General features: G+C 64.9%; 44 protein-coding genes, 2 pseudogenes and 1 riboswitch. Of the genes and pseudogenes, 15 read left to right on the forward strand and 31 right to left on the reverse strand.

The features are described from left to right. From VGZ23_12250 to VGZ23_12265, 4 genes are all read left to right on the forward strand, one after another. Positions 1–1,670: LuxR C-terminal-related transcriptional regulator (locus VGZ23_12250; protein HEV2358361.1), on the forward strand; the 1,670-nt coding region annotated here is incomplete at its 5' end. A gap of 139 nt (positions 1,671–1,809) precedes the next feature. Continuing rightward, the gene (locus tag VGZ23_12255; GenBank protein ID HEV2358362.1) at positions 1,810–1,932 is read left to right on the forward strand and encodes a hypothetical protein; all 123 of its coding nucleotides are present in this window, start codon (positions 1,810–1,812) and stop codon (positions 1,930–1,932) included. Between the two features lie 182 nt (positions 1,933–2,114). Further along, positions 2,115–2,513, forward strand: coding sequence for a CBS domain-containing protein (locus tag VGZ23_12260; protein ID HEV2358363.1), 399 nt, complete (start codon positions 2,115–2,117; stop codon positions 2,511–2,513). Between the two features lie 146 nt (positions 2,514–2,659). Further along, a complete protein-coding gene (locus VGZ23_12265; protein HEV2358364.1) occupies positions 2,660–3,892 on the forward strand; it encodes an NAD(P)-binding domain-containing protein in 1,233 nt (410 codons plus the stop codon). 434 nt (positions 3,893–4,326) lie between these two features. Here the strand turns inward: VGZ23_12265 and VGZ23_12270 are convergent, their stop codons facing one another. From VGZ23_12270 to VGZ23_12290, 5 genes are all read right to left on the reverse strand, one after another. After that, positions 4,327–5,022 (reverse strand): ribonuclease H-like domain-containing protein, encoded by a 696-nt coding sequence (locus VGZ23_12270; GenBank protein HEV2358365.1) that lies wholly within the window; start codon positions 5,020–5,022, stop codon positions 4,327–4,329. Positions 5,023–5,065: 43 nt separating this feature from the next. Next, positions 5,066–5,395, reverse strand: coding sequence for a hypothetical protein (locus VGZ23_12275; protein HEV2358366.1), 330 nt, complete (start codon positions 5,393–5,395; stop codon positions 5,066–5,068). Positions 5,396–5,452: 57 nt separating this feature from the next. After that, entirely contained in the window at positions 5,453–5,785 is a 333-nt protein-coding gene (locus VGZ23_12280; protein ID HEV2358367.1) for a hypothetical protein, read from the reverse strand. Between the two features lie 148 nt (positions 5,786–5,933). After that, positions 5,934–7,289: an aspartate aminotransferase family protein gene (locus VGZ23_12285; GenBank protein HEV2358368.1), complete on the reverse strand. Its 1,356-nt coding sequence runs from the start codon at positions 7,287–7,289 to the stop codon at positions 5,934–5,936. Positions 7,290–7,348: 59 nt separating this feature from the next. Next, positions 7,349–8,602, reverse strand: a complete 1,254-nt coding sequence (locus VGZ23_12290; protein HEV2358369.1) for an MFS transporter — start codon at positions 8,600–8,602, stop codon at positions 7,349–7,351. Between the two features lie 148 nt (positions 8,603–8,750). Between VGZ23_12290 and VGZ23_12295 the strand changes: the two genes are divergently transcribed. Beyond that, complete coding sequence (locus VGZ23_12295) at positions 8,751–10,022, forward strand: hypothetical protein (GenBank protein HEV2358370.1); 1,272 nt, start codon at positions 8,751–8,753, stop codon at positions 10,020–10,022. Between the two features lie 12 nt (positions 10,023–10,034). Here the strand turns inward: VGZ23_12295 and VGZ23_12300 are convergent, their stop codons facing one another. From VGZ23_12300 to VGZ23_12320, 5 genes are all read right to left on the reverse strand, one after another. Beyond that, the gene (locus VGZ23_12300; protein ID HEV2358371.1) at positions 10,035–10,529 is read right to left on the reverse strand and encodes a GAF domain-containing protein; all 495 of its coding nucleotides are present in this window, start codon (positions 10,527–10,529) and stop codon (positions 10,035–10,037) included. A 265-nt stretch (positions 10,530–10,794) separates the two neighbouring features. Further along, positions 10,795–12,603, reverse strand: a complete 1,809-nt coding sequence (gene gspE, locus VGZ23_12305) for a type II secretion system ATPase GspE (protein HEV2358372.1) — start codon at positions 12,601–12,603, stop codon at positions 10,795–10,797. Then, a complete protein-coding gene (locus tag VGZ23_12310) occupies positions 12,543–13,478 on the reverse strand; it encodes a hypothetical protein (GenBank protein HEV2358373.1) in 936 nt (311 codons plus the stop codon). The genes gspE and VGZ23_12310 overlap by 61 nt, the downstream gene beginning before the upstream one ends. Positions 13,479–13,625: 147 nt before the next feature. Next, complete coding sequence (locus VGZ23_12315; GenBank protein HEV2358374.1) at positions 13,626–13,982, reverse strand: cupredoxin domain-containing protein; 357 nt, start codon at positions 13,980–13,982, stop codon at positions 13,626–13,628. 247 nt (positions 13,983–14,229) lie between these two features. Next, positions 14,230–15,315, reverse strand: coding sequence for a sigma-70 family RNA polymerase sigma factor (locus VGZ23_12320; protein ID HEV2358375.1), 1,086 nt, complete (start codon positions 15,313–15,315; stop codon positions 14,230–14,232). Positions 15,316–15,572: 257 nt separating this feature from the next. Between VGZ23_12320 and VGZ23_12325 the strand changes: the two genes are divergently transcribed. Then, positions 15,573–15,797 carry a hypothetical protein gene (locus VGZ23_12325; protein HEV2358376.1) on the forward strand — a complete coding sequence of 75 codons (225 nt, stop codon included), beginning with the start codon at positions 15,573–15,575 and terminating at the stop codon, positions 15,795–15,797. A 173-nt stretch (positions 15,798–15,970) separates the two neighbouring features. Here VGZ23_12325 and VGZ23_12330 read toward each other — a convergent pair. Both VGZ23_12330 and VGZ23_12335 read right to left on the reverse strand, forming a co-directional pair. Then, positions 15,971–16,366: pseudogene (locus VGZ23_12330) on the reverse strand (HipA domain-containing protein). Positions 16,367–16,613: 247 nt separating this feature from the next. Then, positions 16,614–17,279: a hypothetical protein gene (locus VGZ23_12335; protein HEV2358377.1), complete on the reverse strand. Its 666-nt coding sequence runs from the start codon at positions 17,277–17,279 to the stop codon at positions 16,614–16,616. A 182-nt stretch (positions 17,280–17,461) separates the two neighbouring features. On the opposite strand from VGZ23_12335, the gene VGZ23_12340 reads away from it, so the two are divergent. Beyond that, positions 17,462–17,932 carry an NUDIX hydrolase gene (locus VGZ23_12340; GenBank protein HEV2358378.1) on the forward strand — a complete coding sequence of 157 codons (471 nt, stop codon included), beginning with the start codon at positions 17,462–17,464 and terminating at the stop codon, positions 17,930–17,932. Positions 17,933–18,820: 888 nt separating this feature from the next. On the opposite strand, the gene VGZ23_12345 is transcribed toward VGZ23_12340, so the two are convergent. From VGZ23_12345 to VGZ23_12355, 3 genes are all read right to left on the reverse strand, one after another. Next, positions 18,821–18,955, reverse strand: a complete 135-nt coding sequence (locus tag VGZ23_12345; GenBank protein ID HEV2358379.1) for a hypothetical protein — start codon at positions 18,953–18,955, stop codon at positions 18,821–18,823. Between the two features lie 90 nt (positions 18,956–19,045). After that, on the reverse strand, positions 19,046–19,534 hold the full coding sequence (locus VGZ23_12350; protein ID HEV2358380.1) for a methyltransferase domain-containing protein: 489 nt from the start codon (positions 19,532–19,534) through the stop codon (positions 19,046–19,048). A 394-nt stretch (positions 19,535–19,928) separates the two neighbouring features. Beyond that, entirely contained in the window at positions 19,929–20,183 is a 255-nt protein-coding gene (locus VGZ23_12355; protein HEV2358381.1) for a hypothetical protein, read from the reverse strand. Between the two features lie 394 nt (positions 20,184–20,577). Next, a riboswitch (cyclic di-GMP riboswitch) is annotated at positions 20,578–20,661 on the reverse strand. 182 nt (positions 20,662–20,843) lie between these two features. On the opposite strand from VGZ23_12355, the gene VGZ23_12360 reads away from it, so the two are divergent. Beyond that, positions 20,844–21,236, forward strand: coding sequence for a hypothetical protein (locus VGZ23_12360; GenBank protein HEV2358382.1), 393 nt, complete (start codon positions 20,844–20,846; stop codon positions 21,234–21,236). Between the two features lie 138 nt (positions 21,237–21,374). Here VGZ23_12360 and VGZ23_12365 read toward each other — a convergent pair whose 3' ends face one another. The 12 genes from VGZ23_12365 to VGZ23_12420 form a co-directional block, all read right to left on the reverse strand. Then, complete coding sequence (locus VGZ23_12365) at positions 21,375–22,472, reverse strand: hypothetical protein (GenBank protein HEV2358383.1); 1,098 nt, start codon at positions 22,470–22,472, stop codon at positions 21,375–21,377. Positions 22,473–22,527: 55 nt separating this feature from the next. Further along, complete coding sequence (locus VGZ23_12370) at positions 22,528–23,169, reverse strand: hypothetical protein (GenBank protein HEV2358384.1); 642 nt, start codon at positions 23,167–23,169, stop codon at positions 22,528–22,530. Positions 23,170–23,236: 67 nt separating this feature from the next. After that, positions 23,237–24,472 carry a hypothetical protein gene (locus VGZ23_12375; GenBank protein ID HEV2358385.1) on the reverse strand — a complete coding sequence of 412 codons (1,236 nt, stop codon included), beginning with the start codon at positions 24,470–24,472 and terminating at the stop codon, positions 23,237–23,239. A gap of 343 nt (positions 24,473–24,815) precedes the next feature. Beyond that, positions 24,816–25,445, reverse strand: a complete 630-nt coding sequence (locus VGZ23_12380) for a hypothetical protein (protein ID HEV2358386.1) — start codon at positions 25,443–25,445, stop codon at positions 24,816–24,818. Between the two features lie 808 nt (positions 25,446–26,253). After that, positions 26,254–26,505 carry a hypothetical protein gene (locus tag VGZ23_12385; GenBank protein HEV2358387.1) on the reverse strand — a complete coding sequence of 84 codons (252 nt, stop codon included), beginning with the start codon at positions 26,503–26,505 and terminating at the stop codon, positions 26,254–26,256. An 83-nt stretch (positions 26,506–26,588) separates the two neighbouring features. Further along, complete coding sequence (locus tag VGZ23_12390) at positions 26,589–26,720, reverse strand: hypothetical protein (GenBank protein ID HEV2358388.1); 132 nt, start codon at positions 26,718–26,720, stop codon at positions 26,589–26,591. Between the two features lie 70 nt (positions 26,721–26,790). Continuing rightward, positions 26,791–28,173, reverse strand: a complete 1,383-nt coding sequence (locus tag VGZ23_12395; GenBank protein ID HEV2358389.1) for a hypothetical protein — start codon at positions 28,171–28,173, stop codon at positions 26,791–26,793. Positions 28,174–28,499: 326 nt separating this feature from the next. Next, positions 28,500–29,060, reverse strand: coding sequence for a hypothetical protein (locus VGZ23_12400; GenBank protein HEV2358390.1), 561 nt, complete (start codon positions 29,058–29,060; stop codon positions 28,500–28,502). Between the two features lie 51 nt (positions 29,061–29,111). Next, positions 29,112–29,549, reverse strand: a complete 438-nt coding sequence (locus VGZ23_12405; protein ID HEV2358391.1) for a stalk domain-containing protein — start codon at positions 29,547–29,549, stop codon at positions 29,112–29,114. Beyond that, entirely contained in the window at positions 29,498–29,887 is a 390-nt protein-coding gene (locus tag VGZ23_12410) for a copper amine oxidase N-terminal domain-containing protein (GenBank protein ID HEV2358392.1), read from the reverse strand. The genes VGZ23_12405 and VGZ23_12410 overlap by 52 nt, the downstream gene beginning before the upstream one ends. An 83-nt stretch (positions 29,888–29,970) precedes the next feature. After that, positions 29,971–30,387, reverse strand: a complete 417-nt coding sequence (locus tag VGZ23_12415; protein ID HEV2358393.1) for a hypothetical protein — start codon at positions 30,385–30,387, stop codon at positions 29,971–29,973. A gap of 249 nt (positions 30,388–30,636) precedes the next feature. Continuing rightward, the gene (locus tag VGZ23_12420) at positions 30,637–30,807 is read right to left on the reverse strand and encodes a hypothetical protein (protein HEV2358394.1); all 171 of its coding nucleotides are present in this window, start codon (positions 30,805–30,807) and stop codon (positions 30,637–30,639) included. Between the two features lie 908 nt (positions 30,808–31,715). Here VGZ23_12420 and VGZ23_12425 point away from each other — a divergent pair. The 5 genes from VGZ23_12425 (at position 31,716) to VGZ23_12445 (ending at position 36,161) form a co-directional block, all read left to right on the forward strand. Next, entirely contained in the window at positions 31,716–32,213 is a 498-nt protein-coding gene (locus VGZ23_12425) for a hypothetical protein (GenBank protein ID HEV2358395.1), read from the forward strand. A 581-nt stretch (positions 32,214–32,794) separates the two neighbouring features. Further along, the gene (locus VGZ23_12430; GenBank protein HEV2358396.1) at positions 32,795–33,379 is read left to right on the forward strand and encodes a hypothetical protein; all 585 of its coding nucleotides are present in this window, start codon (positions 32,795–32,797) and stop codon (positions 33,377–33,379) included. 181 nt (positions 33,380–33,560) lie between these two features. Beyond that, a complete protein-coding gene (locus VGZ23_12435; GenBank protein ID HEV2358397.1) occupies positions 33,561–34,058 on the forward strand; it encodes a hypothetical protein in 498 nt (165 codons plus the stop codon). Positions 34,059–34,141: 83 nt separating this feature from the next. After that, a complete protein-coding gene (locus VGZ23_12440) occupies positions 34,142–34,762 on the forward strand; it encodes a hypothetical protein (protein HEV2358398.1) in 621 nt (206 codons plus the stop codon). A gap of 481 nt (positions 34,763–35,243) precedes the next feature. Then, positions 35,244–36,161, forward strand: a complete 918-nt coding sequence (locus VGZ23_12445) for an LLM class F420-dependent oxidoreductase (protein ID HEV2358399.1) — start codon at positions 35,244–35,246, stop codon at positions 36,159–36,161. Positions 36,162–36,238: 77 nt separating this feature from the next. On the opposite strand, the gene VGZ23_12450 is transcribed toward VGZ23_12445, so the two are convergent. Both VGZ23_12450 and VGZ23_12455 read right to left on the reverse strand, forming a co-directional pair. Continuing rightward, entirely contained in the window at positions 36,239–36,457 is a 219-nt protein-coding gene (locus VGZ23_12450) for a hypothetical protein (protein HEV2358400.1), read from the reverse strand. A 678-nt stretch (positions 36,458–37,135) separates the two neighbouring features. Continuing rightward, positions 37,136–37,696, reverse strand: a complete 561-nt coding sequence (locus tag VGZ23_12455) for a hypothetical protein (protein ID HEV2358401.1) — start codon at positions 37,694–37,696, stop codon at positions 37,136–37,138. A gap of 584 nt (positions 37,697–38,280) precedes the next feature. On the opposite strand from VGZ23_12455, the pseudogene VGZ23_12460 reads away from it, so the two are divergent. Together VGZ23_12460 and VGZ23_12465 are read left to right on the forward strand one after the other, a co-directional pair. After that, positions 38,281–39,000 (forward strand): annotated as a pseudogene (locus VGZ23_12460) (DUF899 family protein). 566 nt (positions 39,001–39,566) lie between these two features. Further along, positions 39,567–40,037 carry an NUDIX domain-containing protein gene (locus VGZ23_12465; protein ID HEV2358402.1) on the forward strand — a complete coding sequence of 157 codons (471 nt, stop codon included), beginning with the start codon at positions 39,567–39,569 and terminating at the stop codon, positions 40,035–40,037. 255 nt (positions 40,038–40,292) lie between these two features. Here the strand turns inward: VGZ23_12465 and VGZ23_12470 are convergent, their stop codons facing one another. Then, complete coding sequence (locus tag VGZ23_12470) at positions 40,293–40,526, reverse strand: hypothetical protein (GenBank protein ID HEV2358403.1); 234 nt, start codon at positions 40,524–40,526, stop codon at positions 40,293–40,295. Further along, on the reverse strand, positions 40,523–41,455 hold the full coding sequence (locus VGZ23_12475) for a tyrosine-type recombinase/integrase (GenBank protein HEV2358404.1): 933 nt from the start codon (positions 41,453–41,455) through the stop codon (positions 40,523–40,525). Before VGZ23_12475 ends, VGZ23_12470 begins: the two co-directional genes overlap by 4 nt. Positions 41,456–41,641 lie beyond the last annotated feature (186 nt).

The following is a 41,641-nucleotide window of genomic DNA, read 5'->3' on the forward strand; positions in this document are numbered from 1 at the left end:
TCCGGCTGCTCACCGGCGGGAGCCGCACCGCTCTCCCTCGCCAGCAGACCTTGCGGGCGGCGATGGACTGGAGCTATGACCTGCTCTCTCCGAAGGAGCGCGCCGTCCTGCGCCGGTTATCCGTCTTTGCCGGGGGCTGGACGCTGGAGACTGTCGAGGCGGTCTGCACCGCGAAAGGCGTCACGGAAGACGAAATTCTGGACGTCCTCACGCAGTTGGTGGACAAGTCCCTGGTGAACGCCGAGACGCTGAGTGGCGAAGTCCGGTACCGGATGACCGAAACGATCCGGCAGTACGCTCAGGGCCTACTCGCCGCGTCGAAGGAAGCTGCCGACGTCCGAACGCGGCACCGCGCGTGGTATCTGAGCCTAGCGGAACAAGCGGAGGCACAGATGTACGGGGCAGAGGACACCATGTGGCTGAACCGGCTGGAGGTGGAGCACGACAACCTAAGGGTCGCGCTGGGATGGAGCACCACCGCGGAGGAGGATGCCGAGACGAGGTTGCGGCTCGCAGCAGCCCTGGAATGGTTTTGGACCAGTCACACCCACTGGAGCGAGGGGCGCAGGTGGCTAGACACCGCCATCGCCGGGAGCCGCAACATAAAGTCGACCGCTCGGGTGAAGGCAATCTGGGGGGAAGGACGCATGGCAATGTGGCATGGCGATTACAGGAGGGCGCTGGCCCTGTACGAGGAGAGCCTTGCGCTGGCCCGGAAACTGGGGGACCAGAGGGGCATCGCGATGGGGCTCTTTGGGCGCGGGGTCGCGACCATGCGGCAGGGGGACTTCGATACGGCCGCAGTCATGTTTGAGGAAAGCCTCGAGGTATCCCAGAAACTGGAGGACAAGTGGTCGATGGCCAGGGCGCTCGCCCTGTTGGGCAGCGTGGCCCATCGCAAGGGAGACTATACCAAGGCCGTTTCGTTGTGTGAGGAGAGCCTCGCCACGTTCCGGACCCAAGGCGGGAAGCGGTGGATCGCCTATGGGCTTCGTGCCACGGGCCACGCGGTGCGGCTGCAAGATGATCTGGAACGAGCGACAGGGCTGTACAGGGAGAGTCTGGCGCTCTCCGGGGAAGCTGGAGACAAGTGGATCGCGACGGAGTGCATCGAGGGACTGGCACTCATTGCCAGCGCACACGGGTACGCCGAGCGGGCGTCGCGCCTCTTCGGGGCGGCCGAGACCGCTCGCGAGACATTTGGCATTACATATCCGCGCCCCGAAGCCGGAGACCAGGAGCGCTTCTGGGCAGCGATCCGCGAACGGCCACAGGGGACAGCCTTCGCGGCAGCCTGGGCCGAGGGCCGGGCGATGACGCTGGAGCAGGCGGTCGAGTACGCGCTCGCGTCTGTCGAGTCAGCGGAACCCGCGAGGCCGCGGCGGCGGGCCACACGGCCGGAGGGCGAGGTCCTGACGTCTCGTGAGCGCGAGGTCGCCGCCTTGGTGGCCCGCGGCCAGACGAACCGCGAGATTGCAACGACGCTCGTCATCTCTGAGCGCACCGCCGACGCCCATGTGCAGAACATCCTCAACAAACTCGGGTTCGGCTCGCGCGCCCAGATCGCGGCCTGGGCGACGGAGCGGGGGCTGAGGACCGACCCAGAGACCGACGCCACCGATTCCCAGGTTCTTCCATATCGTCCGCAGCCGCCTCGCCGCGATACCTAGGTACCGCGACCGCCTTCCAACCACCTCAGCATCGCAAAAGATAAGCACCGGCATCGGCCTTTTCCGCGATGTCGCGGGCCTCCATCCCCGCTAGTCTGGGAGTCGCAAGAGACGAGCGGCGGGGAGGAGGCACCGCTACTTGCTGAAGGCGATCGGCGACCAGAAGATCGTGGAGGACCGCGAATGGGCGGCGCGTTATCGGCTTGCCCTGGAGGCGGATCGGGCACGGCGCGAGGCTCGGCAGCCCGACAGATCGCCCTGACCGGCCTGCTTCGGATCCTCGCGAGCGCCTTAGGGTTCGGCCGCCTCGTGCAGCCAGCGATAGCCCCAAAACCGCAGTCTGAACAGGTGCAGGCCGCGGCCTTTGGGTGCCGCACCAGGTACAAGGACGGATTCGCCGTGGCCAGCCGGCCGGTTGGACCCGCACGAAGGGAGGACGCGACCATGATCGATGTGCGCAGATCCAATGTCCGAAGCAGCACGATCTCGTCGCCCGTCATCACACCGCGCACGACGGTGGCGACTGCACTCAAGCTGCTGCGGGAGCACGACGTCGCGGCGTTGCCGGTCTGCGACGGGGGCCGGTTGGTGGGACTGGTGCGTGAGAACGGGTTGCTGCGTCTCACGCCGTCGGAGGTCGCGACGCTTGGTGTGTACGAGTTGCGCGACTGGCTCGACAGGCTGACGGTCTCCCGCATCATCGAGCCCGTGCCGGCGATCGCCTCCGACGCGTCGCTCGAAGACGCCGCCGTGCTGATGCGCACCGGGCGCCATGAGGTGCTGCCCGTGCTGGACGGGGACCATCTTGCCGGATTGCTGCCCTGGACCGCGTTGCTACCGTAGTACCGAACGGCGTGTGAAACTGATCACAGCAAGACGATATTTTGCACGATAGGGTTGCTTTATCCGGCCCTTAATGGCCGAAAATCCGTGGCGGCCTTCAGGCAGCGGATCAAACTTCAGAGGCGCGACGGACTCGGGCGTGACTCATGACCGAACGGGTGGAGACGGTGATCATCGGCGGTGGCCAGGCCGGGCTCGCGATGAGCTACCACCTCTCTCGGCTTGGGCGAGAGCACATGGTCCTTGAGGAGAAGTGGCCGGGCCACCGCTGGCGGACAGAGCGCTGGGATGCCTTCGCGTTGCAGATCCCGAACTGGACGCTCCAACTCCCCGGCTACGCCTACCAGGGCGATGACCCGGACGGCTTTGTCGGACGCGACGAGGTAGCGCAGTTCGTGGAGGACTACGCCGCGTTCATTCGGGCCCCCGTGCGGTGCGGGGTGCGGGTGACCGCGCTCCGACAAAAGCCAGGAGCAGACCGACTCCTCGTCGAGAGCAACGATGCGATTATCGAAGCGGCCAGTGTCGTCGTCGCGACCGGTCCGTATCAAAGGCCCGCGGTCTCACCGCTCGCGGCCGCCATGCCCGGCTGGGTGTTCCAGCTTCACTCAAGCGGCTACCGCAACCCCAGGCAACTCCCGCCCGGTGCGGTCCTGGTCGTGGGGTCGGGCGCGTCCGGCTCCCAGATCACCGAGGACCTTTGTGAGGGAGGACGTCACGTCTACCTCGCCGCGGGGAGCCACCGGCGACGGGTTCGCCGATACCGAGGGCGGGACATCGTCCGGTGGCAATGGGAAATGGGAGTGTACGATCAAATGGTGGAAAACGTGCCTCCCGAAGACAGGCTGGGAGGCCTTGGGAACATCACCGGCGTCCGCGGCGGCCACGACATCGACATCCGGCGCTTCGCCGCGGATGGCGTGGTGCTCCTCGGTCATCTTCGAGACGTCCAAGACGGGAAGTTCACCTTCGCCGCCGACCTCGAGCAGAGCCTGGCCCGGGCCGACGAGTCGTACCATCGCCTCCTGCATGCAGTGGACGACTACATCAAGAAGACGGGCCTCGATGCACCCGAGCCGGATGCGACCTCCCCGAGCGCCACGGTTCCGACTCCGATCACTGCGCTCGATCTCCGGACCTCGGGAATCACCTCCGTCGTGTGGTCGACCGGATTCCGCGACGACTTCGGGTGGATACATCTGCCCGTGTTCGACGGTGCCGCCCGGCCCGTCCATCGCAGGGGTGTGACGCGCCACCCGGGCGTGTATTTTCTCGGGCTTAGGTGGCTGCACACCATAGCGTCGAGCAGCTTGCTTGGGGTCGGGCGAGACGCCGAGTACCTTGCCGAGCACATCGCTTGCGAGAATGTGAATCGTTGAATCCAATAATGTGAGCTGAAAACCAACAGCGAGCGGGTGATTCGGGATCGATTCTGTTGACCCCCATGACACCCGTGCTGGAGGAGTGGCTTGCTTTGCTCTCTCGGGTCCGGCGGCATCACGGGAAGGACGCCTTCGCGGGGCGCGATCACCGTCGACACCTACTGAAAGCCGGCTTCGCACGAACTGAGGCAAGTGCCTTCGGGGAAAGTGCGGGGTCGCCGGAGCAGACGCGATGCTACGCCGCCCTTTTCAAGGCGCTGCTCCGTGACTGGGCCCAGACGGCGACGGCAGAAGGGTGGGCGGACCAAAGGACGATGAACTCAATGATGGCCGAGATGGATGCCGGGGCGGAACGTCCAGATGCGTTCTTCGCCTGGATGTATTGCGCGGCAGTCGCCTGGAAGAGGAACTGAGCGTGATGCGCCGCTAGATTACAGCGTCGTCCCCGAGTCGAGCAGCGCGATCATCGGTTTGAGGCGGTCGTACAACTGCGCCGTCACGCGCGCGTCGTCGAGACAGTAGCGCGCGATCTCCTCGCGCCGGCCTTCGCGGTACAGCGCGGCCACGCCGGCGCCGCGAACGCCGTCCTTGGGCGACGCGAGACCGAACTGGCAGGACCAGAACTCCAGGCCGCCCCTCATCCGGCTCGCGTGCCAGAACGTGAGGACGTCGTACAGGTCGCAGTGATTGTTCAACCGGTACCGCGGCCCCATGAGGTTGCGGGACGGCGGCACGCCGAGGATCGCGGATCGCAGCAGCAGATACGGCCCGTCGAAGGCCCGGCCGTTGAACGTGACGATGAGCGGGGAGTCCCGCTCGATGACGGCCCAGAACTCGCGTACCATCGCGGCTTCGGAGCCGCGAAAGATCTGCGTGTCCTCGCTGAACGCCGTCCAGTCCGACGCCTCACCCTCCACGAGAACCCGCCCCCGGCCGGCGTCCGGATCCCACAGGCCGATCGCGACGATGCGGCCGGTCGCGGCGTGGAGCGCGAGGCGCTCCCGCGCGGCGTCGGGATCGCCGTCGCCCTTCGACCGTTCATTGAGATAGGTCTGTACCGGCAGGGAGAGAGTCTCCCATTCCTGGCCGACCGTCTCGATGTCCAGCGCCACCACGGGCCTCGGCATCACGCCTCCCCCCCATAGCCGCCGCCGCGCGCGCCGATCGCCGCTACCGTCCGCCGCCGGCACCCCCGGCGCGCGCGTAGACGATGTGCTTCCGGTTGGACGTGTGGGGCCGGATCTTGTGCGGCCACGTGCCGCTGTCGGCCGCCTGCTTGAAGGCCTCGCTCTCGGGGACGTCGGGCCGATCCATCTCGTAGAGCGCCACGTACCGCGGCACCCCGGGGGTGTCCGTACGGTACCGCGCCGCGCTCAGGATGCCCGGCACCTTGAGCAGGGCCGGAATATGCTCCCTGTCGTAGACGTCATTGAACGCCGCTTCGACATCCGGGGCGACGTCCATCATCACCACAAACAGATACGGTGCCTGTGCCGCCATGCGCGCGCCTCCCTCTCGTCGTCCGGCGCGTCCCGCACGCGGGAGGCGCCGGGAGGATCATCGATGAAGCCACCGTGGCTCGTGCTCGGTCCCGGGGATGGGGAGGCGCTGCGCCTGCGTCCGCCGTCCCGCAGCGGCAACGTGACGATCAAGGTGGACCGCAAGACCGTGGGGTCGCCCCGGCTCGCCATGGGGCGTCAGCGCCTCGGTCCGGGCGCCTCGATCCCGGTGCACCTGCACGAGCATCAGGATGAGATCCTCTTCGTGCACGCCGGCCGCGGCACGGCGGTCTTCGACGGCCGGCGAGTGCCCGTCCGGACGGGGACGACCATCTTCGCCCGCCGCGGCGTCTGGCACGGTGTCGAGAACACCGGGGGCGCGGACCTGCATCTCATCTGGATTATCTCGCCGCCGGGACTCGAGGAGATGTTCCGCGACATCAGCGTGCGGAAGGGCCGGCGCCCCCGGCCCATGACGCGGGATGAATTCGCGGCCCTCGTGCGCCGACACCGCATGCACGTGCGTCCGGCGGGGCGGCCTACGCAAGCAGATGCGGCGCGTGGCGCTCGACGTCCGGCCGCATCTCCCGCAGCGCGTCGCCCACCGCGGCGGCGCACGCTTCGATCTCGGCGTCGGTCATCGGCACGCAGAGACTGAACGAGCCGCGCGAGATCGAGTAGATGCCCCGGTTCAACAGGTGCAGGTGCAGCAGCGACTGGAGGGCCGCGGGCACCGCCGCTCGTGACCGGTAATCCGTCACCGGGCGATCGCTGAACAAGATGCTGGAAAACGATCCAACGCCGGTGACCTGCGCCCGTATCCCCGAGGCCCGCGCCGTCTCGGACAAGCCGGCCCGCAGCCGGGCGCCGAGGGCGTTCAGCCGCTCGATCTGCGGCTGATCGAGCAGTCGCAGCACCGCCGCGCCGGCCACCACCGTCGCCCGGTTGCCGTTGAACGTGCCCGAGTGATGGAGAAACCCCGGCCGGCCCGGATCGAACAGATCCATCACGTCGCGGCGGCCCCCGAAGGCGCCGACCGGAAACCCGCCGCCGATGATCTTGCCCATCGTGGTAAGGTCGGGCGTGACCCCGAAGAGCTCCTGCGCCCCCCCGCGGCTGAGCCGCAGCGTCTGAATCTCGTCGAAGATCAGCAGGGCGCCGTGCCGGTGCACGGTCTCCCGGAGGCCGGCGAGGTACCCCGGCGCCGGCGGCAGGTAACCCAGGCCGCCGGGCGCGGGCTCGACGATGAGTGATGCGATCTCGCCGGGACAGCGCCGGAAGGCGCGGTCCACCGCCGCGAGGTCGTTGAACGGCACGACCACCACGTCGTCCAGGACGCGCTTCGGGAGGCCTGCCGACGCCGGCACCGGCCGCGGGTCGTCCGCCGGACCCGCGGCGTCGAGACCGGGCGAAACGCTCACTTCCACCGCGTCGTGCGTGCCGTGGAAACCGCCCTCGATTTTGATGAACCGCTCGCGGCCGGTGAACGCCCGGGCCGCCCGAAGCGCAAAGAGCGTCGCCTCGGTGCCGGAGTTGCAGAAGCGGACGGCATCCAGCGACGGCACGCGATCCACCAGTACTTCCGCCAGCTCGATCTGCGCGGCGAGCGGCGCCGCGTACGCCGTGCCGCGCCCCAGCTCCCGCGTCACGGCTTCGAGCACCGCGGGATGGGCGTGGCCCAGGATGAGCGAGGTGTAGTTGTTGACGAAATCGACGTAGACGTGGCCGTCGACGTCCCGGATGCGGCAGCCCTCGCCCCGGTCGATGAACAGGGGGTACGGCGGCCAGTAGGCCGACGTGCGGGTGTCGCCGCCGGGCATCACACGGCGGGCCTGTTCGATGAGCCGCCCGGACGCCGGCGTTCGATGGAGGTAGGTCTCGAGCGCGTTGGACATCGCTAAGCTCCTCTGCCGCACCGGCGAGGGGGACGTTCGGCCGGAGCCGCCCAAGTCCTCTACGTCCGGCCTCCGTCGCGGCGGCCGATCTGTTCCGCGAAGCGCGTCATGATCCCGGCGGCCCCCAGCATCGCCGCGGCGCCGACAAAGAAGGCCGATTCCACGCCCCGGGCGGCGCTCGCCGCCCCGAACACGAGCGGGCTCACGATCGCGGCCACGCGCTGCATGCTCTGCCGGAGTCCCAGCGCGACGCCCCAAAGCTCGGCGGCGACGGATTCCACGAGCAGGCTCATCGTCAGCGGCTGGGTGAACCCCAGACTTGCCCCCATGAGTCCCGACGCGGCCGCCAACGGCCAGAACGCGTGGAGGAACGGCGTGACGGCGAACGCGCCGGCGACCAGCACCGTCGCCCCCACCAGCGACCCCGCGGTGCCGAGCCAGGCCACGCCGCCGGCGAGCAGCGTGCGAACGACCATCGAGGCCAAACTGACCGCGGCGACGAGCAGACCAATCATCGGTGCCGGGAGTCCGGCCTTGGCCAGGTACAGCGGATAGAAACTCTGCTGCAGCGCCTGCGCGCACACCATCATCGCGGAGATGAAGAGAATCGCGCCCACGCCGCGTTGTCGAAGAATGGTGCCGGCCAGCGTGTACGCGGTGCGCAGGGAGACCGCGCGCCGCGGCGACCGCGGCACGTGCCGAAGTGACGAGGCGACGGCGAGCGACGGCAGCATCAAGATCCACACTGCCGAGAACGCCGCCGCGTACCCGAAGCGGCCGGCGATGAACCCGCCGATGATCGGGCCGGCGACCGCGCCGGCGGAGTTCCAGAGCGAGTAGTAGCCGTAATTTCGAATCCGCGTGGCATCCGTGCTCGCCCCTGCGACGATCGCCTGCGCGGCCACGGCAAAGCCGATGTTGGCCACCGCCATCAAAGTGTACGCCACGCCGATCGCGGGCACCCCGTGCAGCGCCGTCAGGATCGCGCCGCCGAGGCCGAACAACACGACCGACGCGAGATAAACGACGGGGGATCCCCGCTGGTCGACGAGCGCGCCCGCGTGAATCGAGATCGCGAACGGCGCGATGCCCGAGAGCCCGACCACGACGCCCACGACGCCCGCGGACGCCCCCTGCGACACGAGGTAGAGCGGAATGAACGGCGTGGCGACGTACCAGGCTCCGTTCGTGAGCACCTGCAGGGTGTTGTTGAGCCGCAGGAGCGAGCGGGGATCGGCCGCCGCGCGTCCGGCGGTCGGCCTCGTCATGGGGGCGGCGGCGCCGGACGCCGGCGCATCGTGCGAATCGGCCATTCGTTCTCCTGGTAAGTCCTGGTGCGTCTGGTACGGGGTTCTCGGGCGCGCCGGCGCGCCCCTCCGCCGCGCCAACCGTGTCTCTTTGCGACGCGAAGTGGGCATGACAGACGTCGGTAAGTCCAAGGAGGATCAGGGGAGGGGAACCATGGAGTTTGAGCATTTCGAGTACAAGTTCTCCTCCGAAGGCGCCGGGGTGGGCCGGCGGATCGCCTCGCTGCTGGCCGAACAAGGATACCAGAGCCTGCACCGGGAGGCGGTCGACCTGGTGCGGCGCTATCTGCCCGGCGGGGCGGGCGCGGAGCCCGCCGACCCGCCCGCGCACGCCGCGACCGTCGACGTGCTCATCCCTCCGGCCACCCCGGCCGTACGGATCCTGGTCTGCGAGCGGCCCGCGATCGGCGCCCCCGGCAGCGCGACCGTTGCCGTGGTCGCGGTCGGACGCTCGCTGGACGAGGCGCACCGCAGCCGCACGGCCGCGAAACTCGCGCTCGACAGCAAGGGAAACGGCGACAATGAGCTGGCCGGGCACCTCACCGCGGACAACGGACGCGCCCGCGCGTCGCGGTTCCGGCCCGAGTGGGCGCAGGCCCTCGGCCTGACGCATCCGGACGCACCGGGGACGCCGTCGCTCTCTACGCCGCGGCCGCTTGCCTCGGCGCAGGCGCTGTTCACGCTCCAGGGTGCGCAGCCGCTGCTCGGCCGGCCGGCCGTCGTGCGCTCACGCCTCGACAAGAGCGGCAACGGGACTCACGTCGATCCCGCCGTCCTCGACGGCCTGGTGGCCGAGGGGCTGGTCGAGCGCAGCTTCGTCCTCATGTGCCGCGAGAGCGGCCAGGTCGTCGGCATCGGCAAAGATGCCGCGGAGGTGCAGGCGGCGATGCAGTTAGCGATCCGCTGTCCGCACTGCCGGCGGCCCCTCGGCGACGAGAGCCAGGACGTCGTCTACAGCCTCAGCACGCCCGGCGAGGAGTTCATCAGGAGCACCCGTTGGATGCGCGACGCGCTGGAATCGTCACTCCGGAAGCGGCACTGCGAGGCGGTGCTTCTCGACGGGGCCGCGGACGGCCGTCTCGACGGGGCGGCCTGTTACAAGGACGCGGTGTTGCTGTTTCGCCTGAAAGACGGCGCCGCGGCCGACGACGACGTGCGGATGCTGCTGCAGGCGTCGGCGGAGTTTGCGCATGTCGCGCCCGGGGTCCCGACCCGCAGCGCGATCGTGACGACGCAACCGGCGGCTCCCGCCGCCGGCGGCAACGGGAATCCACCGTGTGTCGTGCTGGATGCGTCGCGCCTGGACGAGGGCTTGGACCGGCTGCTCGAGGATGTGAAACGCGAGGCCTTTGCGCGGCTGACCGGGACGATGCTGCAATTCGCCCGGCCGGATCCGGGCACGCTGTTGTCGCGGACGCCCGCCTAAGACCGATCCGTCTCAGTTGTCGCTGGGGCGCCCCGGCGCGAATGTCTCTTCGGCGCGGCGGGCCTGGCCGATCGACACGGCCAGTTGCGCGGCCAATTGACCGAGGGATTTTCGCCACTTCTGATCGGGCTTCGTCGAACGGCGGCAGAACACATGAAGGGCGCCGAGCAGGCGCCCGTCGTCGATCAACGGCCACGAGTACTTGGACTTGAATCCATCGCGCCGATCCTGCGGCGGGTGAGTCACGACGAAAGGATCCCGCGCCAGGGCCACGGCACCCTCCCCGCCGCCCGCGGAATCGAGCACGAAAGTGTGAAGCCCGAACTCGGTGCCGAACGCCGGCATCGTGGCGTACCGATCGAACAGGAGCACGCAGGCCGAGTCCACCCCAAACCGCTGCAGCGCCGCGCCCAGGACCATCGTGAGGTCCATGCGAAGATCCAGCGTTCCCGTAATGAGGTCATGGATCTCGCGGAGCGCCTGCTCGTTCGTTTTCCGGCGTGGCACGGCAGTTACCCCCCGGTCGTGATGTCCTCCTAAGGGTAGTGCCCGCCCCGATCCGGCAAAAGAGTGTTGCCATCGTTCCGCGCGCGTAAGTTTTGTCGCGAGAAAAACCTGACGATTCGGGGTGCTGGCACATCGCCGTGCCCGCCGGACCCTTGCCGCCTAAAGACTGTGGAAGAAAACGAAACTTCACTGTAATTTTTCCCGCGGCGCCGGGGAGGTTACAGCGGCCTCCGGGGCCATCGGCCGCTGCCCCGAGGACTGCGCTTCAGTGACTCAGGTTTGCGCTGTCTTCCTCGGACACGAAGACAACCCGCAGGAGTTCCTCCACGGTCGTGACACCCTCGAGCACTTTCTGCACGCCGTCCTGCCACATAAGCCGCATCCCCTTCTCCTGCGCGGCCTCCCGGATCTGATCCGCGGAGGCCCCGCCGAGCACCGCCGCGCGGAGGCGGTCGTTCATCACCAGCAACTCGAATACTCCGATTCGTCCCCGATAGCCGGTCCCGTGGCAGTGATCGCACCCGCGGGCGCGGTGCAAGCTCAACCTCGTGTGCTGCGCCGGGTCCAGCCCCAGCCGGCGCAACGCCTCCGTCGGCGGGGTATACGCCTCCTTGCAGTGCGGGCAGATCACGCGCACCAGCCGCTGGGCCAACACGCCGATCAGCGAGGCCGTGACAAGAAACGGCTCCACGCCCATGTCCGCCAGGCGCGTCGTGGCGCCCGCCGCGTCGTTGGTGTGCACCGTGGTGAGCACCAGGTGTCCCGTCATCGACGCCTGGACGGCGATCTGCGCGGTCTCGCGGTCGCGGATCTCGCCGATCAGCACGATATCCGGGTCTTGCCGCAGAATGCTGCGGAGGCCGCTCGCGAACGTCAGCCCGGCCCGCGTGTTCACCTGCACCTGTTTGACGCCGGCCATCTGGTACTCGACCGGGTCCTCGATGCTCACGATGTTGCGCTCCGGCGTGTTGATCCGCGCCAGCGAGGCGTACAGTGTCGTCGTCTTGCCGCTGCCGGTCGGCCCGGTGACGATGATCATGCCGTACGGCTTCGTGATCAGGGTCTCCCACGCGGCCAGGAGCGAGCCGGGGAGACCGAGCAGGTTGAGCGACACGCTCGCGCTCGTTTGATCGAGCACACGAATGACGATGTTCTCCCCCAGCACCGTCGGCAGGCTGCTGACGCGGAGATCGTATTCCCTGCCGTTGAGCCGCGTGTGGATGTGCCCGTCCTGGGGCAGGCGGCGCTCCGCGATGTCCATGTTGGCGAGGATCTTCACGCGCGAGATGAGAGCGGCCTGAAGCTGCTTCGGCGGCGCCATGACCTCCCGAAGCAGCCCGTCGACGCGGAACCGGACCTTCACGTCCTGCCGGTGCGGCTCCAGGTGGATGTCACTTGCCCCGGCCTGGATGGCCTGCTGGATCACCTGATTGACGACGCGGACAATCGGCGCCTCCTCGACCATCGAGCGGAGACGCTCCACGGTGATCTCCTCGTCCCGCGCGGAGGTCTCCGGAACTTCGGCGTCCGACCCCGGCGTGGACGTCTTGAGAAACTGCTCTACGTCGGCCGCGATCCCGTAGAACCGGCTTTGGGCCCGCGTGATGTCCTCCGGGCTGGCGATGACGATCTCGACGTCCAGGCCGGTGAGCAGGCGGATGTCGTCGATCGCCACCACGTTCGACGGATCGGGCATCGCCACGACGAGCCGGTCCTGCTTGCGGGCGACCGCGACCACGTTGTGGCGTTGGGCCAGATTCCCGGGGACGAGCCGCGCCGCCTCGGCGTCGACGCCGTCCTCGGCCAGTTCGGTGAAAACCAGTCCCCACCGCTGCGCGAGCGCCCGCGCGAACTGGCGCTCGCTCAAGACGCCCATCTGCACCAACTCGCGGCTGAGACGCGGCCCATGCTTGCGCAGGACCTCGACCGCCTGGTCCAGGACCTGTTTCGGCAGCCCCAAGTCCCGCAGCGCCTCGAGCGAACGTCCGAACTCCGCGCGCCGTTTTTTCCCGGTCAGTGTGACTTCGCGACGATCCGCGAGCGTCGTTGTGGTAGAGGCTTTCGGCCCGGCCATGGCAAATTCGCGAGAGTCTCCCGGCATGATACGTATATGCCCTTCGCAATAAGGTTTTTAGACGGGGGATTCCTGGCCCCGGCCGGTCCGGCGCCGATCGCCGTACAGTCGAGGCACTCGTTGGACAGGGAGATCGTGACCTCGCCGGCGACGTGCCCAAGCGTAGGGAGATCACCCGCGACGTCACTTTGGAGGCGGTCCCACACCGGTGCGCCGTTGATGAACGCGTACGCGATCCGCGTGTGGAGCGTGCCCCAATTGTAGAAAACGGTGAACGCCTGGAGAAGGCCCCGCGCGTCCACGACCGCCTCCAGCGCATACGGCGGACCGGGCCGAACGATCCGCGACTTCATCATCGGTGATGTGTACAGCCACTTTGCGACCGCCCGCCGCGCGCCGGTGTCTTCGGTGCGCCCCGATAGCGGTGACCGGTAGGTCGCCATCGTCTGCGTGACGATGTCCCGCCGCACGCCGCCGATCGCGTACCCGTCCTCAGGCGCGTCGTCGAGCATGAAGAAGTCGTGGGCGTGAAAGTCGGGCAGGTCGTCCGGTTGAGTCTCGATCCGCTCTTTGATGACCCGCTGAACCACCCGCGTGAACGGCCGCAGCACGAGCGGCAGGCGCATCTCGCGAATGGCGAGCATCCGGTGGAGCGGCTCACCCGGCCTGTGCCACTCCGTAAGCGCCCCCCGGGCGGTCGCCGTGAGCCGGCCGCCGCCGGCATACCGGACCGCGAGCAGCACCGCGAAATCTGCCTTCATCGTGTAGGCATCCGAGGGCTTCGGCGCGAGGGCGAGCCGCATCAACTCATCGACCGAAGGGGTCTCTGCGCCACCGGGCAAGGCGGCCGCGAGCGTGAGGAGGACGGCGCACACCGCAGTCCTTCCGGCGTTGATTCGACTTTTCCGCAACCAGGCACGCACCATCTCTCACCCGATGGCGGATACTTCGGCATCGGCGTCGCGTTGCTTTCTTTCATGGTAGGCTGGGCGGGACGCGCGCCTACCCGGATCGGCGACCCGCTACTTGACGGCTATCACCTTCGCGTGCATAAACGGATGATTCAGGCACGTATACTCGTACATGCCCGGCCTGATCACCGTGACCGTAAAGCTGTGACCGGGCGCCACCTGCCCCGAGTCCCACACGTTGTGGTCCGCCGTCGCGGTATGCGGCACGACATCGTCGTTGGTCCACGTCAGCTTCTGTCCAACCTTGATCGTGATCGCCGCCGGCTCGAACGCGAAGTTCTTCACCTGAATCCGGACGCCGGTGCCCACCGGGTTCGCCGATGCCGCCGCCCGAGGAGACACGCCGGTCCAGGCGACGCCGATCACGAGCAGCAGTGCAGCCATCAGGGTCGCGGCACCGCGCGCCATTGGCGCGCCTCGGAATCTCGCCCTGCCTGCCATTGTGCGCCGTCCTTTTCCACGGTGTGCCGGCGCGCCGACGGAGTCGTTTCGGCCGCGGCCGCCCGTGATTGTTCGCTCAGACGTGAATACACCGGAACGGGGCGCCCGGATTGGCGTTCACGGATCGGCCCGCCCCCCCTGGCCGGCGTTGGGTTCAATGAGAAGGGGGACGACCGGCGTGCGGCCGTCCCCTTTGTTGCGGTCCTCGTTTTCGCTACGGGTACGGGTTGCTCGGCGACCCCGGTTGACCGCTCACGATCACCGGCCCGCGCGGGTTCGGGCTCCCGCGTGCCGGCTCACGCGTGACCTCGATCGCATCCGGCATCACCGCCACCCCGGTCCCCTCGACGATCAGCCGCGCGTCGCCGCGGGCGTCTGGACGCACCGTTCCCAACGACGTCCAGGTCCTGCCGTGTCGCGCCCAGGCCTGATAGGTCTCGCCCGCGGGCGCCGCCGGGAACTTCTCCAGCGTCAGCACGGCGATGGCCGCGCCTGTGTGTCCGCGGTACACGGCATGTGTCTCCGGTGGAACCCCCGCAGTCGCGCGGAGGCGGACGGCGACCGTCTCACTCGAAGTCAGCAGCGCCAGGGCCCGCGCGTCGAGCCCGCGCGCCGCCTGCTCGTTGCGAATCCCCAGCACGGCCCCAAGGCCTGCGGCTACGAGGACCAGCACGCCGAGCGCGGGCGCGAGCCCGACGCGGAGCTTCTGCAGACCCGCGCGGATGCGAGTCTTGGCGGTGCCGAGCGGCAGCTGGAGGGTCGCCGCCACCTGATCGTGCGTCAGTCCCTCCAGGAAGGCCATCTCCAGCACCCGGCGCTGCCCCTGCGGCAGCGCGTTCAGCGCCTCCCGGACTTCCGCCCGCCGCGCCTCGAGATCAACGACTTCGTCGGGACCGGGCATCGGATCGGCCGCCTCGGCGACGCGCAGGCCGTCGGGATCGTCCTCCAGCTGCGGCTGACGGCTCCGACGTCGCAGCTCGTTCAGGATCCGGTAATGGGCGATCTGAAATGCCCACGCGCGAAAGGTGCCCCGCTCCGGCGCGAATGTGCCGGCCTTCCGCCAGATCGCGAGGAACACTTCCTGCACGATCTCTTCGGCGGTCGTCCGGTCCAGCGTCTGGGCGGCGAGCGAGAAAATCCGCGCCGCGTACCGGGTGTAGAGAGGCCCGAGGGCCTCCTGCCGGCCGGCAGCCAGCTGCTGCATTAGCTCTTCGTCGCTGCTCTCGCGTCCGCCGGGATTCACGGGAATCCCGCGGGTCTCCCGGTGCCACCTCCACCGCGGATACTGCCGCGGGCGCATCAGTTTCCGACCGCCAGCGGAGCGCGCATGAACGCGCGGCCGGTGCGCACAAACTCGCAAATCCCGGTACTCGGAAGGGTCACTCGAATCGCCTCCGACGCCTGCTACTGCATACTACACCGGCGCGCGCGCGTCGGATGTAATCGATCCGACACCGCTATTGTCGCGACATCGTAACAGGACGAGCGACCCGGCATCCATGCACGCGCCGGGGTGTATCTGAGGGTGAAGAGACTCGGAGAGAGGAGGGAGAGACAATGCGGAAGATTTTTGCGGGCTTCACCCTGGCCGCGGCGTTGGGCCTGTGCGGATCCACGGCGTTCGCGGGAGACGATCTCCACGACGTTCAGCCCATCGGGGACGCGCCGGTCCGTCTGATGCCCGCACAATATGACGCGGGCGCAATGGCCGGGCCCGGGCAGCCTGCCCTGGGGCCGATGCAGCAGATCCGCCAGGCAATCGGGAACGACGGACAGCAGTAGGGAACGCGGCCGGCCGCCCGGGAACCAACGAGGCGGCCGGCCTACCCTCTACACCACTACGCCACGGCAACCTTGTTCGTGCGGCCGACCCGGTCTTATCCACACTGTCCACAGTTTATTAGAACACTCGTTTGCACCGCTGGATTCCACGGTGGTCGCCCGATTGCCTACAGTCAGGCTACGGTGGACGGTTCACGCCGCCCGAAGGATTTTCTGACAAGCGGTGGCGCGGGCGCCACGGCGTCGGCCAGGCGGGCAATGATCGGATTGCCAAGACCCTCCTCGAGCAAGCGGTGACCGATGGCTGAAGCATGGTCGGCTAGCCGGCTCGCGAAGTCATTCACCCGCCGGACCAAGACGTCAGGATCGAGGCGCAACTCTTCCGCCATTTTCCGCCGATGATGGAGTCGGATATTCCGGAGACGGTATTCGCCGCCCAGTTTCATCGAAAGCGTAACCCTCTGAATGTCGTGATCCGGGTAGGGCAGCACGCTCGTTATATCGTACAGAGGCGCAAGACGAACGCGGGCGTCTGCGCCGATCAGCAACGAGTAGTTCTTGGCGTGCGCATCCGGTCGCCCCGCCCGCGATCACGAGCCCGTCAAACTCGAACGGGTCAAGCGACTCCCCGGCCGACGCCAGGTCCGAGAGCAGGGTGTCGAGCGATCGGCCGAACAGTTCCCGGGCGCCACGGTCGGCCAACCGGAGCGCTTCCGCGCCAAGCGTGGCGATGTCGACCGGCACCGGTGCTCGCCGTGCTTCTCGCCGTTACTGCCGGAAGTCTTTGCGGAGTAGGCAGTTCCCGTGGGCGGACGTCTATTTGTCCCTGGCACTGCTGCACGACCGATCCCGGCTCCACCCGCCGTCCGTGCAACGGTAGTAATTGTGCCCCTGATAGTAGTATGGGCGGTTGTACGGATAATTGGACGGCAAATAGGCCGGTGTGTAGCCGTACGGATAGTAGACTGGAGCGCCGGAGCCATACGGGTACGACACGGGCGTCTGCACCGGAGTGTTGTAGGCCGGGTCATACGCCGGTGCCTGAGCCGGTGGGTTGTTGTGGCCCACGATGTAGCCGATGATGCCGCCGAGCAGCAGTGCCCCGAGGCCGACGGCAATGGGGGACGAGAGAATGGAGGAGGAGGACGATGGCACGGTCTGCGCCGCGGTCACGTTGACCTGACTCAAGACGAGTTCGTTGTTGGTCGGAATCACGGCTGCCGCCGCTTGGTCACCAGCGTACGACTGAAGCGAGCACAATGGGACGGCGGCTCCGTTGACGTACGCCGCGGTCTGGGTCGTCGCCTGGAACGTCTCGTTCCCGGCGCCGGTTGCCATGGTGACTTGTCCAGTGTCGCAATTCACCGTCTGAATGGTGCCCGAAATTTGCACAGCCTGCGGCACCTGGGCGCTTCCCGTGCCGGCAAATCCGAGACAGGCAAGCAGGAGCACGGCGACTGCGGCGGTCAATTGACGCATCATTCTGACCCCCCGCTTCTTCTAGGCGGCAAATTGGACACGCCCTCACTTCACACACTAAGCGGAGAATCGGAAGAACTGGTGAACAGCCCATGGGAAGATGGTGCGGATCGCATGAAGATCACCCACCTTCACTGGGTCCGGCAGGAAACCATGGCTGATCGCGCGAGCCGGCCGGTACGGCAATGCTGAAGCGGCTCGGCGTCCGGGTCTGGCGCTGGCTGCCCGGCTGGACGCGGGGCGCGCTCACGTGGTGCCTGAATGCGCACTTCATCGTCGGCGCCGTCGCCATCATCGAGAACGGCGAGGGCGGCGTCCTCCTCGCCCGCCACACCTACCGGCGGGATGCCCCGTGGGCGCTGCCCGGCGGCTGGGTGCAGCGCGGGGAGGACCCGAGTAACACGATCGTCCGGGAGATTCTCGAAGAAACCGGCCTGACCGTCGAGGTGCTCGCCCCGCTCGCCGTGCAGCGGGAAAGCCCGCGCCACCTCACCATCGTCTACTCAGCCCGCCTCGCAGGCGGCACGTTTCGCGCCAGCGTCGAGGTCTCCGCAGTGCGCTTCGCGCCGCCGGGCGCCTGGCCGGTCGACCTTCGTGACGATCACCGTGCGCTGATCGAGCAGTTCGTCCATCATCGAGGCGTCGGGCGCCCGTAGCGGGTGGGGTGTACGACGTCGAACCCCGCGGCGAGCGGTCATCTGCTCGTGGCCAGAGACTCAGCATGCCAAACGCCACTAGCCACGGCTCGATCGGGGCGCCGCCGTCGGACCAAGTCCGGTTTCGGCGCGCGGTGGTTTCCAAGTGTGCAATCGGACCAGCAACACGGTGAGTCTTGCGATCGCATACTACTCCGGCGACAACGACTTCTTCGTATCACAGGGCTGGTGGAATCTCAACCCGGGAGGCTGCGCCACGGTCTTCCCTAACAACTCGTATGATAGTCACCGCTACTACTATGCGGAAACGAAAGGCAAGGCGACGACATGGACGAGTGACAACGGCCCCGACGTCGGTATCGACCCCCAAAACCGGTTTATGCTTGCTCACGCGGACAGCATGTCGCAGTGCCCGAGCCCGGACGTAAGGCAGAGGTTTCACTTCTTCGGCGACAACGACCTGAACTTAACGGCCGGGGACGCACCAATATACGTGGATGTGGCGTCCATACGAGGGTCTGTCGTACGTGTCCATCCAACAAGTGGACATCAAGAGCCGGAACGCGGACGGCTCGTTCATGGTACGGGGTGCTTCGGGGCCCTCTTGAATTCCGCCAACACGACGTGGACGTTTCACGAGGAAATGACCGGCGGTACCCACGACGTGGGCGCCTGTAGCGGAACCATGCTGTTCACGATCCACGACTGAATCTTAACCTCACGCGGGCAGGCCAATCCAAAGGATGACACCAATGCGCGGACGGAACACGCGGCCTCTCGCGACTGGCTGTTGCACGGCTTTCGACCGCGCCGTGGCGGGATTCGTCGCGGCCGGAAAGGGACGTGCGCCGGAACATGTCTCCCGAACTTCGGCGACGATTAAGACGCTCAGACTTTCTCCGGCTTCTCCATCTGGAAATGCGCGGTGTAGATCGGGTTGCACGACGGGTCGATGCGCTGAAAGAGCCACGTCAGAAACTCCCCGGAGAACAACGGGTATAGCCGCAGCCGCTCTTTGGTCATCGGGACACGGTCGCCGATGGTCGTTACGTTCGTGAACCCTGCCTTACGCCCGTGCTCCAGAAGCACTTGCTCCGCAAGCGCACCGGCCAGTCAACCTGCGTAGGCGGCCTCGTTCTCCAACACTTCCTTGGGCAGCGCACCATCGATCACGGAATCGGAGAACACCAACCGGCCACCCGGCCGAAGCACGCGGAAGATCTCGCGAAAGAGTTTCCCCTTCGATGTGACGAGATTGATGACGCCGTTGCTGATCACCGCGTCTACGGCACCAGCGGGCAGCGGGATGTCCTCCATGCGCCCTTCGATGAACTCGACGTTCGAGGCTCCCATCGCCCTCGCGTGCGCCCGTGCTTTCTCAACCATCACCGGCGTCATGTCGAGACCGATCGCTTTCCCGGAAGGGCCGACCTGGAGCGCCGCAAGCAGCGTGTCGATGCCGCCGCCGCTCCCGAGATCCAGGATGGTGTCTCCGGGCCGCAGACCCGCGTAGCGGACGGGGTTTCCGAGACCGAGCGCCATCTCCGCCGCGGACGTGGGGAGCGGTGCCAGTTCGTCCGGCGTGTAGAGGCTCTGCGCCACGCCGGCGTCCGCCGGGACTACGGCCCCGTACGTTTCCCTTACAATCCGGGCGGCCTGATCGTCTGACCAATGAAGTTCATTCGTCCCAGGCATATACCGTTGTCTCCTTCGGCGCTCCGTGGCGGCTCAAGCGCGGTGCCTCCTAATGTTCCAACCACGGGCGCGGGTCTGAGTCGACCACGATTGAACTGGGAACTTTCGTATTACCGCCCTCCTCGCCCACCGCTTCTACTGGCATCCGGCCCACCTGGGCTCATCCTTCCTTCGGCCCTTCGCTTGAGAGGCACCGGCGGAGCCCCGCCGGGCGTATGAGCGTCCCTCAGGCGGTGTCGGGGGTCGACCCCTCCCGTCTCGCCTGCTGCTGAGGCTGGGGTCGCTCAGCCCTGTGTCAGAATCACTCCGTGCCACCCGATCCGTGCTGCAGCGCCTCGTTAATGAGACCGAGCAAGACGTTCTTGTAGTTCAATTTCATCTTCTCGTCTGCCGAAATATCCTTGAAGCCATGCGCTAGCACTTCTCGGTCAATCTGCACCAACGTGGCGATCGCGGTCTTGCGAGCCTCCTTGAGTCGCTCCTCAGGTTCGGAGCCGGGCGTCTTCGATTTGGTGATCTCCTCCATAAGATCGCGGTACGATCGCAACACAGACACTAACCGGTCCTCTTGCTGCGTTAGGTCCTCAAGTGTACGCTCCGGCCTCCCCTCGAGCCAGGCATCGATCCAACCGACTTCGTCAGCCGAAGCACCCTCAGCGCTGAGACGCTCGCGATCTTCAGGTGAGAGTCTAGACAGTCCGTGCTGCGCGCCCCCGGAGGGCGACGTCGGTGCGCCCCCCTCATCGGCCAGTGATGGTTGGCGTGATGCACTCAAAGGCGTTGCAGGTATTGTCGCAGAACGGCGCCGCCAGACCGCAAACGGTCCCACAAGAAGTAACAGTGTTCCAAATCCGGTCACGTCATCACCGTCCTTTCCTGCCATTGAATTTCCACACGATTGAAAGGGCTTGCGCCTTGTTTTGCGCTCACAAAGGGAAAAAACCCGGCACGTCATTTCCGGCCGGGTTCGCCATTCGCTCCCTGCCGCCCAGGCGACCATCTACGGGCTGCGGATCATCGCGTCCGAAAGCCGCACGCGCGGTAGCGTTCCGAATCGCCTCTTCCCCGCCCCCTCATCCGATAGAGCGCATCGTGGCGGCGATCTGATTGTGACTCCGAACGCTTGGGACAGGTCCGAGGTAGATTGCGAATGAACAATCGGCGGCGTCGGATTGCCGTGGGGCCGTTCGGCCCTCCCGACGTTTAATCCTGCTCGATGGGCACCCGTTGCTACACTCCGCGGATCATCCCCGACGCCGCGCGGACGCAGCTCTCGTCCGCTGAGCACATCGAGTACGTCCTCCAGCGCGTCGAGACGGAGGTCGGCAAGCTCTACGCGCATATCCCCGAATCCATTCGGCTCAAGGAGACGGAACTGACCGCCGAGGAACGGCGACTGGCGAATTTCGTCGACTTCATCGGCGAGGGCCGCGGGAGCGGCACGCTCGCGCAGGCACTGCTGGAAACAGAACGCAAGGTCGAGGCGCTCAAGGAAGAACTCGATGGCCTGCGGCGAAATCGTGACAAGATCTTTCAAACCCATCGGGCGACCCTACTACGTCGCCCGAACGTCCCTCAACGCCTTGGCGCTCCTGGAAATGCCGTCTGAGGACGGCAGTGAGTACACCGGTTCGAATTCTTTGCATTGGTGGAGACGACCGGATTCGAACCGGCGACCCCCTGCGTGCAAAGTAGTTCCGACCGGTGTCCCTCACCTTCCGTGGTTATCCGCCAACGTCCGCCAAATTCACTTGAACAGGGACGCTCCGTCCCGAAGCACGGGCTGCATTTCGTTCGCAACCACATCAGGTTCGTAGATTTCCAGATACGTGACGCGGCGCCCCGCGTCGTTCGGCTTCAATCCTTTGTCGAGCGCCCGTCTCAATGCGAGCGGGGGGTTGCCCGCCGCGCCCATATCTCCGCTGTTGCGGACGCACGAGGTGCGCAGTTGAAAGCCGGTGACGATCTGCCCATTGTACCGGATCACAAAATCGGTGCCGGCCCGGACCGGACCCGCATTCCCGTCGAGGTTGCTGTTCTGAAGCGCAAATCGCGTTCCCAAGAGACGAATCCCCTCGTCGACGATGGTCTGCTTGGTGCGCAGCGGCTCACGCGCATCGCGCTTCCCCCGGTCGTTGATATTGAGACCGGTGCCCGTCGAGAGCGAGACGTATTGATTGGGAAAGTCGGCGGCAACGACTTGGAACACCCGCTGCCACGCGTCAGTATATCTGCGCGGCGTGTACGAGGCACCGAGCCACTTCCGAATATCTTCCGGTCTCTCCGGCAACGTGGACTCCGCGGACACCGATGTCGGTCCGGCGGCCGCGATCACTCGAAAGACCTGGGACTTACCGTACCGGGCGCTGAGTTGTTTCAGGAAGGCGAACCAATGGGTGAGGTAGACGTCGTCCCATGGCATCGGGAGCCTCTCGACCGTGCCCTTGCCGGGCCCGTATTGGATCGCGAACCGTTCGGTCTTGGCATCTTTCAGGGCCCATGAGGGAGAAAAGAAGCCCGGGAAGATCAGGAGTTGCACCCATTTGTGAGAAGACTCCGCAGCGGCGAACAGTTGATCCAGCTTCGACCAGTCCGGTTTTCCTTCGACGGGCTCGATGTCGCCCCAATGGATCTGCAACGCGACGCCGCTGATAAACGGATTGCTCAACGCGTGCAGAGCCAAGGCTCGGCCGGCCTGGTTCTCGACAACGACAACCAGTCCGCTCGGTAAAGAGCCGGTCGGTGACGGCGGCGATTGCTGGGCAGCGGTCAGTGTCGTGTTCGGAGATAGCAGCAAGGCGCAAGCCAACAGCGAAGCGATACGCCGACGCGGTAATTGGCGCATGGCCCTTCCGTCACGCCGAAATTCGATTGGGTTCCTCAGACCGCACATCGGGCGTCTAGCACGGCGGGCTGTTGATCGTAATCGGCGCGTTGTAATCGTAGTAGTCGGTCGTGGACGTGCTTGCGCCGCTTGTAGACGGACTGCCTGCGCTGCTTGTGCGCTCGGCCCGGCGCGGCAGCCCGGTGCCGGTCGCGACGTACAGCTTCTCTTTCGACGTTCCCGATGCGGCCTTGTAGGTGACCTCATAGTCGAGCAAATAGGTCTGTGTGGGCGTGCCGTCGACCGTCGCACGGTCGCCTCGGGTCACCGTGATGGTGACATCGGTCCCGGGCCCTTGCCAATCGCGCGGATCCGGAGTGGGGATCGAACCCGGCGCCTTCCGGCAGGCGCCGCCGGACATCGTCCACAAGTCCTTACCAACCTTGAATATCTCTGTCGTCCGGCCGCTTCGCGTCATCGTAATGTGAAACCGGTCTGGCGCGACGAACTCGACCATGGTGGTATCCACCAGCCCCCCGGCGCGGAAATGTCTGGTGTGCGCGCGCCACGTGTGCATCGACGCCATCTTCTTGTAGACTGCCTTAACCTCGGCCACGACCAGCGGATCACCCTTGAAGGCCGAGCCGGCGGCCCCGGCGGCGACCCCCGTGCTCACGATCACGCTCAGCATCACGACGAGCAGAGCCGCACGAATCATGAAGATACCCCTCCCAACTGGACTCCAGGCGTCGACGCGCAGCGCGCGGTTGAACGGAGCGCGGCGCTTAAAAGTACACGACCTTCAGCGACGGGCTCGCGTACTTCGTGAGGCACGCTTCGCTCGTCGGGGGATTGGGGCCAGGCTGGAGCAGGCCCGCCACAATGAATCCGTAGGCGGCGGCGTATCTTTGGGACGCCCAGACCGACACAATCGGGCTGACGTCAATGCCGGGCTGCGGATGAGACGAGAGCGTCACCAGCCCGCGCTTGCTGTAGGTCATATTCCCAAGTGGGGAGAGCCGCCACTCCCGGGTCGCGGCGCCGACATGAACCGCGCACCAACCGCCGCCCTGGAGCGTGAATTTCCCCGAAGTATAGACCAGGGTCTGTACTGACTCGAGCGTCAAAGCGGCCGAATAGAACTTGTGCCTGGCGAGCTCCCCGAGATCGAACGCCATGCCGGCGAGCGCGTTGACCTGTACGGATGGGTTAGTGCCCTTATAGTTCCCGCTGCAGAACTGCTTGTAGCCAAAGATATCGGCATGTTGTTGGAGGCTCAACAACGCCGCCTCGGCCCCGGCGTACACACCGAGCACGCCGATCGACCCTGACGTCGGCCGTTCGTTCCTCAGAGGTGGGAAGAACGCCGTAAAGGCACCTTCCTTGTCGGCGGCTTGGAAAAACGCGGAGGCGGGAAAGGGACCCGACCCACAGTCGACCTTGGACGCGCTCCACGCGACTTGTGTCTGGGTGAAGCTGGCTTTGAACGAACGCGTCGTCGCCGTCGCGCCGGGCGCATAGCAGTAGCGCGGACTATCAGCGGAGGTCTGCTTCCCGGCCAACGCCTGGACGGCGAAGCACAGGTTGGCGTAGCCCTCGGACGGCTTCTTCACCAGGAAGTAACGCTTTGTGACCGTCCCCAAGAGTTGATGGCCGCCGCCGTCAACCCGAAACACCTTGTACCCGGTCACGGCTTTGTCCGATTCGTCCCAGATTAGTTGAAGATCGCCTTGCTTCACGGCGCTATCACAGATCGCCGCGAGCAGGCTAAGCACCGCGACGCAATCCGCTTTGCTCTGCACCGGACGTAGGTGCGTGGGCCGCGCGATCGTGGACTTGGCGGGAGCCGCACCGGCGGGAAGCGGTGCGCCGAGGATGGACAGACCGAGAATGCCCGCGAGCGCGATCAGGACATAGCCGCGACGCTGAGCCATGACGCCGCGTCCCCCATAAACCAAAACTAAGCGTGCAGATTGCACGTCGGTTTCCCCCCTATCGATTGTGACAGGATCGGCCGGCATGGCACCTCGATTGTCAGTCCCGCCGTACACGCACCCCCTCTGAACGTCATCGGATCGTGACGTGTCCCCGATACCCTCCTCCGGAGTTCCGGTCAATGTCTGGGTCGGGGTGGTTGATCGTGGCCTCCCAATCGACATCCAATCCGTGCTAGCGTTATAGTGAATCTTGTTCCGAGGCCACCGGAATCTGATGGCTCAGGGCCAACGCATATACCCGATCAAGATCAAGATACTGAGCACATCTGCAATGGCTGGGGTACTTGGCGGCCGTTTTCATTTGAAAGCCGGTGATTGGAGGCGCTTCGCCACACACCAGAGGGTGATTCGCGAAGCACCGTGCCTGCTAGATGTTGAATTTGTAGCAGTACTTCGGCGTCACCCCCCCGACCTGGCCCCACCCGACATGAGAGGCAAAAACGGACCACTCGTTGGCCCATTCCTCGCACGTTTGTGTCTCCTCTTTGAGTAGTTTCTCCTTTCCCCCCTTGGCCCACAGCAGACGATATCCGCCCCACCAGGCGCCGCCGGCGCCGGAGGCTTGCGCGGCCGCGAAGCCCTTGAAGTGTTCCTTGAGGGCCGTGCTCCCGCCTTGCTTGCTCCATCGAAGACCGCCGGCCGGCACGGTACTCACGTCGTGCTTGGATTCGAATACGTAGGTGGTATAGCCGTCGGCACTCACCAACATCAGGACAACACGGAGAATTCTGTACGGCTCCTGGCGTTTATAGTCGACGGCAAAGGCGTACTGGCCGTCCGGGTGAACGGTCAGTTTGACTCCTCCTGTTCCGTTCTTGAAACGCCAATTCACTATGATCGGTCCCGTGCCGGGGGCGACAGCTCGTCTTGGGGTCATTTCCACTGGCTTTTCCGCCGCGACCGACGGCGTCGCGCCGGGCGGCGGAGGCGCCGCAGCAACAGAATTGGCAAGGAGCATCCACGTCGAAAGCATCGATACGAGCCGAAGATATCCCATTATGGTCTCCTCCGACTCGGCATGCGATCCCTACCGGCGGTCACGGCATGACCGTTGGCATGACAGTCGGCACCGAGACGCTCGCACCTGTCGTAGTGAAAAGCCGTGTGCTTCCGCCGGCGTGGAAACCCGTCACCCTTGGGTTGATCACAGGGACCGTCGGCGCTGTGTTGATCAGGATAAACCGTGACTCTTGATGCTGCTTGCATAACAGGTTGGGATCCTTCAAGGTAAACGTTATCAGGGCTCCCGGTGCGCGGCTTCGCGTGGCTTGTTGAGGCGCCACCGTGCCCAATCCATCTGTCCGGTAGGCAACATTGAATGCTGCACTCGAGAAATTCGCCGTCGCGATTCGGTTGATAGCGCCTGGACCTGAGGTGCGGCGGATGCGATAGTAGAAGTCGAGTCCCCCCCCCGTGCTCGACCGAACCACTCGGTCTTGCAGCTGGCCCGTGCACAGAACTGCCCCATTCTTCTTGATCGTGAACGGCAGCGATGCGTCGTGGATCACGGTACCTGCCAAGCCTGGCTCTGCGGCGGCGCTCGTTGCCGGCACCGCGATGCTCCCACCCGGTGGGAGAGAAACCGATACGGCCAGCGCGGCTGCCGTTGCTGACAAGACAAGCGCCGCGGCGATCCCAGTTGCCAGCCGTCCTTTATCTCGTGCAAATCCCCTTGTCAAAGCGTCAACCCTCCCCTCCTATGTCGATCCTGCAGAGGATATGAACCTGACCCCCAATACGTGATCGCCTTCCATTCCTGGGGCCGGCCATGAGCGCATGCGCATTTCGGTGCGCCCACCCGAGTCTTAGAGGTGCGCTGCCACCCACGCGGCCAGTGTTCCTTCTTGCTCGACCATTTGAGATGTCAACGTTCCCTTCGGAAGAAGGTGGATATCGAAGTGCGCCGTCGGTCCCGTGCTGGCGACAACAGAATGGGCAGGCGTAATGTTCGCTGCCGCATCTGCCGCGGGCAACATCACCGCCGAGGGCATCGCAGAAGCAGAACGGGCAAGAAACACCCAGACTGCAAAAAGTGAAGCCAGGCGAAGGTGTCCCATCACGGCCTCCCCGACTCGTCACGCGTCCGCAACGCCTGCAGCACCCTGCGCAGACCCCATCGTAGGTCGGATCGGGAGCGCCTTTACGGATGCCAAGGCGGCGCCGATATGGCGACGGCGTCGTTCGCGTACTCGCGCAGATGCTGAAACGAGACAAACCCATACCCGGCGTTGCCGAAGCCTGTGCCAACCTCGCCCTCCCATCGCTGCGCCATGGGCCCCTCCCTTTCCCGCAAGGGGTGCGGGAAAGTTAGGCGCCCGCCCGTCGACGAGCCGATCGTGCGGCTACTTCTTGCTGACGCATCTTCCCCTATTCGCATCCCACGTGTCTTTGGCTCCACACTTTGTCTCAACCCACTTGACTGCCCCGGTTGGCAGGGTGATGAGGAGATGCCGGGAACTCTTATTGTTGTCGGTCAACAGGTGGACCCTCGGGTCGGTATTTATCCCCACAAATTTGCCTTTTCCCTTGACACCGTCGCCCTTGATCAGATCGGCAGACCCATGCATCGTCACTGGCGAGAAAATGGGCCACTCGTGCGAACCCTTGACGACCTGGTTGGTGTCGTTTTCGATGATGAATTCCGTCTGCCAGCCGAGCTTGCCGTTGCCCAGGTCACCGGCGACTAGCTTGTAGGACGGGCAGTCTGAGCTTTCGGCCTGATCGCATTTCCATTGTGCGTGTTGGGTGATGTCGACCATGTTCGTGCACTCGTAGCCACCGTTCAGATCCAAGCCTCCCTTGGCGTTGCAATACCACTCCTCGATGGAGATGAGGTCGCCGGGCCTCGGAGTGAATCGTGTTCCTGCGGTGTCGATTCCCTTGTTGCTGTGAGGGTCAAAAGACTGGCGGTGAATCCCAAATGATGCGGTTGTCGCCGTCGTACGTACGTCGATGAGGGCTTGGAAAACATTGTCGAGCCCGTTCCATATCGTCATCGCGGCAGTGGGACCGGGCGTCACCTTTGGGACAACGACGGTTGCCGAACTCGCCCCGTAACTGAGTGTCTCAGCGGACGTCGCCTTCTTTTGGTAGGAACCTTGAAGGATGACCCCGGTCCAGCCAGACGACGGGGTCGTGTAGACCTTCGCGTTTAACACGGGGGCCGGCAAAGTTCGGTCAGTACGGAGCTCGTGCACCGGCACGCTCGCCGCAGCCAGCCACCTTTGGTACGCGTCCGGATTCTCTGCCGGATCGGGGCGCAGCCCGTAGCCTGCCTTTACCAGTTCTTCCGGCGTGAAGCGACGCGGGTCGCCGGTAAGTGCTGGCCGAACCGCCAGAGTCGTGCGCGATGCGTCAAACGGGCGCGGTTTGAAAGTCGCCTCCGAGCGAAGATCGACGGAATAGGTCTTGGTCCGTTTATTGGTATCGGTGCAATCGAGCGCCAACCGCTCGACGCTGCTCGGCAGCTTTGGACGCACCGCGAGAAAGCGGGCCACGCCGTCCTCTTCGGCATTGATGTGGAGTGACTGCCGCGGGTCGTTGTTCCCCGCGGGGTGGAGCATGCAGTTGCTGCCCGGGAGAACGGCGACCGAGGCCTCCTCAAATTGCCCCGCATCGCCTGGCGCCGCGGCGGAGCGCGCGATGTTGGGGTACATCGCCAGACCGACAATCAGCACAAACGCACACGCTACGCCGCGGCGACCGGAGGATCCGTGCCGTACCATGGCAGCCTCCTGAAAATAGGAAATTTTGCGTTTCAGCCGACGCGATCAGTTACCACACGATAATGGGGCCATTCGGAGAACCTTCGCAATACCACGCTCGCCAGGATGCCCAGAACCACTTGTCGTCCTCTTTCACTTTGCATCGCCGCATCTGGCCTGGAGTTGTTTTCTGTCTTCAACGCTCGCCCCAAACTCATATGACCCGTACCAGGCGTGCTGAGAAAATGTCTTGAAGGCGTTCTTGAGCACGGCGCTCTTGCCGTGCTTACTCCATCCGGAGTGAGCGCCTGCGCTCAGTGATTGGTTCCTTTCTGCATAACAACGCATCAGTGCTTGGGGCGCGGGGCGCGCCTGGCTGACGGCCAGGGCGGCGCCTTTATGGCGATGGCGTCGTTCGCGTACTCGCGCAGATACTGAAACGAGACAAACCCATACCCGGCGTTGCCGAAGCTTGGGCCAAAACTGTTCCGAAAGATGAAATACCCGCCGCCGGGAAAGGCGCGCGATTCGTGGAACCCGACCAAGTCGATGGAATGGCCGTCGAACATCGGCGGGTTGGGGCCTGAATTGGCACTGCGGGGATAGTCCTTGAGTAGCGGAACGCCGTCGACGGTCACCGTGGCGAAGTTCGTGAGCCACCAGATCCCCGTGGCCACGGGCCGGCCGGAACGGAGCGTCGCCAGCACGCGCTGCAGCTCCGCGGGGGTCATCCCCTTGGTGTTGTCCCAGACCTTGAGGGTAGTAAACGGGTATCGGACCGGAAACATCGCCTTGGCCGCGGCGATGGTCGAGGCGCTCGGCGTCGCGGGATGGGTGGGATCGTACGCCGGCAGGTACGGCATGCTCGCGTTTGGCGCGATCCCCCACGTCTGATACCCACTGATCATCTTCGTGAAGAATCCGCCGTCGCTGTCTTCGCCGGTCGCTTTGTTGCCCGCTCAGTTGAGATACTCCTCCGACAGCGCAGCCGCGCTCCCGTGTGCGCTGGTCATCGCGGCCCGCTGGTACTCGATCAGAAACGTCGTCGCAAACACGGTGCACGTGCCGCGATTCCCCTGATCGCGCACGGCGAGGGCGCGGCGCATGATGATGGGGCGAAGGTCGACCTCCGGCGCGCGACCGGAGGCGAAGTGCTCTGTGAAGGTGACACGGACCGGTACCGCGGGTCGCCAGTTGGGGTTGCGTCCGGGGTTGGCCGTGGAGATTGTCTGCGGCGGATGTGGTGCGAACGTCGGCGACGGCGTGACTTTCACAGCCGTCTGGCTCGTGATCCGCACGGTGGACGTGGCCGCGTCCCATAGCACGTCGGCGCCGAGCGCCTGACTCACGATACGAAGCGGGACCATCGTGCGGCCGCCGACGAGCACCGCCGGCACGTCCAAAAACTGCGGAGCTCATTTACGGACGCCCCTGTTGACCCGATCCTGAGGGCAACACGGGTTGCGCCGTGCTGCGCAAGCACCGTCTGCGACGCCGAAGCCCAGGCGACCGTCGCTTCCAGGCGTTCGAAGGCACCGCGCAGAGGAACGAGGACCCTTCCCTTCGTGATCACCGGCGCCTGATCGAATTGGACAACACCGCCGTCAACAAGAACCCGGACGGACCGCGTCGGGGTTTGCGCGATTGTCTGTGAGGTGAGGCCTGCACACAATGCCGCCATCAGGACAGCACCGACGAGCCTCCTGTGGAGTAACTCCGTCTGCGCCGCCACCATTTCCCCTCCCCTCCGTTCTTCTTGCCGGCCACGACCCGCAGCAAAGAGGGCCCCACGCGGTGCGCCGGCAGTGTGGTCACGGGTCAGCGTTGCCGTCTTTGTCCTGATCCTGTTCGCGGGACGTCTGTAAGATCACTTGCCGGCCAGGATAAGCCCCGCGCCAGGAATGGCCCTTCTGGTAAATCTGGAAGTCTGACCCAATAGCGGAATTCTCGCCCTTGCGGCTCCATTTGACGTTCCCGGCCGACGCGATGTTGGAACAACATGGCGGCGGCGGAGAGATTGGGGCTGCCTTTTTCAAACACCACAATCACAGCTTCCAAATACTTGCCCTTCGACTCGGGTTCATAGTTGCCGGAAAACTGGTAGCTGCCGTTCGAGTCAACGAGCAGATGGGCTGATCCTTTTCCACTCTTGAAGGTCCAATTCACCTTGATAGATCGTCCCTTGCCGGCGGGAACCGGATTCTCTGGTGTGGCTTCCACTGCCCGAACAGCCACGGCGACATCGCCGCAGACGGCGGGGACGTTGCAAAGGCAACATTGGCCGGGAACACCCAGACGGCAAGCAGCGCGACCAAACGAAGATGCTTCATCTCGGCCTCCCCGAAATAGCATGCGTTTTCGGCAAGATGTTGGAGCCCCCCCCGAGCGATCGGTCATTCTCGCGCTTGCGCAGACATCCTCCTTGTCAGCCGCCTGGCAGATCGCCGCCGTGCCGACTCCCAATTTTCCTCTGGTCAGAAGGCGCTATCGCGGAAATAACGCGGCCGCGTACCGCAGATCCGGCTGCATCTCGTCAGCCAAAACGTCCGGCGCGTAGATCTCAAGATAATTGACGTGCCGACCAGCACTGTTTCGTTTCATCGCGATATCAATTGATTTTCTGAGGGCAAGGAGAGGATCGCCCTCGGCGCTCATCCTTTTGCTCGCGAATTTAGCAGCCGTTCTCATTTGAAAGCCGGTGACAATGCGTCCGATGTAGCCAATGACGAATTGGTCCTCCGCTTGTGAGTTGGGAGTGTGAGCGCCTTGGCCCGCATGGACATCGTTTAATTGAAGCGTAAATCGTCGCGGCACCACAACAAGAGAGGAACCGCAGAACAGTGGATCAAGGAAGGCAAGCTAGCCGTGAAGATGACACGGCTGAGTTGTCACCGGTTCCGGGCCAACGAGGTGGGCTCGCGCTGAGCGTCATCGCCTACAACCTGGGGAACCTGTGGCGTCGACTCGCCGTGCCGAAGCAGATTGACACCTCGTCGCTGACGAGCTTGCAGCAACGATTGATCAAGACAGGTGGCCGTCTCGTGAAACATGACGGTACTATTGGTTGCTGCTGGCGGAAGGGCACCTGACGCGGCGGTTATTCGGGACGATCGTGCAGCGGCTGGCCACGCCTACCGGGGCCCGCAGGGTAGCAGACGCCATCGTTGCAGCCGCCGTCAGCGGCAAGGAGGCCGAGGGGCATGGTGTCCGAGAAATCGGCTGTCAGCGCGACCGTGCTGAGCTTTGGGGGTTTCAGGGGTCCCCGAACAGGCCTTCGCATGGGCCACATGATAGAGTCCGGACGAAGAACCTGGCCGGGCTCCGCAAATGGAAGGAGTCGAGGGCCAAAAAACAGAAATCCCGGTCAACGATCAGCCTACCATCGAGGCAGAATGTAGACTAGGCTACTGGTCACTCATCTGGCAAAGCTTACCTAGGAATCAACGGCGTCGCACTACCCTTCTAGCCGTATCATGCGTCGATTGGGCGTGCTCCCGATCGCGTGCCGATTAGGGGGTGTTACGACGAAACGTCTATATCTCGTTTCCCTGCTTGGCGTCTGGGTGCTCGTTGCCGGTACCGCCGCCCCTGCGGCGCCCAAACCGCCGACGGAGGCGTGCACGCTGCTTCCGGTCGCGCAGGTCGGCAAGGCATTCGGAACGCCGTTCCACGTCACCACCCGCAATGGGGAGATCGCGCCGCTAGGCCGCAACACCGCCCCGGGATCGCAGTGCAGCTACACCTCCAAGAAGCGGCTCCCGGGCTTCCGCGAACCCGGTGGAAACCTGGGGATCTGGTACGTCGTGTACGTGGAGTCATCGACGGCCGTCGCTCGGAACGTGTTCACGAGCTGGCGGTCGTTCATCGACCGAACCACGGGCCGGACCACCACGGTGGCCGGCATCGGCGATGCCGCATTCCGCGACCCCAATTATGTCCTTCATGTGCGCACAGGAAAGGCGCACTTCGACATGGGCTTCAACCCGGGGGGCTATAAACCCCCGAACGACCAGCAAGAACGACAACGAGATCTGGCCCAGTGGGTGGTACGGCACCTCTAAGACGGTCGCGCCAGAGTACGCACCCAGGCCAACCCGCGGCAATTGGGCGTCAAGCCGTCGATCTCAAGAATACACGAGTTGCAACGAAGGGGTCGCGAACCGTATGAGGCGGACGTGGGTCTCGCTTAGGGAATTGGTCCCACACCGCAGGTCGTCCGGTTGGCGCCAACGGCGAGCGACACAATGGTTTGCCTGCCCGCTCGGTCGGGATCGCCCAGCCCGAACGGGTCGATGGGTTGGACGGCAGCGCAAGCGTGGATCGCCGCGATGAAAAAGGCCAACTATCTGAGTAGTCGCCAATGGAGTCTGCCCGCGACGAAACTTCCGGACCCGACCTGCAGTCAGAAGCCCAAGTCCGCGGCCTTCGGCTCCGGTTTGCAAGAGCAGCCAGATGGAAGACCTATTAGCGTGGGGGAACTTTCCGGCCCGGAGTGGCGCTAAAGAACGCGGTGCAGAGCGGCGGCGGTTACCAGGGTTCCCGGACGGCCGGTTGCATAGGACATCCGCGAAAGAGCGCGAACAGGCACTTCCAGTTTCCGGTAACGGCGGATACGGATCGCATGCCGATTCGGGGGGGCACAATGAAAGTTCTCCGCCTCGTTTCCGTCCTTGCGGTGTGCGTAGTCTTCACCGGCCCAGTCTTTGCAACACCCGCGCCGCCCGGTGTCACGCCGTCGCTGGCGGCGGAAGTGCCGGTGGAAATCACCCCGGTACATTCCGTGGCGCACGGCAACGGACCGATCGTAGTAAACTGGCACTTCAAGAACGGGACAGGATTAGTGAATCTGACCGTCAGTCCTGACGGCGCATACCGTTTTTCAGGCGACTATAAACGCAAAGAACCGGGCAAGATTTTCCACGTTGAACTTGCGTTGAAAAGCCGCGTGGGCGCGGTCTACCTGTTCCGGTATACGGGAGACGCATCGAACGCGGTTCGATGGAGTGAGAAAAGCGGGAGCGCCATTCTCAAAGAGGACTTCAAGTATTTCGCGCCGGGCCATGAATGGGCCGGGACATACGGCTTGAGCTTGACGGCGGAGGCGAAAAAGCGGCTGCGCGAGCAGCAGAAGGATACTTGTCAGACGATGTGGCGGGCAATCGGCTGGAGCTCGGCTGCGTCAGTCAGCTTCCCAAAGTACTGCAAGCAATTTAACACGGCGTGGTAGCATCGGCGTTCCGCAACCCGACTGATCTGACCACGAATCGCATGCCGATTCGAAGGGGGCCGAGATGAAATATCTTCGTCCTATAGGTTCGCTACTTCCAGTCTTGATGTTCCTCGGCAGCTCTGTCTCAGCGACGACCCCGCCGCCCACCGGGACGGCTCCCCCCGAGGCACATGTGCGAGTGGAAACCACCCCGGTACATCATGTGGCGCACAGCAACGGACCGATCGTAGTGAATTGGCATCTCAAGAACGGGCAGGGACAGGCCAATGTGCTCGTCAACCCAGACGGCACATATCTCTTTTCGGGTAACTATACACGCAAAGAACCAGGCAAGATTCTCGATCTTGCGCTCTTGCTGAAAAGCAAGAAGGCCGGCGTGTATATGTTTCGTTACGTGGGGGACGTGTCGCGTGGCGGCGTTCGGTGGAGCGCGCACGGCAAGAGCGCCATCCTCAAGGACGACTTCAAGGATTTCGCGCCCGGGCATGACTGGGCCGGGACGTATGGCTTTTCGTTGACCGCCGAGGGGAGAGAGCAGCAGCGCAAGTATCAGCTGGCGGTCTGCCACGGGCAGTATTGGGGCGCGAGTCAGGCGGACTATAGGCTCTGGCAAAAGTACGAATGGAAGTCGGGATCGATAATGGACCCGAAGTTCTGCGCACAGTATGGCCTTTAGATGAGACAGGCTCCCGACGCGCCCGATTGACAATAGTCTTGACGGTCTGACGCCGATCGCGTCGCGACTCGGAGGAGGCCACGATGGGACGTCTTCGCCTAACAGGTTCGCTGCTTGCAGTCTGCGTGTTCCTTGCCCGTTCTGCCTTTGCGACGACGCCGCCCCCCGTTGCGGGGCCTTCGCCGGTGGTAGGGGCACCAGTAGAAGTTACCCGCGCACATCATTCTGTGGCCGACAAAGACATTGCGGCTGGCAAGAAACCTATCATTGTGAATTGGAACTTCAAGGACAAGCAAGGGTTCGCGCATCTCATCGTTAATCCGGATGGCACCTATCTGTTTTCGGGCAACTACCGGCGCGGGGTGCCGTTCGAGGATCTCGACGTTGTACTGTTGTTGATGACCGGTAAGGGCCGCGCCTACGTGTTCGAGTACAGCCACAGCGTGAACACGGTGCCGGCCGGCGGTCTGGTGTGGAGCAAGCAAGGCCAGAGCGCACTTCTCAAGGACGATTTCAAGAATTTCGCGGCCGGGCATACATGGGGAGGCGCATATCGTCTCATATTGACTGCTAAGGGGAAGAAAGCGCAGCATCGACTCTGCACGACATTGCTTAACGATAACAGTTGGAGCTGGGGAGGTTACGGGCAGGAAGACTGGGGTTGGCACGCTCCGGCATACTGCCACAAGTTTGACATCTATTAGCACGGCGCTTCGCGGTGCGCCGGCCACGTCACGCACGATCTGGGCCGCGGGCCTGATGTCGTGCACCAGGCTGCACGACTCCCCCGCCCACATCGGGTGGACGGCGTGATGTGGCTCGACCCAGGCGATGATGGCCGCATACCGAACAGCTGGGGCTCGGAGTATTCAGTACGCCACGTCGCCGTCGAACCGAGGATGGTCGCAGCGACCATGGTGCCGATCTCGCCGTCCGACTTCGCCAGGTGCGCCCGGGTCTCGATCACCCGCGCTACCAGGGCCTGCACCTTCTCCTCACTGCTCATCAGCCGATTAACTGTGCCGTTGGGAAGGCCGCCGCTGTGGCAGGCTACCACGTTTCAAACAACAGCGAGCAGGAACGCGAAGGCCGCGCGGAATACGCTTCTGTAGTCGCACCTGTGACTACCCCGCGAGTGCCCGAGACCAGGTCGGGCGTGTAGCCCACGCGAGAGGAGCGCACACCATGCAACTCGGCTTCTTCCTTCCCATGATTGGCACGGCCGCCGACCCGCAGGCGGTCGTCCAAGTCGCTCGCAAGGCAGAAGAGTTGGGCTACGACAGCGTGTGGGTCACGGAACGCCTGATGTACCCGCTGACGCCCCAGTCGCCGTATCCGGGTAGCCCTGATGGCTCGTTGCCCGACGTGTACAAGCGCGCCCTCGATCCTGTTGAGACGCTCACGTTCGTCGCAGCCCACACCAGCCGGGTGGCCCTCGGGACGAGCGTCCTGGACATGCCGTACTACAACCCGGTGATGCTGGCCCGACGTCTGACCACACTGGACATCCTCTCAGGCGGGCGACTCCGCGTCGGGCTCGGCCAGGGGTGGTCGAAGGACGAATACGACGCCGTGGGTGTGACACCAAAGGGTCTGGGCCGACGCGCGGACGAGTTCCTCCAGGTTCTCAAGGCGATTTGGACCACCGATCCGGTGGAGTTCCACGGCCGGTTCTTCCACGTGCCAAAGTCGATCATTCAACCGAAGCCGGTCCAAAAGCCACACCCACCCATTTACCTCGCAGCATACTCACCGAGCGCCCTCAAGCGCGCGGCGACGCTGGCGAACGGCTGGCATCCTACCGGAGTGCCGCTCGATGGCCTGAAACAGATGATGGCCGGGCTTAAGAGCATGGCGCAGGCCGCCGGGAGGGACCCGGCTGCGGTCGAGGTCATCGTCCGCGCGAACTTGTTGATCTCGCCGCGTCCGTTAGGAAAGGATCGGTGGATGTTTGCGGGCGCGCTGGACGAAATCAAAAAGGACATCGCCACCACCAGGACGCTGGGGGCCAGCGCCTTGGTCGTCGACCCGACGTTCTCCTCGGACGTGAAGTCCGCTGCCGATTTCATCAGAATCATGGAGCAGATTCGCGGGCTCGCATAGCATCTGACGGGGCCGGGGCTCCATGATTTGGGGCCTGGATGCGTCCACCAATCATCCACGGCCTCGGGCCCGATCTGTCAGCCGCCCCACCAGGCGACGAGCCGCGCGCGCTGCGGCACCACGAGGTACCCGCGGCCCCGCACGGTGCCGATGGCGTCCAACGTCACATCGAGCAAGAACGACCGCATCCCCTGGCCAGCGTAATCCCGTCGCGTTCTCGCCATGACGGAACCTTGCATCGCCGCTTCGACGTCCGCTTCGGGGTAGACGGTGCGGTACCGGAGTGTGATCTTCACGTCCCTGACTCCTCGTATCACGTAGACATTCGCAAGTCAATTCTTCGCAAAGGAGCGTGACCAACAATGCCCTTCGAAACAACGTGGCCTCCCCAGCAGCCGAATCAGGAATGGCTCGACGCCATCTGGAGGACGATGACAGTCGGAAATCCCGACTACTCGACCCTACGTGGCCGGGCGCTGTCGGCCTCCCAGAACCTCGCGACGGCCGGAAACGCGCCGGGCGCGACGGGGGTTGGAGCCTCCACGCAGTACGGTGGGACAGGGCCGACGGTGACCGCTGTTCCGAAGGCCACCGCGACGGCCCGGCCAGCGGCCACCGCGCAGCCGTCCGCGACGGCGGCGGGCGGCACGACATCGGCCAGTGCGCGGCCGGGACACCGTACTCGCTACTTGCCACGCAGAGCACGGCCCCGACTCCGGCCGGGATACCTCCGACGCTCAATCCTGCGACCGTGAAGCAGATTTGGAAGGTCATGGCCGATCAGGGCGGGCCGCAGGCTGGCGGGACGGCCGGTGGAACGGGCACCCAGGAGAAGAACCAATCAGGCGATTTGAACATCAGCGGGAGGAGCGACAGCGCAGACGCGGTAAACGCGTAACCCGCACCGATCCGAACCGTCCAGAGGGGGAGGGGTCGCAACAACCCTCCCTCCTCGACGGATTGGTCAGCCGGGGCTATGTGTGCGCGGGCACGAAGACCGAGACCCCGTTCACCATTCCGGCGTTGGAATATTGCCGGTTCGTTTCGATGGTGAATGCAATGCCCAGCACTTCGTAGATGTCGTACTTCTCGTTGCCCAAAGTTGTCGTCCGGCTCGGAGGACCAAGGCGCATGCCAACGGCCTGCTCTCGGTTCCCAATCGCGAGACCGTCAGGCGTGTGGTATCGCTCATCGGGTGACGGGGCCATGATCTCGATGATCTTCCCTCTGGCATCTGCGACGGCCCGGAAGCCTGTCTGATTTGACACCCCAGCCCTGGCCGGGGCTGACCAAATGTAGATCGTTGCGCCTTCCAATTCCTGTTTCGGGAGCACGCTTGAGGACAGCGTGGATCGGCTCTCCTGGGGATTCCCGAGAACCTTGACCGCCTCCGTGATTGTCATGCCAAGCCGGACCTCGCCGATCCCTTGTCCTGGCACCACGAGAAACGGATCGGTAGGCACATGAGCCGTTCCCGACGATGCAAGGCCGAGCAGTAGAACGACAATCCCCGCAATCACTGCTGCGCTTCGCATTTCACCTCACCTCCCAGACGACGTAGTGCCCGAGAAACAGCAGAAACGGTCACCCCAAGTTGTCTAGCGGCCTCGCCCCTGCTCATCGTTCCCGCCTCGATCGCCGGTTTTCGGGCAAGCAAGTTGCCGTTTAGTTTGCAGGGCCTGCCTAGGGTCTTGCCCTGCTTCTTGGTCCTTGCCATCCCGGCCCGGACGCGCTCGGCAATCAGGGCCGTCTCGAACTGCGCGAATGACGCTTAACTTCATAACATGCGTATAGCTCATTGCCACGGTATAGCGTAATATCTATATCACAGGCTCTGGATCGTCGAAGATCAGCGGGACGCTGTCCGGGCACTCCATGCCCGGCAATGAATTGTTCGAGTTGCGGCCTCGCGCGCTCGATGGCGTCGGCAACGTAGTCGCGGACGATGCGGCGCATGGCAGGGCCTTGCACGGCGGGCGGCGGACCTGCCGAACGAACAAATAATTGGAGAACATTGATGTGCGGGGCTTATGCGCTCTCGTTTCTTCGGGAAGGAGAGACAACCATGACGAGTAAGTCGAAGGAAAAGCCAGCCGCTGGTATCTCCGACACATCGGCGATGTCAGTGGTGGTTGACCGCGCCACGTGGCAGGCTGAATTGGATGCGCTGCGGGTTCGGGAGAAGGCGCACACTCGCGCAGGCGACGTGATTGCGGCCGCCCGTCGGCGGTTACCCATGGTGGAGGTAGACTCCACCGTTACGCTTGTGGGCCCGCACGGACCGGTGACGCTGCTGGACGTATTCGAGGGCCGTCGACTGCTGATAGCCTACTATCACATGTGGTACGCTGGCGAACCTGCGCCTGAACAGTGCGAGGGTTGCACCTTGTATACATCGCAGGTCCGCGAATTGTCCTACCTTCATTCCCGTGATGTCACCTACGCTGTGTTGTGCCAAGGCCCCTACGACGAGAGCGTCCGGTACCGAGACTTCATGGGCTGGGACGTGCCCTAGTATTCGGCGCAAGACTCTGCTGGCGCTCTGCTGACCGGGCGGGAAGTCGGCCATTTCTATCTGGTGTGCTATCTACGCCACGGCGACAGGGTGTTCGAGACCTACTGGACCACCGGCCGAGGCGTCGAGGTGATGGCCCCGGGCTACGCTGGGCTGTTAGACCTGACCGTGTATGGGCGGCAGGAGACATGGGAGGACTCGCCCACCGGTTGGCCGCAACGCTGGGGAAAGAACACCCGCGAGCCCAATCCATACCGCACCCACGGGCGTCCCATCGCCCAGTGGCCACGCCTGGAAGCCGGGCGCTCCGACGACCTCCGCTGAGCCGCTGAGCGCCGACGTCTGTTCCGGGGTGGGACGTGTGCCGCGCTCGTCTGTTGATGCGGGCCAGCCGGTAGGCTCGAAGCCAACCGCCCCGCCGGGGTCCGTGAAGATTAGGCGGCACGGCGTCCCGACATTTCGGTGTCCGGCAACGAATTGTTCGAGGTTCGGGCTCGCGCGGTCGATGGCAGCGGCGACGTAGTCGCGGACGATGCGGCGCACAAGGATGGCCTTCGCCCGCCGCGTGGCCTTCCTGCCGTACGAACACCGGCGGTGCAGGGGTGACCAATCTCGCCAGCCGAAGGTACGTGTCGCTTTCATGCCCGTCCCGAGTAGGGTGACGCGGTAGACGACCTGACCCGGCGTGACCAGCAGCGTGCGCTACGCAAACTACAGGGCCCCATCAAGGCCAGGCACGCCCGGATGCGCCCGCCGCAGGACGTTTGGTTCTGGCCCCTGCGGCACGGCGTGCAGGGCTTTCTCGGCACCGGCGCGGCGGCTACGGCGACGGCGCTCATAGGATCGGCCGGTGCGCGACGTCCCCCACGGGGGACGTTGTGACCACGCGAATGCTAAAGCGACTCGGCGTCCAGGTCTGGCGATGGCTGCCCGGCTGGGCGCGCGGCGCGCTGACATGGTGCCTCAACGCTCACTTCATCGTTGGCGCCGTCGCGATCGTCGAGGACGGCGAGGGCCGCGTCCTCCTGGCCCGTCACACCTACCGGCGGTCGTCACCGTGGGCGCTGCCCGGCGGGTGGGTGCGGCGCGGAGAGGACCCGAGCGAGACCATTGTCCGGGAGATCGCGGAAGAAACCGGCCTGACCGTCGAGGTGCTCGTTCCGCTCACCGTCCAGCGGGAGAGCCCTTGCCACCTCACCATCGTGTACGCCGCCCGCGTGATCGGCGGCACGTTCCGACCCAGCACCGAGGTCGCCGAGATACACTACGCGGCGTCCGGCACCTGGCCGGTCGGTCTCCGCGAGGATCACCGCGTGCTGATCGAGCGGTTCGTCCACCATCGAGGCGCTCGGCACCCGTAGCGGCGGGGTGTTCGACGTCGAACGCCACGGCAACCCGTCGTCGGCGTGACCCCGGGAGCGCCAAACACGCTGGCGTTTCCCCACCGGCTGTCCCGCTGGTCGGCCGGTCGCAAAGCCCGGTCACGGTGCGCCAAAAAAACTCCTTTGGCGCGCCGGACGACAGTCTGCGGAACGTGCAGATTATTGGGTTTTCCGGGGGCTACTTTCCACTAGGTTTTGGCGCGCCCTCGGCGGGCCGCTGTGCCGCCGGGTGGGCTAGGTGGGCGCCTGACTACCTTCCTCGACGGCCGCGCTGGCCAGAAGCCTCCGTAGCGTGCCGTCGCCGATGCCGAGCGTCCTGACCGCCGCCCGGCGGCGGCTTGAGTCCCCGGCCAGCACGCGCGGCCGCCGCGCCGCCTGGCACTCCCCGAAACCGTGAACCGGCGCCTCCGCCCGCTGATGACGACGTCCCCCAGGGGGGACGCCCGGCCATACCATGACGGACGTCACGCTGGTCGTCGACGCGGCCCTTGGAGCCCGTCGAGCCCCAGCCGGTCGATCGCCCCGGCTTCCCGGTGCGCTCGTTGGAGGTCGGCGCTCACGAGCGACGAGTAGCGCAACGTGGTGTTCAGGCTGTTGTGGCCCAACATGCGCCTCGTCTCGTCGATCCCGACGCCGTTCCGGAGCCACATGGTCGCGGCGAGGTGCCGCAGCGCGTGCGGGTGCAGCCTCCGCTCCGTCGGCAGTCCAGCGCGGGCGCTCAGCCGGTGCAGCACCGTGATGAGGCCGCGGTTAGTGAGCGGTCGCCCGTCCCGCTGGCAGAATAGCCATGCCTCGGGCGTCGGTTGCGGGTGAATCGACAGCCATGCCCGGAGTGCCCGCGCTGTTGTGGCTCCTACGAAGACGGTCCGGTCCTTTGCGCCCTTGCCACTTCGAACGAACAGCGACCGCTCGTGCGGGTGCCAGTCCTCGACCAGGAGGTGCAGTCCTTCGCTGCGGCGCAGGCCCGCGTCGGACATCACGAGAATCGTTGCGCGATTACGGAGCCCCTCGGCCGAGTCCAGGCAAGCGCGCAGGACAGCCGCGAGTTCCTCTTCTGTCGGCACGGCGGGAAGCGTCTTCGGGGTGCGGACGGCGAGCCCGTCCAGCGGATTGACCCGCAACGCGCGGATCGCGATCAGCCACCGGACGAACGTCTTGATGGTCCGGTACGCCTGATGATGCGTGGATGCCGAGACGGCTCGCTCCCGGAGGGAGACGAAGAACTTCGTAGTCGCGATGGCGTCGAGGGCGGCGGTGTCCGGGATCACAGCCGCGAGACGATCCAACCAGAACCGGTAAACCTCGATGGTACGGACCGAACAACCGTTCACTTGCTTTTGGAGCAGGAACGCCTCGGCGGCCTCCGCGATAACACGCGGCGGCTTGTTGGCGCGCATGACATCCCCCCTGCGTCCCGTCCCCTGGGACGCCCTCGATTGTGCGCGAGGATGAGGGACTTGTGCGCGCCTCGCAACGGTCTCGGTTGTGACCCGGGATGGGCCCCTGCTTTTCCAGGCCGTTTCCCGGGGGCCTTAGAGCCCGCAAAGCCTTGGCATTCAAGGGCTGGTGGAGACGACCGGATT

It is taken from the genome of bacterium, assembly GCA_035945995.1.
Lineage (GTDB): Bacteria > Sysuimicrobiota > Sysuimicrobiia > Sysuimicrobiales > Segetimicrobiaceae > DASSJF01.

Bases quoted from the DNA above. Each gene is read 5' to 3' on its own strand.
- VGZ23_12315 (HEV2358374.1), bottom strand. From the start codon at position 13,982: ATGGCGCGCGGTGCCGCGACCCTGATGGCTGCACTGCTGCTCGTGATC.
- VGZ23_12325 (HEV2358376.1), top strand. From the start codon at position 15,573: ATGCGGAAGATTTTTGCGGGCTTCACCCTGGCCGCGGCGTTGGGCCTG.
- VGZ23_12420 (HEV2358394.1), bottom strand. From the start codon at position 30,807: ATGAGCGCCGAGGGCGATCCTCTCCTTGCCCTCAGAAAATCAATTGAT.
- VGZ23_12295 (HEV2358370.1), top strand. From the start codon at position 8,751: ATGGAGTTTGAGCATTTCGAGTACAAGTTCTCCTCCGAAGGCGCCGGG.
- VGZ23_12380 (HEV2358386.1), bottom strand. From the start codon at position 25,445: ATGGGATATCTTCGGCTCGTATCGATGCTTTCGACGTGGATGCTCCTT.
- VGZ23_12360 (HEV2358382.1), top strand. From the start codon at position 20,844: ATGGGCACCCGTTGCTACACTCCGCGGATCATCCCCGACGCCGCGCGG.
- VGZ23_12475 (HEV2358404.1), bottom strand. From the start codon at position 41,455: ATGCGCGCCAACAAGCCGCCGCGTGTTATCGCGGAGGCCGCCGAGGCG.
- VGZ23_12365 (HEV2358383.1), bottom strand. From the start codon at position 22,472: ATGCGCCAATTACCGCGTCGGCGTATCGCTTCGCTGTTGGCTTGCGCC.
- VGZ23_12290 (HEV2358369.1), bottom strand. From the start codon at position 8,602: ATGGCCGATTCGCACGATGCGCCGGCGTCCGGCGCCGCCGCCCCCATG.
- VGZ23_12270 (HEV2358365.1), bottom strand. From the start codon at position 5,022: ATGCCGAGGCCCGTGGTGGCGCTGGACATCGAGACGGTCGGCCAGGAA.
- VGZ23_12455 (HEV2358401.1), bottom strand. From the start codon at position 37,696: ATGCGAAGCGCAGCAGTGATTGCGGGGATTGTCGTTCTACTGCTCGGC.
- VGZ23_12410 (HEV2358392.1), bottom strand. From the start codon at position 29,887: ATGGTGGCGGCGCAGACGGAGTTACTCCACAGGAGGCTCGTCGGTGCT.
- VGZ23_12265 (HEV2358364.1), top strand. From the start codon at position 2,660: ATGACCGAACGGGTGGAGACGGTGATCATCGGCGGTGGCCAGGCCGGG.
- VGZ23_12345 (HEV2358379.1), bottom strand. From the start codon at position 18,955: ATGACCAAAGAGCGGCTGCGGCTATACCCGTTGTTCTCCGGGGAGTTT.
- VGZ23_12385 (HEV2358387.1), bottom strand. From the start codon at position 26,505: ATGGGACACCTTCGCCTGGCTTCACTTTTTGCAGTCTGGGTGTTTCTT.
- VGZ23_12390 (HEV2358388.1), bottom strand. From the start codon at position 26,720: ATGGCGCAGCGATGGGAGGGCGAGGTTGGCACAGGCTTCGGCAACGCC.
- VGZ23_12375 (HEV2358385.1), bottom strand. From the start codon at position 24,472: ATGCCGGCCGATCCTGTCACAATCGATAGGGGGGAAACCGACGTGCAA.
- VGZ23_12275 (HEV2358366.1), bottom strand. From the start codon at position 5,395: ATGGCGGCACAGGCACCGTATCTGTTTGTGGTGATGATGGACGTCGCC.
- VGZ23_12370 (HEV2358384.1), bottom strand. From the start codon at position 23,169: ATGATTCGTGCGGCTCTGCTCGTCGTGATGCTGAGCGTGATCGTGAGC.
- VGZ23_12465 (HEV2358402.1), top strand. From the start codon at position 39,567: ATGCTAAAGCGACTCGGCGTCCAGGTCTGGCGATGGCTGCCCGGCTGG.
- gspE (HEV2358372.1), bottom strand. From the start codon at position 12,603: ATGGCCGGGCCGAAAGCCTCTACCACAACGACGCTCGCGGATCGTCGC.
- VGZ23_12440 (HEV2358398.1), top strand. From the start codon at position 34,142: ATGGGACGTCTTCGCCTAACAGGTTCGCTGCTTGCAGTCTGCGTGTTC.
- VGZ23_12280 (HEV2358367.1), bottom strand. From the start codon at position 5,785: ATGCAGGTCCGCGCCCCCGGTGTTCTCGACACCGTGCCAGACGCCGCG.
- VGZ23_12445 (HEV2358399.1), top strand. From the start codon at position 35,244: ATGCAACTCGGCTTCTTCCTTCCCATGATTGGCACGGCCGCCGACCCG.
- VGZ23_12285 (HEV2358368.1), bottom strand. From the start codon at position 7,289: ATGTCCAACGCGCTCGAGACCTACCTCCATCGAACGCCGGCGTCCGGG.
- VGZ23_12260 (HEV2358363.1), top strand. From the start codon at position 2,115: ATGATCGATGTGCGCAGATCCAATGTCCGAAGCAGCACGATCTCGTCG.
- VGZ23_12430 (HEV2358396.1), top strand. From the start codon at position 32,795: ATGAAAGTTCTCCGCCTCGTTTCCGTCCTTGCGGTGTGCGTAGTCTTC.
- VGZ23_12335 (HEV2358377.1), bottom strand. From the start codon at position 17,279: ATGATGCGTCAATTGACCGCCGCAGTCGCCGTGCTCCTGCTTGCCTGT.
- VGZ23_12340 (HEV2358378.1), top strand. From the start codon at position 17,462: ATGCTGAAGCGGCTCGGCGTCCGGGTCTGGCGCTGGCTGCCCGGCTGG.
- VGZ23_12400 (HEV2358390.1), bottom strand. From the start codon at position 29,060: ATGATCAGTGGGTATCAGACGTGGGGGATCGCGCCAAACGCGAGCATG.
- VGZ23_12395 (HEV2358389.1), bottom strand. From the start codon at position 28,173: ATGGTACGGCACGGATCCTCCGGTCGCCGCGGCGTAGCGTGTGCGTTT.
- VGZ23_12320 (HEV2358375.1), bottom strand. From the start codon at position 15,315: ATGCGCCCGCGGCAGTATCCGCGGTGGAGGTGGCACCGGGAGACCCGC.